This is a genomic window from Flavobacterium sp. (assembly GCF_036782315.1).
Taxonomy (GTDB): Bacteria; Bacteroidota; Bacteroidia; order Flavobacteriales; family Flavobacteriaceae; genus Flavobacterium.
Window position 1 is genome coordinate 57672 of sequence record NZ_DAIPZK010000013.1, and the last position, 43988, is coordinate 101659.

Here is a 43988-nt window from a genome sequence, read left to right on the forward strand (position 1 = left end):
GTAGAATGCATATTTTAGGAAAAATCACTGAAACTATTGCACAACCGCGCTCAACAGTTAAACCAAAAGCTCCAAAAATCATTACCAGAACAATTCCTGGAAACTTCATTGGCGCTTTAATTGGTCCAGGTGGAAAAGTAATTCAAGAATTACAAAAAGCAACTGGAACTACAATTGTTATTAACGAAGTTGACGAGCAAGGTGTAGTTGAAATCTTAGGAACTAACCAAGAAGGAATCGACGCAGTATTAGCAAAAATTGATTCTATCATTTTCAAACCAGAAATTGGAGAAGCTTATGAAGTAAAAGTAATTAAAATGCTAGATTTTGGAGCTGTAGTAGAATATACAAAAGCGCCAGGAAATGAAGTTTTATTACACGTTTCAGAGTTGGCTTGGGAAAGAACAGAAAATGTAGCTGATGTTGTTAAAATGGGTGATGTTTTCATGGTAAAATATCTAGGTGTTGATCCAAAAACTAAAAAAGAAAAAGTGTCTAAAAAAGCACTTTTACCAAGACCTCCAAGAGAAGAAAAACCTATTGAGAAAAAAGACAAACCTCAAGGTTAATTTAGTTAAGTTAATTCATAAAAAGCCTCAATTTTGTTGAAAAATTGAGGCTTTTGAAATTTATTATTATTTTTTGTAACTTTTTTGAAACTTCTTACGTATAACAACCAGAACTTTTAAAAAAGTAAGGAGAAAATTTAGATGAGACAACTTAAAATTACCAAGCAGGTTACCAATCGTGAAACTGCTTCCTTAGACAAGTACCTACAAGAAATTGGAAAAGTTGACCTTATTACTGCTGACGAAGAAGTTGAATTAGCACAAAGAATTAAAGCCGGAGATCAACGCGCTTTAGAGAAATTAACTAAAGCTAATTTACGTTTCGTAGTTTCAGTAGCAAAACAATATCAAAATCAAGGACTTACACTTCCTGATTTAATTAACGAAGGAAATTTAGGTTTAATTAAAGCCGCACAACGCTTCGACGAAACGCGTGGTTTCAAATTTATTTCATATGCCGTTTGGTGGATTCGTCAATCTATCTTACAAGCTTTAGCAGAACAATCACGTATTGTACGTTTACCGTTGAATAAAATTGGTTCTATCAATAAAATCAACAAAATGTATGCTTTATTAGAGCAATCAAATGAGCGTGCTCCTTCGGCTGAAGAAATTGCAAAAGAATTAGATATGACGGTAAATGACGTAAAAGAGTCAATGAAAAACTCAGGTCGTCACTTATCAATGGACGCCCCTTTAGTAGAAGGAGAAGATTCAAACTTATACGACGTTTTACGTTCAGGTGAATCTCCAAATCCAGATAGAGAATTAATTCACGAATCATTACAAACCGAAATTGAAAGAGCACTAGAAACCTTAACTCCAAGAGAAGCTGATGTGGTTCGTTTGTATTTTGGTTTAGGTGACCAACACCCAATGACTTTAGAAGAAATTGGTGAAACTTTCGATTTAACTCGTGAGCGTGTTCGTCAGATTAAAGAAAAAGCGATTAGAAGATTAAAACATACTTCTAGAAGTAAAATATTAAAAACATATTTAGGATAATATATTTGTTTCAGGTTTAAAGTTTCACGTTACTCATAATAACTTGAAACCTTAAACTTGAAACTTGAAAGCAACAACAGTCTAAGACTGTTCGTTTTTTGATTGATGATTGAAACTCCGGCTGATTACCGGAGTTTTATTTTTTAGCCACCTAACCCAAAAGAGGAATTTATTCAGAGTTAAATCTTTTAATCTGCAAAACTTTTAAACTTTTAAACTAAAAACTATCTTTGCACTCAACAACACACACTTTACAAGTTTATGAAAAACACACTTATTGCTCCATCAGTTTTGGCAGCTGATTTTGCTAACTTACAACGCGACATCGAAATGATTAATACAAGTGAAGCCGATTGGTTTCACATTGATATTATGGATGGTGTTTTTGTTCCGAATATTTCCTTTGGAATGCCTGTTTTAGATGCCATCAACAAACACGCAAAAAAAACCATCGATGTACACTTGATGATTGTAGATCCAGACCGATATATTTCAACATTTAAAAAATTAGGCGCTGATGTTTTAACAGTACATTACGAGGCTTGCACGCATTTACACCGAACACTTCAAGCGATTAAAGCAGAAGGAATGAAAGCTGGAGTAGCTTTGAATCCACACACAAATGTAGATTTATTAGAAGATGTAATTCAAGATATTGATTTGGTTTGTATCATGAGTGTAAATCCAGGTTTTGGAGGACAATCATTTATCGAAAATACCTATTCAAAAGTTGAAAAATTAAAAGCATTAATCAACAAAAAGAATGCTTCTACCTTAATTGAAATTGATGGCGGTGTAACCAGTAAAAACGCCAAACAATTAGCTGATGCTGGTGCTGACGTTTTAGTAGCTGGAAGTTTTGTTTTTGGTGCTCAAGATCCAATTGCAACTATAGCAGATTTGAAAAGGATTACGAAGTAATTCAAAAAAGCCTAACATTTTAAAGTGTTAGGCTTTTTCATTTAATATTGATCAATTAAATATTTTATTAAATCGGTTGTGGTTATTATCCCCACTAACAATTCACCTTCACAAACCGGAAGTGCATGAAACTCTTTTTTGGCTAAAATCTCTGCAGCTTCTTTAATTGTTGTATCAGGAGAAATAGAAACTAGCTTTTTCGCCATAACTTGTTCAACAGTAAACATATTATAAACTGTTGTATCTACTACATCTTCGTCATCATCAATGGCATCTGCAAAAGAAATTCGTAACAAATCTGTATAACTTAACATTCCCACAATTTTGTTACTGTAAACAACAGGAATGTGTCGTATATGATGCTTTTTAAACAGCATTTCAGCCTTAGTTAAATCATCTGATAAATTTAACTTTACTACGTTTTTGGTCATTATAGTTGACACAGGAACCTTTTGTTTCATAAGTGTAAGTTTTATAGTTTAATTTTCACTTATGTTATCACCTTTTAGAATTTGTTTTTATTCATATAAATTCGTTTTTATTGGCGATTTCATAATATTGATATTTATTGACATAAAGTTAGTCAATAATTCAACATCAAAACATGACTTATGTCAGATATTTAACTTCTATTCGTTTATAAAATAGTTTTCGTTAAAATTAATCATGTGTTTCACTTTCAAAAAGATAGATGGAAATTTCAATTTAAATTCTTCAGGAGATTCGAAGAAATATTCTAATAAAACAGCAACAAACTCAAATTGATTTTCATAGGCATAATCGCGTAAAAAACCCGATTCAATTAATCGTTGTTTTACTTCAGGCTTTGAAACTACTCGAAATAAATTTTGAAGTGATTCGTTAAATAAAACAAAAGTTGCTTTATCACTTTTTAAGGCATAAATATGAAAAGCGTGGGTAAACTCATGCAATCCTAAGTTTAGATTATCATTTGTGATATCGATACCTTCTTTGAAATGTTTCCATGAAAAAACAACACATTCCATTCTTGGATTGAATTCCCCTTTGTGGTAATTGTCATTTTGAGACGAATAATAGATATCAGGATAAATAACGATTCTTTTAAAAAGCGGATTCAAATATTCGCGCATACCAAAGGTTAGCATTGCATACGTTGCAGCGATAGTTACTTTCATTTCTTCTGTAACTTCAATATCTCTTCCTTCAAAATTATAATGATAAATTAACTTAGCTACTCGATGTTCAAAATAGCGTTTATATTTAGGCTTTAAACGATTGTAAAATTGAAAATTAGAAGTCAAAATATGCTTTCGAGAATCGTTTAACTTTAAAAAATTAACATTTGCAAATACTACTAATGGTTTTTTATAATTTCGTAAATAAACAATTTCAGTTACATAAAATGCAAAAGCAAAAAATATTGTTGCAAAAGGCGCTACCACCACAAACATTGCAATGTAATCAGCAAAAAATAATTCGTGTTCGACTGGGGGTGTTTGCATAAATTTTGAGACTATTTTACAAATAACGTAAAAATATTGTTTATATGAAATAAAAAAACACCATGCTAGGCTGGTGTTGTAATTATGTGACTTCGAAGGGAGTCGAACCCCCAACCGCTGGAGCCGAAATCCAGTGCTCTATCCAGTTGAGCTACGAAGCCTTTTTTGAGTAATAAGTGATGAGTAAAAAGTGATAAGCAAAATTTGGACTTTTTACTTATCACTATTTACTTTTCACTATTCTATTAAACTAATAATTTCTTTACAATTCCAGAAATTACTTTTCCTTCTGCTTGTCCTCCAATTTGAGCAGTTGCTAAGCCCATGACTTTTCCCATAGAAGCAATTCCTGAAGCACCTGTTTCTGCAATGATTTTTGAAATGATTGTTTCCACTTCTTCTTCTGACAACTGAGCTGGCAAGAACTTTTCAATTACTGCAATTTGCGCTAATTCTGGCTCGGCTAAATCAGGGCGGTTTTGTTTTGTAAAGATTTCTGCACTATCCTTACGCATTTTTACCAAACGCTGTAACATTTTAATTTCTTGATCTTCAGTTAATGTATCTGTAGCTCCAGCTTCTGTTTTCGCTAAAATGATTGCCGATTTAATTGCTCTTAACGCTTCTAAAGCTACGCTATCTTTTGCTTTCATGGCTTCTTTCATGTGATCCATGATTTTTGCTTCTAAACTCATATATTTATGTTTATTGTTTAATTGTTATTTTTTGTTTCAGGTTTCAGGTTTCAAGTTAGTCTAACTTCTATTCTCTATCCTCTTTTTTCTTTACTACCCCAGATGGCAATGGAAAGCTTTTTTGAATTAGGGTGTCAATTTTTCTTTTTTTAAAAAAGCGACCTAAGAAGCTCTTTTTAAAAATTAGAAAAATGACAGGATAATCAAAAAAACTTGTAATGAACAGCTGGAAATAGGTTCAAAAAAATTCAATGCAAAAGTAATAAAAAAACCCGAAAATTGCTCTTCGGGTTTTATGGGTAGGTTAGTTTGTAATAGATTAATCTACATTATCATGAAGGAACGAATTGTTAGAACGAAGTTGGATATCATCGTTACTATCGATTCCTAATGACATTCGAGACTGATTGCTTGCAGTGTTAGGTTGTGATGCAACGTCTAACCCCATTCTTTTATATGCTGGAACTCTTTCAAATTCATCAATTTGTGCATTGTTGTTGAATTTATGATTGAATTCTTTCATTTTTCTTTTACGTTCTTCTGCTCTGAATTTCAACGTTTCTTCGATTGACATTTCTAATGGAGAAACGTTGTCTAATTTGATTTCGTCTTCCAACTTTTGAACATTGGTTTTCATAGTGAAGTTTAACTCCTCATCAACTGGTTCGTTAACTACTGCAACTGGTTTTGAAGCTACTAATTCTTCTTCTTTTTCTAAGTAATCTTCTAACGAATATTTGATAATTCCGTTTTGATTTACTTCAGTAACCGGAACCACGTTGATTGGATCTTTAACTTCCATTTGGCGTGTTTCAGGAGTTAATTCGAAAACAATAGTACTTTCTTGAGTTACTTCTTTTACTTCTTCTTTTGTTGCGAACAAATCTAATGAAAAACTGATTTCTTCTTCTTTTGCAACTACAAACTCAGGATCTTTTACTTCGATTTCTCTGATTTGTGGCGTGATGATTTCGAATGTTGGTGCTACATTTGGTGTAATTACTTCAAATGTTACATCAATATTTTTAATCAACTCAGAAGTTGGAACTAAATCCATTGCTGGAGCAACTGGTGTATGAATTTCAAACTTTGGCTCTTCAACTTCTTCTTCTAAAGTGAAAACTATTTTTTGCTCAACCACTTCGTCACAAATAGGATTGATGATATCCGCTTTTATTTCTTCTACTTTTGGAGTTTCGAAAATTGGATTATTAACCGTAATGTTTGAAGCCGCTTTATTCATTAATTCATGAACAATTTTTTGCTCATCTTCTAACGAATGAATAATTTTCTTAGGTTCTGTATTTACGATTTCAGCTTGTTGCTCTACATTAAAACCTGTAGCAATAACTGTTACCGAAATAGCTTCTCCTAAAGCTTCTTCTTCACCAACTCCCATGATGATATTCGCATTGTAACCTGCTTCTGACTGTATAAAATCATTGATTTCTCCAATTTCATCAATTGTGATTTCGTTAGCTTCGTCAGTTCCAGAAACGATTAATAACAATACGTTTTTAGCACCTGTGATTTTATTATCATTTAATAAAGGAGAATCTAAAGCACTCATAATCGCCTGTTTTGCTCTATCTGGTCCAGACGCAGTTGCAGAACCCATGATAGCAGTACCACTGTTTGATAATACTGTTTTAGCATCTTTAAGGTCGATATTTTGAGTGTAGTGATGTGTAATAACTTCAGCAATTCCTCTTGACGCAGTAGATAACACTTCATCTGCTTTAGAGAAACCTGCTTTGAAACCTAAGTTTCCGTATACTTCACGTAATTTATTATTATTGATAACAACTAAAGAATCTACTTGTTTACGTAAGCGTTCTACTCCGGCTAACGCTTGCTCAGAGCGAACTTTTCCTTCAAATTGAAAAGGAATCGTAACAATACCTACTGTTAAAATGTCGCGCTCTTTTGCTAATTGCGCAATTACAGGAGCCGCACCAGTACCTGTTCCACCACCCATTCCTGCGGTAATGAAAACCATTTTGGTGTTGCTATCCAACATTTTTTCAATTTCGGCAATACTTTCAATAGCAGATTGTTGACCTACTTCAGGATTAGCACCAGCTCCTAAACCTTCGGTTAAGCTTACCCCTAACTGAATTTTATTTGGTACAGGACTGTTTTGTAATGCCTGAGAATCAGTATTACAAACTACAAAATCAACACCTTTAATACCTTGTTTAAACATGTGGTTAATGGCATTGCTACCTCCACCACCAACGCCAATTACTTTAATTACGTTAGATTGGTTTTTAGGTAAATCGAATGAAATGTTTCCAAATTCTGACATAGTATCTCCTTTTATTCTGCGTTATCTAAAAATTCTTTAATCTTATCAATGTATTTATCAAAAAACGAACGTTTGATTTTGTCATCTGTTGTTTCGTGTTTGATAGGCTGAGTTGCTTTTGGCTCCTCTTTTACTTCCTCAATAATTGGTTCTTCAACCACTACTTGAGGGCGAACCACCACAGGTTCTTCTTTTTTCATCTCTACAAACGGAGTAGCACTTTTTGTATTGTTTCGAATACTGTTCATTACTAAACCAACCGCTGTAGCATATAATGGACTTGACAATTCTTCGTCTGAATCTCCTGCTAAATGCTCGTTTGGATAACCAATTCTGGTATCCATTCCTGTAATGTATTCCACTAATTGTTTGATGTGTTGCAATTGTGCTCCACCACCCGTTAATACAATACCAGCAATTAATTTTTTCTTAGGATCTTCGTGTCCGTATAATTTGATTTCAGCATAAACTTGTTCGATAATTTCCACAACTCTAGCGTGAATAATTTTTGACAAGTTTTTTAACGAAATTTCTTTTGGTTCTCTACCTCTTAAACCAGGAATCGAAACGATTTCGTTATCTTTATTTTCTCCCGGCCAAGCCGAACCAAAACGAGTTTTTAACAACTCTGCTTGTTTTTCGATGATTGAACATCCTTCTTTAATATCTTCCGTAATTACGTTTCCTCCGAAAGGAATAACCGCTGTGTGACGAATGATTCCATCTTTAAAAATGGCTAAATCTGTTGTTCCACCACCTATATCTATCAAAGCAACTCCTGCTTCTTTTTCTTCCTGACTCAATACTGCATCAGCCGAAGCTAATGGCTCTAATGTTAATCCAGATAATTCTAATCCGGCACTTTTAACACATCTTCCTAAATTACGAATCGAAGCCGCTTGTCCTACCACCACATGAAAACTAGACTCTAATCTTCCACCATACATTCCGATAGGCTCTTTAATTTCGGCTTGACCGTCTATTTTAAATTCTTGTGGCAATACGTGAATAATTTCTTCACCTGGCAACATTGCTAATTTGTGCACTTGTCCGATTAAAGTATCGATGTCAGCATCACCAATCACTTCCTCAGCATTTGGACGACTGATATAATCGCTATGTTGAATACTGCGAATGTGTTGACCTGCAATACCAACAACAACATCATTGATTTTATAACCCGAGTCGTTTTCAGCATCTGTAACTGCTTGCTGAATTGACTGAATGGTTTGCGTAATATTATTTACAACACCTCGGTGAACACCTAAACTTTTTGATTTTCCTACTCCAAGAATCTCAAGCTTACCGTATTCATTCTTCTTCCCTATCATCGCTACAATCTTAGTTGTACCAATGTCTAATCCTACTGCAATGTTGTCTTTGTTCATAACTTCACTTATTTCTTACAAACCACTTGTTGTATAAACATCAAGTTTACTTCTTTATAATTTTTTATCAATGTATCTCTAATAGCATGGTGGTAAAAAGCCTTATAATTCTTAAACTTTCTTTCCACGTTCTTTGGTTTCCCAAATATTATTTTGTAATCATAACTTCTGTTGGTTAACACCACATTTCCAGAAGGCATAATTTCAGCAGCCGTAATGTTTTTGCTTAAGAAATCATCTTTATTGATTTCGTTAAACAACTTCAAAAATGGCTTACAATTTTCTTCACTTATTGCGCCGACAACCAGCGGAACACGTGCTGAAAAATTCTCCGACAAAGACATCCTATCTCCTTTCGAATCAAGATAGTAACTATCAGTATCAGTAATAACTCTTACGATTGGGGTCTTTTGAGTAATACGCGTATTTAGAAATCCGTCTACTGTTGAAAAAACTTGTGCTTTTTCAATCATCTCGTGATCATCGAGTACAGCTTCTAAAGTATTCAAATCTAATTTATCTTTTTGAATTGTTGAAGCACCTCCAAAATTTTGTATTAACAAGTTATTAACCATTTCATGTGTTAAAAACATATTCTCATTCGACTCAAATTTGATCTCTATCTTATTGATTTTACGTTGACTATTTCTCTTTGACGAAAAAGAGTACAGGAAAATCATAGTAAAAATGATTAACAACAAGCGAATAGTATGCCAATTAATTCTTCTCATGAAGCGCTTTTTTTAGATCTTTTACTAACTCACCAATGTCGCCCGCGCCAATAGTTACAAACACATCTGCATCTGAATTTTCAAAAGCCGTGAATAACTCGTCTTTGCTGACTAATTTCTTATTTGGATTGTTAATTTTATTCAACAACCAAGTCGAATTTACACCTTCCATTGGCAACTCGCGAGCGGGATAAATTTCCAACAATAAAATCTCGTCGAATTGACTTAAACTTTCTGCAAAACCATCCACAAAATCTTTCGTTCTACTGAACAAATGCGGTTGAAAAGCAGCGATGATTTTTTTACCAGGATACAATTCACGAACCGCTTGATGCACCGCGTTAATTTCGGTTGGATGATGTGCATAATCATCAATATACACTAATTTTTCTTCTCTAATTTGAAATGAAAAACGTCTTCTTACTCCTTTAAAACTTGCTAAAGCTGCACTAATTTTTTCATTTGAAACGCCATAAGATTTCGCCATAGCAAAAGCTAATAATGCGTTTGTCAAATTATGATGACCTGGCAAACCAAATTTTACATTTTGAACTACTTCAGTTAGTGTTTTTACATCAAACACATAAAACCCGTTTTCAATTCGGATATTTTGGGCTGAAAAATCGGCATCATTGTTAACTCCGATAGTATTCCCTTCCAATGGTAATCCTTTGATTACATATAAATTTTCACTTGGCGTTTTGGCCGCAAATTCTCTAAAAGAATCTTCTATACTTGCTGCATCGCCATAAATATCTAAATGGTCGGCATCCATTGACGTTACGCAAGAAACATTAGGATGCAAATGCAAAAACGAACGATCAAATTCATCCGCTTCCACCACCGTAACTGTTTTTCCTGAACCAATTAAGTTAGAGTTATAGTTTTCAACTATTCCGCCTAAAAAAGCCGTTACATCAACACCACTTTCATATAAAACGTGACCTAAAATACTTGAAGTTGTAGTTTTCCCATGTGTTCCAGCAACTGCGAAACAGTAGGTGTCTTTTGTTATGATTCCTAAAACTTCAGCGCGTTTTTTAATTGTAAATCCTCTTTCGATGAAATAATTCCATTCCGAATGCGAAACTGGAACGGCTGGCGTTACGATTACTAATGTATTTTCAACATAGAAATCAGTTGGAATTAGACTGATATTATCTTCAAAATGAATTTCTAAACCGATAGCTTGCAATTCATCTGTTAACTGAGTAGGTGTTTTGTCGTAACCCACTACTTTTTTTCCAATGTATTGAAAATAACGTGCCAAAGCACTCATTCCGATACCTCCGATTCCGATGAAATAAACGTTATGTATTTGATTTAGATTCATATTTTTTTGTTTCAGGTTTCAAGTTTATTTTGTTTCAGGTTTTACAACTTGAAACTTGGAACTTGAAACATTTAAACTAATTTCATTATCTCTTCAACAATATCTTTTGTTGCGTTTGGTTTAGCTAATTTCTTTATGTTTTGACTTAATTCTAGTTGCTTGCTTTCGTTTGAAATTAAATCAGAAAAAACTGTTTCAAATTGGGCTTCTAATTCTGATTCTTTAATTAAAATGGCTCCGTTTTTATCTGAAATTGCTTTAGCATTTTTCGTTTGATGATCTTCGGCAACGTTTGGTGACGGAATGAAAATCGTAGGTTTTCCTACAATACACAATTCCGAAACTGATGATGCTCCTGAACGCGAAATTACGACATCCGCAGCAGCGTAAACCAAATCCATTCTATCAATAAAAGCTACTACTTGAACGTTTTCTTTTTCATTATATTTTGAGTAATCGTTCAAATATAATTTTCCGCATTGCCAGATGATTTGAATGTTTTGACTCAATAGAAAATCCAATTCTTTCTCAATTAATTGATTGATTCTTCTGGCACCTAAACTTCCGCCTAAAACCAGCAAGGTTTTTTTATTCGCATCTAATTTAAAGTAAGCGATAGCTTCACTTTTACTTGCTTCATTAATCAAATCTTGACGTACTGGATTTCCCGTTAAAATCATTTTATCTTTAGGAAAAAATCGTTCCAAATTTTCGTATGCGACACAAATTTTATTCGCTTTTTTAGCCAATAATTTATTGGTGATTCCAGGATATGAATTTTGCTCTTGAATTACCGTTGGAATTCCCAACATAGATGCCACTTTCAACACTGCACCGCTTGCAAAACCTCCAGTTCCAATAACCACATCTGGTTTAAAACTTTTGATAATTCGGAATGAATTCCCCATGCTCGAAACTAGTTTGAATGGAAACATTGCATTATCTAAAGTCAATTTTCGTTGAATTCCTGAAATCCATAATCCTTTGATGGCGTAACCTGCTTGAGGCACTTTTTGCATTTCCATTTTATCTTTGGCCCCTACAAAAAGAAGCTCTGCTTCTGGAAAACGAGATTTTAATTCGTTTGCAATCGCAACAGCCGGATAAATATGCCCGCCTGTTCCGCCTCCGCTTATTATGAATCTTGGTTTTTTCATCCTACACCCCTAAAGTCCCCTCGAGGGGACAATTATATGATTTTGTTTTTTATTTTTTATTTAAAACTGCGTTCATTGGATTTTGTCCGTTTACTAGCACATCTCCGTTTTCATCTTCAATTAAAGATTCTCTAATCGAACTTTTAATATCATTTATTTTTTGCTGATTTTCATCGGATTCTCTTTCTTCATTCAAAGCCACTTGCGCATCGATAATTTGCTGTAAAGCTTCATCACGTTTGCGTTTTTCTTCTAAGTCTAAAGCCACTTCTTCTTCTTTCTTCGTAACACTTAATATGATTCCGACAGCAATACACGTCATCCAAATAGATGTTCCTCCACTACTAATCAACGGTAATGGCTGACCTGTAACAGGTAATAATTCCACGGCAACTCCCATATTTACAAAAGCTTGAAATATGATTGGGAATCCGAGTCCGATGATTAATAATTTTCCGAATAAACTCGAAGCTTTTTGAGCATTGATAACAAAACGAATTAACAATAACAAATACAATCCTATGATGGTTACTGCTCCTACTAATCCCCATTCTTCTACGATAATGGCGAAAATAAAATCGGAAGAAGATTGTGGTAAGAAATTTTTCTGAACACTTTTTCCCGCTCCTAATCCAATTACTCCTCCAGAAGCGATGGCGATTTTAGCTTTTTCAATTTGGTAATCATCTTCATCTGGAGTATCCTTTGTAAAACGTTCGATACGGTTTTCCCAAGTACTTACCCTACTGAAATATTTGTTATCTGGAAATGCTTTGGCTAATAACAAGAACAACAAAAGTGCAACGATTCCCATTCCTAAAACATATCCTAAATATTTTAAAGGATATTGTCCGATGAAAATTAGCATGCAAATCATGGCAAAAATTAAGGCTGTAGTTGAGAAGTTGGCTGGTAAAATTAGTATTAAAACTGCTCCCACGGGCACCCATAATTCTAAAAAAGATTCCTTAAATGAATACACTTTATCGCTAACTTTTGCCAAATAACGCGCCACGTAAACCATGATAACAATGAATGCTAAGGTTGACGTTTGAAAACTCACTCCTACAAACGGAATTTGAATCCAGCGACTAGCATTTGCACCACCAATTTCTGTTCCTTTGAACAAGGTATAAACCAACAACAAAACCACCAACGGAATTCCGAAAATGGATAAGGCTTTGAAGTAATGATATGGCATTTTATGTATCCAAAAAATGATTCCAAAACCCAACAAAACATGAATAGCATGTTTGATTAAATGTCCGATTGTAGTTCCATTTCCGATAACGTAAACTAAGTTGGTACTAGCGCTATATACTGGCAAAAAAGATACCAAAGCCAATAGAAAAACTATAGCCCAAATGGTTTTATCTCCTCTTATTTTACCAATGATATCGAACATTTCTTATTTTTTTTGAAACACATAGAAACATAGTTCTTATTTCCTTTGATTGTGTTTAGTTATTTCATTTTATATAGCTAACAATAGATTTTACAAATTATGAACGGCTTGTTTGAATTGTTTTCCTCTGTCTTCGTAGTTTTCAAATAAATCGAAACTTGCACAAGCTGGCGATAATAATACGCTATCTCCTTTTTCTGCTAAACGTTGCGCTAATTGAACTGCTTCTGACATTGAAGTTGTTTCTACCATCACATCTACAACATTATTAAATGCGTTGATGATTTTTGTATTGTCAACACCTAAACAAACGATTGCTTTTACTTTTTCACGAACTAAAGGCATTAACTCATCGTAATCATTTCCTTTATCAACACCTCCTACAATCCAAACTGTTGGTGTATTCATACTATCCAAAGCATAAAAAACCGAATTTACATTCGTAGCTTTAGAATCGTTGATGTATTGCACGCCTTGAATTTTTAATACTTTTTCTAATCGGTGCTCTACTCCTTGGAAATTAGTCAAACTTTCTCTGATGGTTTGTTTTCTAATGTTCAACAATTGCGCTACAGCTGTTGCTGCCATTGCATTTTTAATGTTGTGTTTTCCTTCTAGTGCTAGTTCGTTGATTGGCATAGTAAATAATTCGTTTTTAATAGTACTGTTGATGTTGTTGTCTTCTATATATCCTCCGTCATTTTCAGGTTTTCCTGTTAATGAAAAAGGAACTTTATTTGCTTTTATCTTATTGTTTTTTAACCAATTTCGAATCGCTTCATCTTCATTGTCATATATCAAATAATCGGCTTCTGTTTGATTTTTTGTTATTCTAAATTTAGAATTGATATACAAACTATAATCGTAATTGTATCTGTCTAAATGATCTGGGCTTATATTTGTTAGTATCGCAATATGTGGCTTGTAATTGATGATTCCATCTAATTGAAAACTACTCAACTCCAACACATAAATATCATGCTTGTTTTCGGCTACTTGCCAAGCGAAGCTTTTGCCAATATTTCCAGCTAATCCAACATTCAATCCACCTTGTTTTAACAAATGATACGTCAAAAGCGTTGTGGTTGTTTTTCCGTTACTTCCTGTAATTCCCACTGTTGTTGCATCGGTAAACTGAATAGCAAACTCGATCTCAGAAATCACTGGAATCCCTTTCTCGATTAGCTTTTTAACAATCGGTGCTTTTTCGGGAATACCTGGACTTTTCATTACTACATCGGCATTAAGAATTAATTCTTCTGTATGCTTTTCATCTTCCCAAGCGATTCCATTAATAGTAAGAACTTCTTTATAATTCTCTTTTATTTTTCCAAAATCCGACACAAAAACATCGTATCCTTTTTTCTTTCCTAAGATGGCGGTTCCTACTCCACTTTCGCCTCCGCCTAAAACTACCAGTCGCATCTTATCTTAATTTTAAAGAAACGAGTGAAAAAATCGCTAACAGAATTCCGACAATCCAAAAGCGGGTTACGATTCTACTTTCGTGATAGCCTTTTTTCTGATAGTGGTGATGCAATGGTGACATTAGGAAAATTCGTCTTCCTTCACCGTATTTCTTTTTGGTATATTTGAAATAACTCACTTGTATCATTACTGATAAATTTTCAGCTAAGAAAATTCCGCAGATTACTGGAATTAATAATTCTTTACGGATTGAAATAGCAATTACAGCAATAATTCCACCAATAGTTAAACTTCCTGTATCACCCATGAATACTGAGGCTGGATATGCGTTGTACCAAAGAAATCCAACTAAAGCTCCAACGAATGCTGCGATGTAAACCGTCATTTCACCCGAATTTGGAATGTACATAATGTTCAAATAATCTGAGAAAATGATATTACCTGAAACGAATGTGAACAATCCGAGTGTGAGTACGGAAATTGCGGAAGTTCCTGCGGCTAAACCATCAATACCATCGGTTAAATTGGCTCCGTTTGAAACAGCTGTAATGATTAAAATTACCATTGGAATAAAAATCAACCAAGCATAATCTTTATAACCATCACCCATAAACGATAATACTTCAGCGTAATCGAATTCGTTATTTTTGAAAAACGGAATCGTAGTCGCTGTTGATTTTTCTTCTAAATCAGCTGGTTTGATATTATTTTCGATTTTTACTCTTGATGTTAAAGTGTCTTTACGAACTGTTACATCTGGACTTAAATACAAAACGGTTCCTACGATTAAACCTAACCCAACTTGCCCAATTACTTTGAAAATTCCTTTTAAACCTTGTTTATCTTTCTTGAAAATTTTAATGTAATCATCAATAAAACCGATAGTTCCCATCCAAAGTGTAGTCACAATCAATAAAATGATGTAAATGTTATTCAACTTCGCTAATAACAAAACCGGAATTAATGTAGCCAAAATGATGATGATTCCACCCATTGTTGGCGTTCCTGCTTTTGCAGTTTGTCCTTCTAAACCTAGTTCACGAACGGTTTCTCCTACTTGTTGGTTTCTCAAATAGTTAATGATTTTTTTTCCATAAATCGTAGCAATTAATATGGACAAAATAAAAGCTAATGCCGAGCGAAAGGTAATGTATTGAAACACTCCTGCTCCAGGAACATCAAAGGCTTTGTCTAAGTATTGAAAGATGTAATATAACATAGTTTAAAAGTTTATGTGTTTAAAAGTTTACAAGTTTGGCTCTTGAAAACTTTACTGCTACTATTTATTCAATTGTTGTAATAATTCAGTTACTATTTTCAAATCATCGAAATCATGGCGAACTCCGTTAATTTCTTGATAGGTTTCATGACCTTTTCCAGCGATTAGAATAATATCGTTTGGATTTGCTAATTGACAAGCGGTTTTAATGGCTTGTTTTCTATCTAAAATGGAAACCGTTTTCTTGAAATTTTGAGGTTCTACTCCTTTTTCCATTTCTTCGATAATCATTTCTGGATTTTCGGTTCTTGGATTATCTGACGTAAAAATGGCTTTGTCGCTCATTGATGACGCAATGTTGGCCATAATTGGTCTTTTTGTTTTATCTCTATCGCCACCACAACCCACAACTGTAATCAATTGTTCGTTTTTAGTGCGAATATCCTCGATTGTTTTTAATACATTCTCCAATGCATCTGGTGTGTGAGCGTAATCTACAATTGCTGTTATTTTAGAATCGGAAACAATAAATTGAAAACGTCCAGAAACACTTTCTAATTCAGAAAGCAAACGTAACGCTTCCATTTTTTCGATTCCTAATTCGACAGCTACTCCGTAAATCGCCAATAAATTATACGCATTGAACGAACCGATTAATTTTACCCAAACTTCATGATCATTAATTTTTAACAACAATCCTGATAATTGGTTTTCTAAAATTTGGGCTTTGTAATCAGCATACGATTTTAAAGCGTAAGTTAATTTTCTTGCTTTTGTATTTTGAAGCATTACCAATCCGTTTTTGTCATCAATATTGGTAATTGCAAAGGCATCTTTAGATAAATTATCGAAGAAGGATTTTTTAACATCGCGATATTCCGCAAATGAATTATGGTAATCTAAATGATCGTGTGATAAATTCGTGAAAACGCCACCTTCAAAACGTAATCCTTCGGTTCTTTTTTGATGAACACCGTGCGAAGAAACTTCCATAAAGCAAAATTCGCAACCTTCTTGTATCATCAAATCTAAATATTTGTTTATCGTTAAAGAATCAGGCGTTGTATGTGTGGCTTTGAATTCTTGTTCGTCAACCATGATTTTAACGGTTGACAACAAACCTACTTTATAACCTGCTTTTTTGAATAATTGATATAACAAAGAAGCAATGGTTGTTTTACCGTTAGTTCCCGTAATTCCGACTAATCTTATTTTTTCAGAAGGATTTTCATAGTAATTAGCTGACATGTAAGCCAAAGCTTCGTTAGAATCTTTTACTTTAATATAAGTTACGCCGTTTACAATTACTTTTGGAAATTCTTCACAAATTATTGCAATAGCACCCAGACTTAATGCTTTTTCGATATAGTCATGACCATCGGAAAGTGTTCCTCTAATGGCTACAAAAACATCGTTCAATTCAATTTTTCTCGAATCGAATTCAATTTTTGAAACGACAACATCAGTAGTGCCATGAACTGCTTCAATGTGAACTTTATATAATATGTCTTTTAATTGCTTCACGATAATTCGATTATGATAGTTTGGTTTTTGTTAAAAGCTTGTCCCGATGTTAGTGATTGATTTTTCACTCTACCAATACCTTTCACAATTACTTTTAATCCTAAATTTTCTAATAAGGCCACTGCATCCATTCCTTCCATTCCTTTTACATTTGGAACAATTCGCTCTTCTTTTTCTACTTTTTTATAATATTCCGAGTAGCTTTTTTCTTGGGAAACCACTTTTGCATCAATGTTTTTCACGTGATTCATTGAAGGCGAATCCGTAAAGATTTTTTGTGCAATTCTTTTGAAAACTGGTCCCGCAACATCGGCTCCGTAATATCCTGCAGCAACATTTGGTTTATGAACTACTACGATACAGGAATACTTAGGTTCGTCTGCTGGAAAATACCCAACAAAAGAAGAAGCATAATACAATTGCGCCTTGTTTTTATAATTTACCTGAGCAGTTCCCGTTTTTCCTGCCATTGAGAAATCTTTTGAATACAATTTTGAACCTGTTCCTTTCTTTACCACGTTTTCCAAAACCGCATGAACTTTATCTAAAGTTTCTTGCGAACAGATTTTCGGATTGATAACTTGTGTATCAAATTTCTTGATGATTTTATTCCATTCTTTGATTTCGCTAACGAAAATTGGTTTTACCATAACACCATCATTAGCAACTGCATTGTATAATGTTAAGGTTTGCAATGGCGTAACAGATAATCCGTAACCAAAAGCCATCCAAGGTAACGATACACCCGACCAACGATTTGTTCCTGGCTGAGGAATAACTGGAATTCCTTCTCCTTTAATAGGTAAGCCAAGAGGTTTGTTTAATCCGTAACTATTGATTCTATCTACGAATTGTTTTGGATTATTTTTATAACTTTCATAAACCGATTGCACTAAAACGGTGTTCGATGAAACCTCAAAACCTCTGGCTAAAGAAATTTTTCCGTAACCACCTTTATGAGAATCTTTTACTCTTCTTCCGTAATATTGAATTTCGCCACCAAAAGAATTATAAACCGTTCCTGTGTCTGCTTTTTTATCATCTAAAACAGCAATTAAGTCCATCAACTTGAAAGTGGAACCAGGCTCGTGAGATTCCATAATAGCATAATTTTGGGTTTCAAAATAAGAACCATTTTCTGCTCTTCCTAAATTTGAAATCGCTTTGATATGACCTGTTTTGGTTTCCATCACCACCACACAACCATGATCGGCGCTGTAATATTCCAATTGTTTTAGTAACGCATGATGTGCAATATCTTGAATGTAAACATCAATCGTTGAAATGATATCGTAGCCATCTTGTGGCTCTTTTTCGTTTACATCATTAATAGGTTTCCACTGATTCTTTGCAATTTTTTGCATCATTCTGTGGCCATTTTTGCCGTTTAAATAATCGCGAAAAGCGTATTCTAAACCTTTACCATCTTCGTTTGAACGCTCATAACCGATAGTTCTTTTTGCCACCAAACCAATTGGATGTTCTCTCACAATTTTTTGCTCGATAATCAAACCGCCTTTATTAGCTCCTTTATTAAATAATGGAAATGATTTGATTCGCATTTGCTCAGTGTAGCTCAACTTTTTTGCGATAAATAAATAGCGACTTTTATTAGCTCGTGCCTTTTGCAATTTCGCTTGATAATGTCCGGATGATTTTCCAAACATTACAGAAAGTGAATCAGAAAGCGCTTGAATGTTTTCTTTGAAAAGTTCAGATGAAGGTGCTACAGCATCAAAATAAATAGAGTATTCAGGAATTGATGTAGCCAACAAACTTCCATCTGCCGAATAAACATTTCCTTTGTTAGCAGGGATAGTAAAATTTTTAACCGTTCTTTCTTGCGCTAACTTTCTGTAATATGGCCCTTCAACCCATTGAATATTATTAAGTTTTATCAAAACAAGAACAGCCATCACGAGAAACATGAAAGCTACAAAATACATGCGGTACGATATTTTTTTATCTTCTACTGCCATATTTTCAATTTATCCCAAAAACTCTTATTGTTTTCTTTATCTTCAACTACTATTTTCACAGGTGGCACTTCAGAAGGATAGATTTCGCGAGCTTCCATTTTTTTAGCCACTGTAGATTCCATTTTTAACTTCATCAATTCAGAACGACGATCAACAAATTCAGAACGCAGTTCTTTTACTTGATTGGTTAATTCGGTAATTCGGTAATTTTTTGCATCGTATTGATGATTGTTTGCAATAGCCATCATTCCTAAGATTACCAAAAAAACGATGAATTTCCAGTTCTTAAGAGCGTCATCACTTATAAGAAATTTTGCTTTTAGTAAACTGTAGATTCCGTTTTTCATGTATTGCTATATTTTTTCTGCTACTCTTAGTTTTGCACTTCGTGCTCTGTTGTTTAATGCTATTTCCTCTTCTGTAGGAACAATTAATTTTTCAATAATTTTAAAAGGAACTTTAAAATTTCCGAAAAAATCTCTTTCGGGTTCTCCTTCAAACATGCCGTTTCGCATGTAACGTTTTACCAATCTGTCTTCTAGTGAGTGATACGAGATAACACTCAGTCGGCCTCCGGGTTTTAGAATCTCAAGTGATTGTTCTAAAAACTCTTTCAATACATCCATTTCCTGATTGACTTCAATACGAATGGCTTGATATATTTGAGCTAAAATTTTATTGCTTTTATGTCCTGGCAAAAATTTCGCTAACACTTTTTTCAATTCGTCCGAATTTCGGATTTCTTTATCTTTTCGAGCGGTTACGATTACGTTTGCCATAGCTCTTGCATTTTTTAATTCGCCGTAATCAAACAACACTCTTGCAATATCTTGTTCGTCATATTCATTCACCACGTGATACGCACTGACATCGCCTTTTTGATTCATTCGCATATCCAATTCAGCATCAAATCGGGTTGAAAAACCACGTTCAGCAACATCAAATTGATGTGACGAAACGCCTAAATCTGCTAAAATTCCATCTACTTGTTTGATTCCGTGGAAACGTAAAAATCGTTTTATGTAACGAAAGTTTTCATTAATTAAAGTGAATCGTTCGTCATCAATTGCGTTTTTCAAAGCGTCTAAATCTTGGTCAAAAGCGAATAATTTTCCGTTTTTACCTAAACGACTCATAATTTCTCTCGAGTGACCGCCACCACCAAAAGTAACATCCACATACACACCATCAGGATGAATATTCAATCCATCAACTGTTTCTTTTAACAATACTGGATTATGATATTCCATCTTCGTCGTCATTAAAATTACCCATTACTTCTTCTGCCAAGTCTGCGAAATCACCTACAGCGTTTTCAATCGCATTTTCATATTTATCTTTATCCCAAATCTCGATGATATTGATAGCCGAATTCAACACAATATCTTTATCAATTTGAGCAAAAACCACTAAATCTTTCGGAATTAAAAGTCGCCCTGTTGCATCAATCTCAATCATTTTAACTCCCGCTGTAAATCTTCTGATAAAATCATCATTCTTTTTATTAAAACGATTTAGCTTGTTGATTTTCAACATCATTTTATTCCACTCCGCCATTGGAAACAACTCCAAGCAAGGTTGAAAAACTGATCGCTTTAATACGAAACCATCCTCTAAAGAACCCAATTGTTTCTTTAGCGACGTAGGTAGCATCAGCCTTCCTTTGGCATCTACTTTACACTCGTATGTTCCGATTAATGTTTTCAACTTTTACTTTCAATTAGAATATGGACAAATTTAGAAAAAATTTACCACTTTTTACCACAAACTACCACTTTGTTAATAAGTTTTTAGATTTTAAAACTCCATTTTCCACTTTTAACAAAAGATTATTTGCAAAATCAAGAATTAAGAGGATTTTGGCCATTGAAATTCGGTCAATTGATTTTTAATGTTTTTGATAAAATTTCGATAAAATTGTTGATAACTAACATTTTACAACCTTCAAGAGACTAAAAATATCTGTATCATTTTTTTCTTTACTTTCTTCAATAAAATAGTATATTTGTCGAGCATGAGAATTAACCCATCAAGTGGCATTTATGTTAAGAAAAGAAAAGAAATATACTTATTTTGAAGCTGGTGAAGGAACTCCAATTATCATTTTACATGGTTTAATGGGAGGCTTGAGTAACTTTGATGGTGTGGCGAATTATTTTCCACCAAAAGGTTACAAAGTAGTTATTCCTGAACTGCCTATATACACTCAAAATATATTAAAAACAAACGTTAAAGCTTTTTCAAAATTCGTTAAGGATTTTGTAGTTTTTAAAGGATATGACAAAGTTATTTTACTTGGAAATTCACTTGGAGGTCATATTGGATTGTATTTTACAAAAATGTATCCTGAATTAGTAAAAGCATTAGTAATTACAGGGAGTTCAGGTTTATATGAAAGCGGAATGGGTGAAAGTTATCCAAAACGCGGTGATTATGAATACATTAAAAAGAAAGCTGAAGATGTATTTTACGATCCTGCAATTGCAACAAAGGAAATTGTGGATGAAGTTTTTGCAACGGTTAACGATAGAATCAAATTGATCAAAACCTTAACGATTGCCAAGAGCGCTATTCGTCATAACATGGCGAAAGATTTGCCTAAAATGACAACTCCAACCTGTATTATTTGGGGAAAAAATGATAAGGTAACACCACCAAATGTAGCTGAAGAGTTTGATAAATTATTACCAAATTCAGAGTTATTTTGGATTGACAAATGTGGACACGCTGCGATGATGGAGCATCCGGATCAATTCAATGAAATTCTATATCATTGGTTACAAAAGAACAATATATAACAGTTCCCCTTTTTGGGGAATTTTATTTTATAGCATATGAAAATTAATACCGCCGAATTCGTAATCAGTAATTCAGAAGTAGACAAATGTCCGAAAGAACGTTTACCTGAATACGCTTTTATTGGTCGTTCCAATGTAGGAAAATCGTCATTGATTAACATGTTAACGAACCATAAAAATTTGGCAAAAACCTCATCAAAACCAGGAAAAACGCAGTTAATCAATCACTTTAAAATCAATAATAATTGGTTTTTAGTGGATTTACCTGGTTATGGTTATGCTCGAGTTTCTAAAAAAACAAAAGCAGTTTTCCAACAATTTATTACCGATTATTTTGAAAGACGCGAGCAATTGATTTGTGCTTTTGTGTTAATCGACATTCGACTTGAAGCCCAAAAAATTGATTTGGAATTCATGGAATATTTAGGCGAAAGCGAAATTCCGTTTGCGATTATTTTTACAAAAGCCGATAAAATTGGAAAAACAAAAGTAGCTTCTCATATTGCTGCATATAAAAAGCAAATGTTAGCCAATAATTGGGCCGAAATGCCACAATATTTTATCACCTCATCATTAGAAGCTACAGGAAGAGATACTATTTTAGAATATATTGATCAGATTAACGAAGATATTTTTAAGAATGAAAGTTTTTAAAACAAAAAGTCGCTATAAATAGCGACTTTTTTATGCTTTTAAATCCATTTTTTCAACGAAGTAATCACAAAAATCGCGCATGGTATCTGACATTTTCTCATCAGCTGTAGCACGTTGAAAGGTATCTGCCATTGCTACTAAGGTTTGATGAAAGAATTGCTTCATTTCGTCTACCGGCATATCTTTTGTCCATAAATCTATGCGAAGTGTTTCTTTTGCTTTACTATCCCAAACAGACAACAACATTGCCTTAGCTTCTTCTTGTTCCACTCCACCATCTTGTGCTGTCCATAATAATTTTTCAGGAACGTTATTTTCGTCTAATCCTACTGTGATTTTTATATCGGATGTTTTCATATACTTATTGCTTCTTTGGTTTGTATTTTGAGTTATCGAAGATTGTTTTAGCATCCATAGCTAATAATTCTTGTAAAGTTACATCTTCATGATTTTCCATATAACTTCTAACGATTTGCCATCCTAACCATTGTCCTACTCTACCCGGAGTTTGATTATCTATTTCTAAATAAAACTTTGAAAAAGGCGCTGGTTTTATAAATCGTAATTCGTTTTTTGGATTAGAATCGAATAATAGTTTGTTTTCAATTAAATTACTCCACATAAAATATTCGTTTTCTTCGCAGAATTTAATTTGTAAATCGGTATAACCAATTTTATCCGCATCAGAATAAAAAGGAATCAATTTATCTTTTACATATAATTCTTTACCGTAATAAATCATTGCTGAAAGTAATGTTCTATCAGTTGGAGGCGCAATTTTTCCATAACAAAAAGTTGAAACTAAATCAGGTAAAATTTGATTTGGCTCTAAACTTTGCTTTTTATATTCTGGAAAATCAACATAAAATCGATGTTCTTTTCCCAAATAACAATCCAATGATACTAAAGCCAATGTGTCTACATAAAATGATTTTGCTTCTGTATCTACTTCATTAATTAATGTAATTACTCTTGGAGTTTTAAATTTTGGAAAATAATACTGCACGTAAGCAAACATTTTTTCCATATCGGTTTCTATTGGACCTAATTTTGGATATTTAAGTTGAACTTCTTTATACAACTCTTTCAACAAAGGATTAGTCAACTTATTTATCCAAACGGAATCAGGGTTACCTTCTGGAAAAAAGAAAGGATATTGCGCTTTTATTTTTTGCAAATCCTCTGGTTTTGACTGATAAAAAATCTGATCAAATCGTTCTACTTTAAATTCAATAGGAATTTTTGCTACGGCTTCTTCCACTTTATTTTCTTCTCTGCAAGAAAACAAAACTACAGCAACAAGCGCAAATAATAATTTCTTCATATAGTGTATTTTTTATACTTTTATGGAACCAAAATTAGTTTGCAAATATACAGTTATCGACTTATAAATTTTCATAAAAAAATGACAAATTCCAAGAGGTTTCAAGCCGAAAAAATCAATCAACATATTGTACAATGGTTACTCGATTATGCTAATAACGCAAAAGTGAAAGGTTTTGTTGTAGGCATTTCAGGAGGAATTGACAGCGCATTAACTTCTACTTTATGTGCTCAAACAGGTTTGCCTACATTATGTATTGAAATGCCAATCCATCAAGCAGAAAGTCACGTAAATAGAGCTAACGAACACATTAGCCAACTTAAAAATCGTTTCTCAAATGTTTTTAACGAGAGAGCCGATTTAACTCCGGTTTTTGAAACGTTTAAAAATCAAGTTCCTTCAAGTGAAAATGAAACGGTTTTGAATTTAAGTTTAGCGAATACTCGAGCCCGTTTACGCATGACTACTTTATATTATTTTGCAGGATTACATGGTTTTTTAGTGGCTGGAACTGGGAATAAGGTAGAAGATTTTGGTGTTGGTTTTTTTACTAAATATGGAGATGGTGGAGTTGATATTAGCCCTATTGCAGATTTAGTAAAAAGTGAAGTTCGATCATTAGCCACGTACTTACAAGTGCCAGAAAGCATTTTAAAAGCTAAACCAACTGATGGTTTATTTGGTGATGACCGAAGTGATGAAGATCAAATTGGTGCTAATTATGACGAATTAGAATGGGCAATGAAACAAATGGAAAACGGTAAAACTATTGAAGATTTTACTGGAAGAGAATTGGAAGTTTTTAAGATTTATAAAAGATTAAATACGATAAATCAACACAAGATGACCCCAATTCCTATTTGTAAAATTGGAGAAGATTTAAAATATTATCCTCATAATTAACAAGTAATTACATTTTTTTTAGTAACTTTGAGTATATATTATTAATACAATAATTTTTTAGTTATGATTAAAATAGGTATTGCAGACAGTTTGCCTGTTGTCTCCCATGGATTACAATCGTATTTTCAGGGAAACAGCAGAATGGAAGTTGTAGCATCGGCTAAAAATTTAGAGTCTTTACTTAATTTTTTAAATAATAAACGTTGCGACGTACTTCTGCTTGATGTGGAATTAGATGGATTGTCAAGCATTAGAGATATTAAAAGCTTATTGAAAGACTTTCCTGAAACTAAAATTGTTTTGTTTACAAATGTTTCTGAACAAATGTATGCCCCAACAGCAATTAAAGCAGGAGTTTCAGCTTATGTTTCTAAGAAAAGTGAGTTAAAAGAACTAGAAGCTACAATAGCAAAAGTAACCGAAGGTAAAGTTGTTTTTAGCGAAGCAGTTAAAAGAAGCATCGAAATGCTTAGCAAAGGCAAAAAATCGGAACGATTGTTTAAAAAATTATCTACAAGAGAAATTGAAGTACTTCGTTACCTAAATGATGGTAAGAAAAATAAAGAAGTAGCACAAATTCTTGGTTTAGATGAAAAAACAATCAGTACGTATAAATTGCGTTTGTTAGCTAAACTAAATGTTACCAACTTAGTGGATTTATTGAAAAAAGCAAAAGATTTAGATGTAATTTAATTGTATCTTGAAAGAACTCTACCCAAGTTTTTAGAAAAGATATGTGTTAACCCCAAATAAGCCATTACCATTTCCAGAGTTTCTGAGTTATCAGAGTCTTCGTCGGTTGAAATTGAATTTTTCAAATCGTCGATAATGTTATTGACTAAATACCATCGCAATGTGATAATCGTCTCGGTTACGTATTGGCTTATGGTTTCTTCCTTTTGTTTAACATAGATTTGTTGCACTTCCCAATTATGTAACACTTCACGTTCTTCACTCATAAGAATCGTGGTGACTTCTTGTGCCAATTCTTCAGGTAATTGCATTAAGTATTTATCTAACTCAAAAGCTTCATTTTCATTAAAATACGCAATTAAATGATTGTAAATCGCTTTAAAAGTTGGATTAGCTAATTCAACTTCATCTTCCTGTAAACTCAGATAAACACGTTGAAAAACCTTATAAGTATTTTGTTCTTTAACTTCAACCATTTCCCCATCTTCATTTTGAGCTAAAATGGTATCTTCAAATTCCGCTTCTTTATCGCCATACAAAAGCAAAATTTGAATAATTTTATGCTCTAATTCATATTGAATATCAACTTTAGTAGCGGGTTGAGCAATATCATTTCTAACAACTTCAAAGGCTTTTTGTTCCTCTTTAAATTGTTTATTTGCTTCCGATAAGTCTTTTTTGACTAATTGCGCTAACGTATTGAAAAGTACATCTTCAGAGATATCCATAATTCTCGAACATTCCTTAATATACACTTCTCTTTTAATTCGGTCTGGAATTTTTGAAATACTAATGACCATATCACGAATTAAATCGGCTTTCTTGATAGGATCATTCTTTGCTTCTTGCATCAATAAAGACGCTTTGAATTGAATGAAATCTTTGGCGTTATCTTCGAAATATTGCAACAAATCCTCATAAGAGGTTTTTCTTGCGAAACTATCTGGGTCATCGCCATCGGGAAAAGTGCAAACTTTAACGTTCATTCCGGCTTCCAAAATCAAATCAATTCCACGAATTGATGCTCGAAGTCCAGCTGCATCGCCATCAAAAAGAACGGTAATATTTGGTGTTAAGCGATTAATTAAACGAATTTGATCAGGTGTTAAAGCCGTTCCTGAAGAAGCAACTACGTTTTCAATTCCAGCCTGATGCATTTGGATAACATCGGTATAACCTTCTACTAAATAACAATTATTTAGCTTAGCGATAGCTTGCTTCGCATGGAAAATTCCGTATAAAACTTTACTCTTGTGGTAAATATCACTTTCGGGTGAATTTAGATATTTTGCAGCTTTTTTATCATTGGTCAAAATACGACCACCAAAACCCAAAACACGTCCGCTCATGCTTTGAATCGGAAACATCACGCGACCTTTGAAACGATCAAATTGTTTCTCTTCCTTAACAATAGAAAGTCCGGTTTTCTCTAAATATTCTAATTTATATCCTTTTCCGAGAGCTTCTTTGGTAAAAGCATCCCAAGATTCTGGCGAATATCCTAATCCGAATTTCTTAATGGTTTCAGAAGTAAAACCTCGTTCTTTAAAATACGATAATCCGATGGCTTTTCCTTCTTCCGTTTCTAATAAAGTGTGATGAAAATATTTCTGTGCGAATTCGGAAACCAAATACATGCTTTCCTTTTCATTGGCTTGCGCTACATCTTCGTCGGTTTGAACCGTTTCTTCAATTTCGATATTGTACTTATTCGCTAAATATTTAATGGCTTCGGGATAGGTAAAATGTTCGTGTTCCATTAGAAACGTTACGGCATTTCCGCCTTTTCCAGAAGAAAAATCCTTCCAAATTTGCTTCACAGGAGAAACCATAAACGAAGGCGATTTCTCGTTCACAAATGGCGACAATCCTTTCAAATTACTTCCAGCACGTTTGAGTTGGACAAAATCACCAATTACCTCCTCAACTCTGGCGGTTTCAAATACTTTTTCTATGGTGTCTTTTGATATCAAACTATATATTTAGGAGTGGCAAGTTACAAAGTTTTTGAAAAATACAACTCATACCTTCAAAATCATTTAAAACAAAAAAAGCACTTCATATGGCTGAAGTGCTTTTTTAAACAGAGAACTTAACTTAACCCCAAATTTAATTAAAATCAAAGCGTATACCTAATGAAACGTTGTTTTGATCAATATTATTGTTTTTGAATAACGGATTTAAGTCATATTTAACATATAGACTGGTAGATTTGTGTCCAACATAGGCACTAAGCCCATAAGTAAAATCGTTTACATTAAAATCCGCTTTTGTTCTTTCTCTCACTTTTCTTCCTTCAGTTTCATATCTAATAAATTGCTTAGAATTTGTGTTAACTCCAGCAAATCCGCCTAAACCAAATCTAAAACCTTGATGCGATTTGAATATTTTTTTTCCGTCTTTTTCTTCTGTTTTTGAAAAATCAAACTCTAAATGAACAGGTACAACAAAATATACGTTTTTAAAATAAGTATGATTGTCTTTTAAATCAATTGGATATGTTTCTAAAACAGTTTCACTTCCCGTATCTACAAAAATTCTATTATCTGTTGCATGTAAAATATTGTATTGAAACCCTAGACCATATTTTAAATGTAATAAATTAGAGTTTTGACTTAATCTGGTGTTATATGTTAAACCCCATTCGTAAAATGTAGAACGTAAATAACCAAAATCGGAATTTGCTATAGCACCATTAGTAACTAAATTATTAAAACCTGTAGCAAAAACGAATTGCGAAGTAGTTCTTTTTTCCTCTCTATGAAATTTCTTTTTACCATTTTTATAACCATTAGAAAATGATATAGTGTATTTTTCTTTAACGGTATCCGTATCAATAATTTTACCTTCTACTTTATCATTTACTAATTGTGCTAATTTAGCTTCCTCAATAGCTACTTTAGTTTCAATATTCTTTGCTTTTTCTTCTGCAATTTTTAGTTTTAATTCATGCCCTTTTTCAGGAGAAATTTTTCCTTCTTTTACTTGTAAATCGATGGCTTCAATTTCTTTCTTTAAAGCATTTTTTTCTTCGGTTGTAATCATTTGAATATTTGAAGCAATTTCTTTTACTTGTTTTTCAAATGTTTTTTCCTGAGCAACGGCTTTAGTTAGTAAACTAAAGACCATAACGATGGTGTACAAAATAATTTTTTGCATGACTGTTTGATTTTTAATTAATGATGATTTTTATTTATTCGTAATTTCTATTGGCTAATGCCGATTTGGCATCTTGAAATTTTCTGTTTAATTTTTCTAAAGTAGTTTCTCTATAATTATAGTCTAATTCTTTTTCAACAGTTGACAATAATGAATTAGCATCTATTTTCATGTTGGTTTTAGGCGTTATTTTTTTCTCAGAAGTAATTATTTTTTCACCTGTTTGAACTTCCGCCAATAAACTTTCTGGCGTTACGTATTTATAGGTGATAGGTGATGTGTGATGGGTAATAGGTGATGGATTTTCTTGAATTATATTTTCCAATCTTTTCAATTCATTACTCACTTCTGATTTTTTATTTTTTTGTGTTTTAGAAACATTTAATTCATTCTGTACTAAAACAGATTGTTGTTTTTCAACTGAAATTTCTTTTATATTATTTGTTTCAACTGAATCAATTGCTTTGTTAGTTGTAGTTACAACGGGAATTGAATTATTAATTTCGCTTGCTTTGTTTGAATTGAAAAGAAAAAATCCTAATCCAAAAAAAAGTATAGTTGAAGCGGCTACAAAAAACCAGCCATAACCTTTTTTTGACTTTTTTTCTTCTGAAACCGTAAGCATTGCATCCAAGCGATCCCAAGCTTGAGCGGAAGGCTGAATTTCTCTTGTATTCAGCTTTTCTCGTATTTGATTATCAAATTTATTTGGTTTCATAAATTTCGTTTTATTTTTAATAGATAATTCATGCAATCGCCTTAAATTCATTGGTTTTTTTCAACAAACTATCTTATAGTGGCGATATCATTTAATTTATTTTTTAATTCTGTAATTTGTTGTTGCAATAACTTTCGAGCGTGTGATAATTGCGATTTTGATGTTCCTTCACTTATTTTAAGCATTTCGGCTATTTCCTGATGTTTATAACCTTCAATCGCATATAAATTAAAAACCATTTTATAACCATCAGGCAAATTGTCAATCATATTTTGAATATCGTCTACCGAAAAATCTTCCATTTCATAAACTGATTCTTTTTTGCTTACCGTAATATCATCTATATCCTGGTGATTAAAATTATTTTTTTTCACTCGAAGAAAATCAATACATTCATAAATCATAATTCTACGAATCCAACCTTCGAAACTACCTTTATGTTCAAATTTTTTTAAATTGGTAAATACTTTCATGAATCCAGTAATCATTACATCTTCTGCATGATGAATGTCTTTTATATATTGACGACAAACGCTTAACATTTTAGAAGAAAATTTGGCATAAATCTGTTGTTGTGCTTGTCGGTTATTTTCGACAGCCAACATAATGAGTTGCTTTTCTTCTTGATGCAATTGAATTACTTTCATTTTCAAGTTCAATATCAAGTTTAATATCAAATTTAAAGTATTTAAAATTGATTTTAGACTTAATTCTTGTTAATTGAATTATACCTTCTAAATACATAGACGGTAAGAATCCTAAAAAGGTTGTATGAAAATGAAAAAAAATGGAATTATTTTCCTTGAATTTTTTGTTTAATGTATTTTTTTGGAGAAAGACCCGTATAACTTTTAAAGCAAATAGAAAAATAAGAAGTAGAATTGAATCCGCATTCGTTAGCCAAAGTATCAACATTTCCTTCACCAGCTTCAATTAAACTAATAGCATAATTTAGTCTTATTTCTCTAATATATGTAGAAACGTTAACCTCTTTAAACTTTCGGATTTTTTTATCTAACGTTGATTTACTTACAAAAATTTCTTTTGCTAATTTTTCAATAGTAATATCTGATTTGATATTTTTTAAAATTATTTCATCAATTTTTTCAAAAAAATCATTTTTTCTTGATTTGATTTGAATTTTAGAAACTGGATTTTGACTTTGTTTTACAACGGTTTCTTTGTAATGCAAGAAATTCTTAATTTTCAAGATTAACTCTTGTATCTTAAATGGTTTATTAATAAAATCATTCACACCGTTTTCGAGTTGTTTGATTTTATTATCAAAAGTCATATCGGCAGTAATAATGATAAAAGGAATTTGATCAAACTTTCTAAAATTTCTAATTTTTAGAAACAATTCTTCCCCCGTCATCATTGGCATCATTAAATCGCATACTATTATATCAGGCAAATTATTTTCTAAAAATTGAAACGCTTCAAGTCCGTTTTTACACCATTTTACTTCATAATTATTAACCTGCAATAACTCAGAAATGGTTTGCCCTAAAGAAATATCATCTTCTACTAAAAGTATTTGAGGTTTGCTAGCTTTCATGAAGTAAAATTAATTTATATTTTTTTTAATTATTTCTCTAAAATTTTAAATTATCAGTAAATAAGATGATGCAAATAATTTTATAAAATAAATTTGAATTGCATATGAAAAAGACCATGGAAACTTCAATTAAATCAAGCAAAAATCAAGACAAAAAATCAAGCAAAATTGAACAAAATACAAGTTTAATTTATGCTTCATTTATTAATGATTTTGACATTGATAAAATTGAATCCTTAAAGATAATTAGAAAAGAGAAAAAATCATATCTTAATTTAATGTTTATTTTAAACATGATTTTTATAGGATTATATTTTATTAAATTTAGTTGGTCACTCTTATTATTACACTCTATAATTTATTTGACTCTTTTCTTGTTTTCTGAGCAATATCATTATTTTATAAAATTTACTGAAAACAATCAAAAATATAAATTCACAATACCATCAAAAGATTATTATTTATTTAATGAATTAGAAAAAAATCTTAATTCTAAAAAAGTAACCCCTATAATTACTAAAAATGAATCACCTACTAAAGGCCATCTCAGAAGCCAACAATTACCTGCTTAAAGAAAATAATGTTCATGATGCACTTCAAAACTGTATAAATGCTTTAGGAAGCAATATACTTATTGATAGATGTTATATTTTCAAAAATGAAATTGTTGAAAACACCTTAATATTGAACTATGAATATGAATGGTGTAAAGAAGGTACTATTCCTTTTATTGACAATCCTGATTTAAGTGGCTTAACTTATGATGAATTTCCTGGGCTTTATCCTTCTTTATCACAAAATTTACCTTTATACGGTTTAGTAAAAGAGAGTACAAATGCTTATTTTAGAGAGTTAATGGAAATGCAAGATATTAAAGCATATTTGTTTACTCCTATTTTCTCAAATAATGTGTTTTGGGGCTGGATTGGATTTGATGATTGTGAAAATGAAAGAATTTGGCTTGAAGAAGAAGTTAATGCGCTACATACTGTTGCTCACAATATTGGTCTACGTTTAAATCAAGAAAAAGTTAGATTTGATTTAGAAAAAACACTCAACGAATTAGACTTTTACATGCAAGGCTCAAACCAAGCAAAATGGGAATGGAACTTAGTTACAAATGAAGTGAAATTCACTTATAACTGGTTTGGAATGCTAGGATATCAAGATGATGAATTAGAACATACGTATGAAACTTGGCAATCTAGAGTACATCCAAATGACATTGTAGAAACTCATTATAAACTTGAGCGATTTATTGCAAGAAAAACAGATAAGTACGAAGGTATTTTTCGAATGAAGCACAAAAATGGCAGTTATATTTGGATAAAATATTCAGCCATAATGATTGATAATGATTTTGGTGTTGCTGAAAAAATTATTGGAACTCATATTGATATTAGCGAAATTAAAACAAAAGAAATTGAACTTGCTAAACAAAGAAATGAATATGATCATTTGGTAAATAATTTAGCAGAAATCATCTTTAAAACCGATTTAAATGGAAATATTATTTTTCTAAACAATAGATGGGAAGAAATCACAGGCCATAACATTAACTCTTGTATTCATAAAAACATCTTTGATTTTTTAGAAAACGTAACGTTAGAAGAAGCAAAAGAACAACTGTTTAATTCAAAAGAATCTAAAGGGTTTGAAGTACAACTTTTAAAGAAAAACGAAGAAAAAATTTGGGGATTATTACTACTTAATATTGATTTAGATTTTACAACAGATCAAAAAATCATAATTGGCAGTATTACAGACATCAATGATACTATAAACTTTAAAAACAAGTTAGCCATATCCGAACAAAAATATCGATTTATTGCTGATAACACCTCTGATTTTATCATGCAGCATCAAAAAGATGGCACTATTACGTATGCTTCTAACAACTCAAAAAAGATAACTGGATATAGCCCTGCTGAATTATTGTCTAAAGACCCATACTCTTTTTTTCATCCCGATGACATTGAAAGAGTAAAAAAGCAACATGCTAATATTTTGGAAAATAAAAATGAGATTATCACTTTTAGATTCAAAAAAAAGAACGGAAAATATGTATGGTTAGAAACTTATTCAAAAACAATTCTTGACAATAAAAATAAAATTGTTGGTATTCAAACTTCTAGTCGTGATATAACAGAAAGAGTTAAAGATAGAGAAAACATTCAACAAGCTTTAATTAAAGAAAAAGAGTTAAATGAATTGAAATCTGGTTTTGTTACTATGGCTTCACATCAATTTAGAACACCATTATCGGTTATCTATTCAAATGTTGAGCTTTTGAATTACAAAATGGAAATTTTAAAATTTGATAAAAAAGAAGAAATTGAACGAATTTCAAGCCGAATTTCAAACGAAGTAAATCGTATGACCGAACTAATGAACAATATATTAGTTTTTGGCGCTTATGAATCGAATAATTTAAAAATTGATATTAAAGACATAAATCTAAACAGCTTTATTGAAAATTTAATTGAAACTTATTTCAATAACGAAAAAGACGGAAGAAAAATAATTATTGATAATCCGGTTTTTAATGGCAGCATTCAATCTGACGAAAGTTTACTAACACACATTCTCAACAACTTAATTTCAAATGCATTCAAATATTCTGTCGGAAGTAGTAATCCTGTGATTAAAATTGAATATAAAAAAGAAAAGTTTAAAATTGAGATCATCGATTTTGGATGTGGAATTCCAAAAGATGAAACCAAACATCTTTTTAAATCGTTTTTTAGAGGTAGCAATACTTCAACAATAAAAGGATCTGGACTTGGACTGATAATAGCAAAACAATTTACCGAATTATTAAATGGAACTATTTCAATTGAAAGCAAAGAAAACGAAATAACCATCGTTACCTTAGAATTTCCTTACAAACAAAATACTGAATTACAAAAACTGAATTAACCCAAAACCAAAAAGAAAAGAAAAAAATGGACGCTTCTCTAAAAGATTTTTTAAAGTATTACAATGGATACATTAAAAACAAAGGATATGAACCTTCTGCTTATGATGTAAATTTTTGGATACTTAATTTTTTTAAATCTAAAGAAAAAGACAAGTCTGAAAAGAATCAAGAAAAAACCAAAAACAATCCATAATTTTTTTGATCAAATTGAATAGACTTAATTAGTTATAAAGAATATCCCTAACTTCTTTATAACTTTATTTAAAAATTGAATTTGGATTATTTTTTTCTTTCAATCACGTAATTCACCATCAAAATTAAGGCATCTTTATAAGGAGAAGATGGAAATTCCTCGATTAATTGTAAGGCTTCTTGTTGAAATTGCACCATTTTTTCTTCGGCATAAGCCAACCCGTTTTTATCTTTTACGAATTGGATTACTTCTTTAACACGTTTTTTGTCTTTGTTATGATTTTTTACAGAATTAATTACCCAACTTTTTTCTTTAGGGGAACAATTATTCAAAGCGTAAATCAATGGTAAAGTCATTTTTTGTTCTTTAATATCGATTCCGGTTGGTTTTCCAATGGCATCATCGGTGTAATCGAATAAATCGTCTTTGATTTGAAATGCCATTCCAATAAGTTCTCCAAACTTTCGCATTTTTTCAACCAAAATACTATCCTCTGGAACAACAGAACAAGCACCAAGAGAACAACAAGCTGCAATTAAAGTAGCTGTTTTTTGTCGGATGATTTCGTAATAAACATCTTCCGTGATATCTAATCTTCGGGCTTTTTCAATTTGAAGTAATTCGCCTTCACTCATTTCTCTCACAGCAACTGAAATGATTTTTAATAAATCGAAATCATTATTATCAATCGAAAGCAACAATCCTTTAGACAATAAATAGTCACCTACTAAAACCGCAATTTTATTTTTCCAAAGTGCATTTAAAGAGAAAAATCCGCGTCGTTTATTACTATCATCTACCACATCATCATGTACTAAAGTGGCAGTATGAATTAATTCAATAACTGAGGCACCTCGATAAGTTCGTTCATTAACTGAACCGCCAGAAACCATTTTAGCAGTTAAGAAAACAAACATGGGTCTCATTTGTTTTCCTTTTCTATTAACAATGTAATGAGTAATTCTATTCAATAAAGCTACTTTTGAAGACATAGAATCGCGAAACTTCTCTTCAAAAAGTTCCATTTCATTTGCGATAGGTAGCTTTATTTGTTCGGTTATTTTCATTCAGATACCAAAAGTACAAAAACAATTGCTAAAGGCAAAAAATTAGGTTCTGAAACAATCGTGAAACTTCGGGACAGAATAACAAAAAAAAGAAAAATTACGATTTATTAGCCAATTGCCCACAAGCCGCATCGATATCTTTACCACGACTTCTTCTTACTTTTGCCACGATATTATTTTTTTCTAATGCTGAAATATAGGCTTCAATTGCTTCATTTGATGCTTGTTGAAACACACCATCGTCAATTGGATTATATTCGATAAGATTAACTTTACAAGGAACATATTGACAGAATTTCACCAAAGCATCAATTGATTTTTTATCGTCGTTGATTCCTTTCCATACTACGTATTCGTAAGTAACTTTACTTTTGGTTTTTCTGTACCAATATTCCAAACTTTCACGCAAATCGGTTAGCGGGAAGTTTTTAGTAAAAGGCATGATTTCGTTTCGAATTTCCTCAACAGCCGAATGTAAAGAAACTGCTAATTTGAATTTCACCTCATCATCCGCCATTTTTTTAATCATTTTCGGAATCCCAGAAGTAGAAACTGTTATTCTTTTTGGCGACATTCCTAAACCTTCGGTAGACGTAATCATATCAATCGCTTTCATTACGTTTGGATAATTCATCAAAGGTTCACCCATTCCCATAAAAACGATATTCGATAAAGGTCGGTCGTAATACAAACGGCTTTCATTATCAATGGCAGCTACTTGGTCGTAGATTTCTCCTGGTTCCAAGTTTCTCATACGTTTTAATCGGGCTGTGGCACAAAAATTACAATCTAAACTACAACCCACTTGCGAAGAAACACAAGCGGTAGTTCGAGTTTCTGTAGGAATCAAAACAGACTCAACTATTAAATCGTCATGCAAACGAACGGCATTTTTAACGGTTCCATCCTCACTACGTTGCATTGTATCAACTTTGATGTGATTGATTACAAAGTTAGCTTCTAACATGGCGCGCGTTTCTTTAGACACATTGGTCATATCCTCAAAAGTATGCGCACGTTTTTGCCATAACCATTCGTAAACTTGATTGCCACGAAACGCTTTGTCTCCGTTAGCAACAAAGAAGTTACGCAATTGTTCTTTTGTAAGTGCTCGTATGTCTTTTTTCTCGATTTGCATGGTGCAAAGTTAGGTTAAAATGTTTAATTGTTAAATCCTTAAAATGTTTAATTGCTAATTTGTATTTTTGAAAAAAAAAGAAAGATGAAATTATTCTCAAGTTTACTTATCATAAGCATTTTTACAACAAGTCTACTATTTGGACAAGATAAAAAAAACGACATAGTTTTTGATGTTAATAAAAATAAAACTCACATAATTAACCTAGTTGTTAATGACACTCTTATTATAGATGGAAAATGGGAAGAAGTAATAAAAATAAAAAATAAATTTGAAGTCAATAATCATTTTATTGGACTCAAAAACATAAATAATGATTTCATAGAAATAGCTGTAAACAATAAAAACAAAACGCAATTCTACTCAAATTCTATTTCTGATGTAGAACTTTTAAAGTCATCAAAGGAATTTGAAAGCTATAAATGCAAAGCCAACTACAACTCATTTAATCCTTTAAAAAGTGATAATAAAAGTTTCTATAGTTATTTTGTAGAAAATAAAAAAATATTAATAACAACATTAGTTGGAATTATTCAAGATTATTATTTGGTAATTAACTACTACCCTAACAGTAAAAATGAACCTGCTGAAATTGACAAACTAGTTCAATTATTTCAATCTATAAAATTTAATTAAATGCATTTCATATCAGAAGATTTAGAAGATTACGTTGCCAATCATTCACAAGCGGAACCCGAATTATTAGCGAAACTCAATAAAGAAACTTACCAAAAAATCATGCAGCCTCGTATGTTGAGTGGGCATTTTCAAGGTAGAGTTTTGAGTATGCTTTCGAAAATCATTCGTCCGAAACATATTTTGGAAATTGGAACGTATACTGGTTATGCTGCTTTGTGTTTAGCAGAAGGATTGGCTGAAAACGGAACTTTAGACACCATTGATATTGAAGAAGAATTGGTCGATTTTCAAAGAAAATATTTCGATGCTTCGCCATGGAAAGACCAAATTTATCAACACTTAGGTGATGCGGTTGATATTATCCCAACTTTGAACAAAAAATTTGATTTGGTTTTTATTGATGCTGATAAAGAAAACTATGTAAATTACTTCCATTTAATCGTTCCGATGATGAATAAAGGTGGAATCATTCTATCAGATAATGTATTATGGAGTGGAAAAGTATTAGAAGAAGTAAAACCAAACGACAAAAGCACACCTGTTTTATTAGAATACAATAAATTACTTAATACTGACCCAAGAGTAGAAACAGTATTACTACCCATTCGTGATGGCTTAACAGTTAGTCGTGTTTTGTAATAGAATTTTATTTTTTCCCAAAGAACAAGTACAATTTATAAAAAACAAATCCGAAGGTTGCTCCAAAGAAATAACCAGAAAGAATATCTATTGGATAGTGCAATCCTAGATAAATTCTACTATATGCAAAGATTAAAGGAAATAAAAACAATAAATAGGTATACTTGTAATACTTTCTTATAATTAAAAAAACAAAAGTTGTTGAAGCCATTGAATTTGCCGCGTGTCCAGAGAAAAAACTAAATGATTTTCTAGTGATTACTTTGCGCATAATTCCATCGAAATCTGGATTATTACATGGACGTAAACGCTCGAATGAATATTTGAATAAATTGGTAATTTGATCTGTAAAAGTGATTAAAACGGCTAGAAAAAGAATAATTATTCCGAAGTTTTTCCAGCCTACTCTTTTTTGAATTAAGTAAAAAACAGCTATGAATAAGGGAGACCAATATAACTGCTTGGTTATGATTTTCCAGAAACCATCAAATGGTTCAGAACCCAATCCGTTTAAAAAAAGGAATATTTCTTTATCAAAGTCAATTAACTGCTCCAAAATTACATTTGTCTTTTTACAGGTCCTGTTATACTTTCAATATCTTCTTTGACTTGTTCAATAGGATTTTGAACCTCTAAGTTGATATTCTCCATAGGATTAACCATTTTGGTAATTCCTTCTTTTGCTTTAGCAATTTCATCTGAAACACCACCGGTTAAAGTATTCATATCTAAACCCGAATCCTGAGCTCCTTTTTGAATTTCACTTTTAATTTCGTTGGTAGCATTTTTCAGTTGCGCCATACCTTTACCTAAAGCACGCGCAATATCTGGAATCTTATCTGAACCAAATAGCATCAAAACTACTAGAATAATAAAAAAGAATTCGCCTCCTCCTATTCCAAACATAACCTACTATCTTGAAAATTAACATTGCAAAGTTACAAAGTTTTACCCCTACAATATCTTAAAGTAATCAAAAAAAAAGACTATCCGAAGATAGTCTTTTACAATTATTTTTTGTCTAATTTGTCAAACTTAGATTCTGCTTCACCTTTTGGCCAATAATTATTCTCAACGTCAATATCAGCTGTTTCTAATTTAGGATCAATTTGAATCTTTACTACTTTTTTCTGAGTAGCAAAAACACGTTTAGCAGTATCATTGTTCTTTCTCCAAATTTGTGCTGGGAATTTGTGCATTTCACTCGTTCCATCTTCAAATTGAAGTTCTACAATGATTGGCATAATTAATCCTCCTGGTTTTTCAAACTCTACTTCATAGAAATATTTAGGAGAATTTAATGCTGCTCTTTCAGCTGATGAATAATTTTTACTTAAATAATCATTCAGGATTTGTGTACTATTGATATCAAAAGCTTTCTTTAGTTCTGGTTTAAAATCTGGATTATCTTCTGCAACTAAATATAGCATTGGTTCGCCATCGCTTATTTTTCTTCCTCTTCTATTAAACATAGCTTGAGCTTCTTTTGTTGCTTCTGTAGAAACGTAATATTGTTTTACCGATTTTACTCCAATATCTGTGTAATCAGTTGAGTAAAACCAACCTCTCCAAAACCAATCTAAATCAACAGCTGAAGCGTCTTCCATTGTTCTAAAGAAATCTTCTGGTGTTGGGTGTTTGAATTTCCAACGATTTGCATATGTTTTAAAAGCATGATCAAATAACTCATGCCCCATAATAGTTTCTCTCAATATATTTAAACCTGTTGCTGGTTTTCCGTATGCATTTGCTCCAAAGTTGTAAATATTTTCAGAGTTAGACATAATAGGCTCTAAATATTTTTGATTTCCTTTCATGTAAGGTACAATATTTTTAGCTGGACCTCTAGTTGCTGGAAAATTTGGATCAAAAGAAATTTCTGTTAAATATTCTAAGAACGTATTTAATCCTTCATCCATCCAAGACCATTGTCTTTCGTCTGAGTTGACAATCATTGGGAAGAAATTGTGTCCTACTTCATGAATAATAACACCTAACATTCCATATTTAATTCTATCACTTACAAAACCTTTTTCGTCAGGACGACCGTAGTTCCAACAAATCATAGGATATTCCATTCCTTGGTCTTCTGCAGAAACAGAAACAGCTTTTGGATAAGGATAATCAAATGTATAATGCGAATACGTTTTTAAAGTATGTGCCACCACTTTTGTAGATAAGTCTCCCCAAAGCGGATTAGCTTCTTTTGGATAAATAGACACCGCCATTGGCTTATTTGTTGGTAAATCAACAGCCATTGCATCTAAAATAAATTTTCTTGATGTTGAAAACCCGAAATCGCGAACATTTTGTGCTTTAAATTTCCATGTTTTCTTTTTGTCAGAGAATCCTTTTTCTGCAGCAATTGCTTCATCTTGGGTTACAATTACAACTGGCTTATCAAAAGTTTTTTGAGCTAATTCCCATCTTTTAACTTGTTCTGGAGTAAATACTTCACTTCTGTTTTGTAATACTCCTGTTGCTTCCATAACATGGTCTGCTGGAACGGTAATATTTACCTCGTAGTCACCAAAAGCTAAAGCAAACTCTCCTCTACCCCAAAATTGCATATTTTGCCATCCTTCTACATCATTATAAACAGCCATTCTTGGGAAAAATTGTGCCATTACATACAAACGATTACCATCAGGAAATTGCTCATACCCTGAACGACCGTTATTTGCTTGTTCTTGATAATTTACAATATTGTACCACCATTTGATTGAAAACGAAACTTTTTCACCATTTTTCAAAGGAGTTGGTAAATCAATTCGCATCATCGTTTGATTGATGGTATATTTCATAGGATTTCCTTTGGCATCTTTTACATATTCAATGTTAAAACCACCTTGAAAAGGCTTATCCATATACTTCTTAACAAAACCATTAGCTGTTATGGTTTTATCCATATTTTGACTTTCTACTAAAGGCGTTTTAGAATCTGGTTTTTCAATATTTTGGTCTAATTGCACCCACAAATACTCTAACGATTCTTTTGCATTATTATAATAGGTAATTGTTTCTGAACCATAAAGCTTTTTATTTTTATCATCAAGCTCAATATTCATTTTATAATCGGCTTTTTGCTGATAATAAGCAGGTCCTGGCGCTCCAGAAGCCGTTCTAAACATGTTTGGAGTTGCCATTTCATCATACATTTGACGAAATTTATTCTCATTATAATGTCCAGGTTCGCGCTTTTTATCTTCTGGTTTAGCATCTTGAGCTACAACTCCAAAAGTAACTGCTAAAGTTAAAAAGGCACTAAGTACAATTGACTTTTTCATAGGTTTTAAAATTCTTTTAATAGTCTATTTTTTGTTGCGTATCACTATTAGTAAACAAAAAGCTGTTTTTGTTACGATTAATATTTACATGAACAATATTTTGTTGTTCTTCATAAACATTGGTTAATAATGAATTAAAGATTTCGAAGGTATTTATTTTTTTTGAAATAGCAATTTTACTGTAAAAAATTAACACATCACCTTCTACTTCACGAGCTAAATAAACTATCTCTTGAGGTTTCTTATTAATCGAAATTTTTACGTTTTCTTTTAGGTAATCTTTGATTAATACTTCGGCTTCTGGCAATTCTTTTGTAGAAGTTAAATATACTTTTTTCTTGTATTTTTTTTCTAATGCTTTTTCTAAATCATCAATAAAAATGCGATGAGAAATTTCTATTCTTTTTTTATTAGACACATAATCTATTTGAGTTACTGAAACATAAAATTTATGCCATACAAATGAGCTTAATACAATTACCAAAAAAAATGGCAAAAAAAGTCGCAATAGGTTCTTCTTCATTTGGTAAAAATAGTAATTATTCTTTTTGCTTTTGAGATTTAAAGTTTTTTGCTTTTGTGGTTAAATACTCAATAAGTTGCATTTCATGTTCTGGTTTTAAAAATAATGACAAATCTTTAATTGGCATTTCGGCAAACTGCAAAAACATTGGAATATCTTCATGTTTAATTTTTAAGGTTTCCACAAAAAAATTATGTGAAAAACGCTCAAACATATGGTCTGAAAAAGATTTAGTTTGAATATCACGTTGTCTTCGTTCTTCGAATACTCGTTCAGAATTTTTCTTAGGATTTCCTTTCATATTAATTAAACTTAGCAATCCTGCACCAATAGCCAAAAAGTTAAAATTTGAACCATTAGGCGCCAAATTACTTATCATAGCTGTATTAACAGGTGTTCCAGAACGAACATCATCTTCATAATATTTAATGTTCATATCAATTTTTGAAAATCCTTCTCCGTACACTTGTATTCGTTTGGTATCTTCTTTTAAAGTTCCAGTTAAAGTATAAGGTGTAACTTCTATTTCATTGAGTTCGGTAACTTTTATGTATAATCGTATTTCTAATTCTTCTAACCAAAAATCCTTATCAGTTAGTACATACTTTTTAGAGTCATAGGAAATTCCTTGAATATATAAGGTATCTGTAGCTCTAGCTTTTATTGAAAATTTCCCGTCAACATTTGTAACAGCTCCAATATTTGAGGTAATATTAAAAACTGTCAGATTTTCCACTTCAAGAGAATCTGCTACAATTCTTCCTTTCAAAATTTTTCGTTCCATTTCTTGAGAAAATAAAAATTGACTCAAAAGAAATGTAAAAATTAGAATGTAATTATTTTTCATTTTTTACCGATGTTGAAGGTTGTAACTCATTTAATCTTAAATATTCAACAGCAAGTTCTGATAATACGAAAGAAGCCATTGTTTTATTTTTATCTTTCATAGCGTTGACAAATTTTTCATTTTCTACAATATAGAATAGAAAACCATCAACATACTCATCAGGAATTTTCAATGTTTCAACAAAATATTTTCTTTCAAAATAATCCAAAGTTTCAGCTTGCAACATTTCTTTTCTTTCAACTACAAGTTCCTTCTTTAACATTGTAGTTCTTCCACTGATGGAATTAATTAATCCATCGACACTCATTCCTCCCAGCGGAATTAATAAAGGGCTATACCATTTAAAATCTCCAGCAGCAGCCAATTTACGTTCGGCTGGCGTATAAGACTTTTGATTGGCGGGAATTATTCCAAGAGCTACCGCATTAATATTTTTATAATTTATAATAGCTATCTCCTTTAATTCTGTTATAAGGGATTCCATTTTGATTAATAATAAATCATTTGAAAAATCACTTTCTTTTAAAACATATCGAGTGGCTTTTAAATTTATAGCACTAAACTGAAGTGTGTCGGAGACTTTGGCTTTTATTTTAAAGTAACCTCTTGAATCAGTGACAGCCCCATTTTGTTTGGATAAATTAATGACGTGAATTCCCTCCAACAAAGAAGATTCAGAAACAACTTTTCCATTAACAATGGAATCATTTTGCGACAAAACAACTAAAGGACAAAAAATAAGAAACAGAAGTAATTGTTTTGCCATAATTTTTATTTTTATCTTTTGTAAATTTAAGTTTATTCTATTAAAATGAAATCCTAACAAGATGATAAACTTATGTTAAGACAAAATTGATAGCTTTGTAGAAAAAATAATCAATGAAAAATATAATTATTGCCAGCACTTCTACCTTACACGGAGGCGAATATTTAGACTATTTATTACCCGAATTACAAACATTCTTTTCAAATGTAAAAGAAATACTTTTTATACCGTATGCAAGACCTAGTGGTATTTCACATGATGATTATACTAAAAAAGTAACCGGCGCTTTTGCTAAAATCAATAAAACAGTAAAAGGAATTCACGAATTTGAAAATCCAATTGAAGCTATTGAAAATGCACAAGGAATTTTTACTGGTGGCGGAAACACCTTTTTATTAGTGAGTCAATTATACAAACACAATATCATTGATACCTTAGAAAAAGTAGTTAAAAACGGCACACCTTATTTAGGAACCAGCGCTGGAAGTAACATTTGCGGTTTAACGATGAGTACTACTAACGATATGCCCATTGTTTATCCGCCAAGTTTTAGAACATTGGCATTTGTTTCATTCAATATCAATCCACATTATTTAAATCCAATTGAAGGCTCAACACATATGGGAGAAACCCGAGAAACGAGAATTAATGAATTTCATCATTTTAATCCACAACCTGTTGTGGGATTAAGAGAAGGAAGCTGGTTAGAAGTAAAAGGAGATTCTATAAAATTAAAAGGAACGTTAACGGCAAGAATTTTCAAAAGAAACGAAACTCCCGTTGAAGTGGCTCCAGAAACCGAATTAAACGAATTGAAATAAAAAAAGCCTTGCAAATGCAAGGCTTTTTTTGTTGAGCGGAAGACGAGGCTCGAACTCGCGACAACCAGCTTGGAAGGCTGGAGCTCTACCAACTGAGCTACTTCCGCAGGTGATAATTTTTAAAACTTTATCTTGTTTTGGAGCGGAAGACGAGGCTCGAACTCGCGACAACCAGCTTGGAAGGCTGGAGCTCTA

At 32.1% G+C, this 43988-nt stretch carries 44 protein-coding genes and 2 tRNA genes (1 of these 46 only partly in view); 13 read left to right on the plus strand and 33 right to left on the minus strand.

Annotated elements, in window-relative coordinates; translation table 11 throughout:
- The 3 genes from V7P59_RS11225 to rpe all read left to right on the plus strand — a co-directional run.
- Nucleotides 1-569, plus strand: the 3' portion of a protein-coding gene (locus tag V7P59_RS11225) for a polyribonucleotide nucleotidyltransferase (protein WP_333810250.1). Its footprint begins 1600 nt before the window's first position; the window shows 569 of its 2169 coding nt (coding positions 1601-2169); the start codon falls outside the window, past its left edge; it ends in the stop codon at nt 567-569.
- A 141-nt stretch (nt 570-710) separates the two neighbouring features.
- Complete coding sequence (locus tag V7P59_RS11230; protein ID WP_014389330.1) at nt 711-1574, plus strand: sigma-70 family RNA polymerase sigma factor; 864 nt, start codon at nt 711-713, stop codon at nt 1572-1574.
- 261 nt (nt 1575-1835) lie between these two features.
- The gene (gene rpe / locus V7P59_RS11235; RefSeq protein WP_333810251.1) at nt 1836-2495 is read left to right on the plus strand and encodes a ribulose-phosphate 3-epimerase; all 660 of its coding nucleotides are present in this window, start codon (nt 1836-1838) and stop codon (nt 2493-2495) included.
- Between the two features lie 41 nt (nt 2496-2536).
- On the opposite strand, the gene V7P59_RS11240 is transcribed toward rpe, so the two are convergent.
- The 17 genes from V7P59_RS11240 to mraZ form a co-directional block, all read right to left on the minus strand.
- Nucleotides 2537-2956, minus strand: coding sequence for a CBS domain-containing protein (locus V7P59_RS11240; protein ID WP_333810252.1), 420 nt, complete (start codon nt 2954-2956; stop codon nt 2537-2539).
- A 168-nt stretch (nt 2957-3124) separates the two neighbouring features.
- Nucleotides 3125-3979 (minus strand): zinc-dependent peptidase, encoded by an 855-nt coding sequence (locus V7P59_RS11245; RefSeq protein ID WP_333810253.1) that lies wholly within the window; start codon nt 3977-3979, stop codon nt 3125-3127.
- 87 nt (nt 3980-4066) lie between these two features.
- Nucleotides 4067-4140: transfer RNA gene (locus V7P59_RS11250), tRNA-Arg, on the minus strand.
- An 84-nt stretch (nt 4141-4224) separates the two neighbouring features.
- Nucleotides 4225-4674 carry a GatB/YqeY domain-containing protein gene (locus V7P59_RS11255; RefSeq protein ID WP_333810254.1) on the minus strand — a complete coding sequence of 150 codons (450 nt, stop codon included), beginning with the start codon at nt 4672-4674 and terminating at the stop codon, nt 4225-4227.
- A 319-nt stretch (nt 4675-4993) separates the two neighbouring features.
- Nucleotides 4994-6982, minus strand: coding sequence for a cell division protein FtsZ (gene ftsZ, locus V7P59_RS11260; protein WP_333810255.1), 1989 nt, complete (start codon nt 6980-6982; stop codon nt 4994-4996).
- A gap of 11 nt (nt 6983-6993) precedes the next feature.
- A complete protein-coding gene (gene ftsA, locus V7P59_RS11265; RefSeq protein WP_333810256.1) occupies nt 6994-8370 on the minus strand; it encodes a cell division protein FtsA in 1377 nt (458 codons plus the stop codon).
- Nucleotides 8371-8378: 8 nt separating this feature from the next.
- Nucleotides 8379-9101: a cell division protein FtsQ/DivIB gene (locus V7P59_RS11270; protein WP_333810257.1), complete on the minus strand. Its 723-nt coding sequence runs from the start codon at nt 9099-9101 to the stop codon at nt 8379-8381.
- A complete protein-coding gene (murC, locus tag V7P59_RS11275) occupies nt 9088-10434 on the minus strand; it encodes a UDP-N-acetylmuramate--L-alanine ligase (RefSeq protein WP_333810258.1) in 1347 nt (448 codons plus the stop codon). Before murC ends, V7P59_RS11270 begins: the two co-directional genes overlap by 14 nt.
- 71 nt (nt 10435-10505) lie before the next feature.
- On the minus strand, nt 10506-11591 hold the full coding sequence (gene murG / locus V7P59_RS11280) for an undecaprenyldiphospho-muramoylpentapeptide beta-N-acetylglucosaminyltransferase (protein WP_333810259.1): 1086 nt from the start codon (nt 11589-11591) through the stop codon (nt 10506-10508).
- Nucleotides 11592-11640: 49 nt separating this feature from the next.
- A complete protein-coding gene (locus V7P59_RS11285; RefSeq protein ID WP_333810260.1) occupies nt 11641-12996 on the minus strand; it encodes an FtsW/RodA/SpoVE family cell cycle protein in 1356 nt (451 codons plus the stop codon).
- A 90-nt stretch (nt 12997-13086) separates the two neighbouring features.
- Nucleotides 13087-14421 (minus strand): UDP-N-acetylmuramoyl-L-alanine--D-glutamate ligase, encoded by a 1335-nt coding sequence (gene murD, locus V7P59_RS11290; protein WP_333810261.1) that lies wholly within the window; start codon nt 14419-14421, stop codon nt 13087-13089.
- Between the two features lies 1 nt (nt 14422).
- The gene (gene mraY, locus V7P59_RS11295) at nt 14423-15643 is read right to left on the minus strand and encodes a phospho-N-acetylmuramoyl-pentapeptide-transferase (protein ID WP_333810262.1); all 1221 of its coding nucleotides are present in this window, start codon (nt 15641-15643) and stop codon (nt 14423-14425) included.
- Nucleotides 15644-15703: 60 nt separating this feature from the next.
- The gene (locus V7P59_RS11300) at nt 15704-17167 is read right to left on the minus strand and encodes a UDP-N-acetylmuramoyl-L-alanyl-D-glutamate--2,6-diaminopimelate ligase (protein WP_333810263.1); all 1464 of its coding nucleotides are present in this window, start codon (nt 17165-17167) and stop codon (nt 15704-15706) included.
- The gene (locus V7P59_RS11305; RefSeq protein WP_333810264.1) at nt 17164-19146 is read right to left on the minus strand and encodes a penicillin-binding protein; all 1983 of its coding nucleotides are present in this window, start codon (nt 19144-19146) and stop codon (nt 17164-17166) included. The genes V7P59_RS11300 and V7P59_RS11305 overlap by 4 nt, the downstream gene beginning before the upstream one ends.
- A complete protein-coding gene (locus V7P59_RS11310; RefSeq protein WP_333810265.1) occupies nt 19137-19493 on the minus strand; it encodes an FtsL-like putative cell division protein in 357 nt (118 codons plus the stop codon). Before V7P59_RS11310 ends, V7P59_RS11305 begins: the two co-directional genes overlap by 10 nt.
- A gap of 6 nt (nt 19494-19499) precedes the next feature.
- On the minus strand, nt 19500-20408 hold the full coding sequence (rsmH, locus tag V7P59_RS11315; RefSeq protein WP_333810266.1) for a 16S rRNA (cytosine(1402)-N(4))-methyltransferase RsmH: 909 nt from the start codon (nt 20406-20408) through the stop codon (nt 19500-19502).
- Nucleotides 20383-20853 (minus strand): division/cell wall cluster transcriptional repressor MraZ, encoded by a 471-nt coding sequence (gene mraZ, locus V7P59_RS11320; protein ID WP_291109128.1) that lies wholly within the window; start codon nt 20851-20853, stop codon nt 20383-20385. Before mraZ ends, rsmH begins: the two co-directional genes overlap by 26 nt.
- Nucleotides 20854-21188: 335 nt before the next feature.
- Between mraZ and V7P59_RS11325 the strand changes: the two genes are divergently transcribed.
- Together V7P59_RS11325 and yihA are read left to right on the plus strand one after the other, a co-directional pair.
- Nucleotides 21189-21944, plus strand: a complete 756-nt coding sequence (locus V7P59_RS11325; protein ID WP_333810267.1) for an alpha/beta fold hydrolase — start codon at nt 21189-21191, stop codon at nt 21942-21944.
- A 36-nt stretch (nt 21945-21980) separates the two neighbouring features.
- Nucleotides 21981-22598 carry a ribosome biogenesis GTP-binding protein YihA/YsxC gene (gene yihA, locus V7P59_RS11330; protein ID WP_333810268.1) on the plus strand — a complete coding sequence of 206 codons (618 nt, stop codon included), beginning with the start codon at nt 21981-21983 and terminating at the stop codon, nt 22596-22598.
- A 30-nt stretch (nt 22599-22628) separates the two neighbouring features.
- Here yihA and gldC read toward each other — a convergent pair whose 3' ends face one another.
- Together gldC and gldB are read right to left on the minus strand one after the other, a co-directional pair.
- Nucleotides 22629-22955: a gliding motility protein GldC gene (gene gldC, locus V7P59_RS11335; protein ID WP_333810269.1), complete on the minus strand. Its 327-nt coding sequence runs from the start codon at nt 22953-22955 to the stop codon at nt 22629-22631.
- A gap of 4 nt (nt 22956-22959) precedes the next feature.
- Nucleotides 22960-23922, minus strand: coding sequence for a gliding motility lipoprotein GldB (gldB, locus tag V7P59_RS11340; protein WP_333810270.1), 963 nt, complete (start codon nt 23920-23922; stop codon nt 22960-22962).
- 81 nt (nt 23923-24003) lie between these two features.
- On the opposite strand from gldB, the gene nadE reads away from it, so the two are divergent.
- The gene (gene nadE, locus V7P59_RS11345) at nt 24004-24825 is read left to right on the plus strand and encodes an NAD(+) synthase (protein ID WP_333810271.1); all 822 of its coding nucleotides are present in this window, start codon (nt 24004-24006) and stop codon (nt 24823-24825) included.
- A 63-nt stretch (nt 24826-24888) separates the two neighbouring features.
- Nucleotides 24889-25518, plus strand: coding sequence for a response regulator transcription factor (locus V7P59_RS11350; protein WP_333810272.1), 630 nt, complete (start codon nt 24889-24891; stop codon nt 25516-25518).
- On the opposite strand, the gene dnaG is transcribed toward V7P59_RS11350, so the two are convergent.
- The 5 genes from dnaG to V7P59_RS11375 form a co-directional block, all read right to left on the minus strand.
- Nucleotides 25515-27491, minus strand: a complete 1977-nt coding sequence (gene dnaG, locus V7P59_RS11355) for a DNA primase (RefSeq protein WP_333810273.1) — start codon at nt 27489-27491, stop codon at nt 25515-25517. The genes V7P59_RS11350 and dnaG overlap by 4 nt on opposite strands.
- A gap of 136 nt (nt 27492-27627) precedes the next feature.
- Nucleotides 27628-28677 carry a hypothetical protein gene (locus V7P59_RS11360; RefSeq protein WP_333810274.1) on the minus strand — a complete coding sequence of 350 codons (1050 nt, stop codon included), beginning with the start codon at nt 28675-28677 and terminating at the stop codon, nt 27628-27630.
- A gap of 34 nt (nt 28678-28711) precedes the next feature.
- Nucleotides 28712-29395 (minus strand): hypothetical protein, encoded by a 684-nt coding sequence (locus V7P59_RS11365; protein ID WP_333810275.1) that lies wholly within the window; start codon nt 29393-29395, stop codon nt 28712-28714.
- A 68-nt stretch (nt 29396-29463) separates the two neighbouring features.
- Nucleotides 29464-30042, minus strand: a complete 579-nt coding sequence (locus V7P59_RS11370; protein WP_333810276.1) for an RNA polymerase sigma factor — start codon at nt 30040-30042, stop codon at nt 29464-29466.
- A 146-nt stretch (nt 30043-30188) separates the two neighbouring features.
- Entirely contained in the window at nt 30189-30953 is a 765-nt protein-coding gene (locus tag V7P59_RS11375; protein WP_333810277.1) for a response regulator transcription factor, read from the minus strand.
- Nucleotides 30954-31069: 116 nt separating this feature from the next.
- Between V7P59_RS11375 and V7P59_RS11380 the strand changes: the two genes are divergently transcribed.
- Genes V7P59_RS11380 through V7P59_RS11390 form a run of 3 tightly spaced genes read left to right on the plus strand, consistent with a single transcriptional unit; the run spans nt 31070 to nt 34066 of the window.
- Nucleotides 31070-31525, plus strand: a complete 456-nt coding sequence (locus V7P59_RS11380) for a hypothetical protein (RefSeq protein ID WP_333810278.1) — start codon at nt 31070-31072, stop codon at nt 31523-31525.
- Nucleotides 31476-33872, plus strand: coding sequence for a PAS domain-containing protein (locus V7P59_RS11385; protein ID WP_333810279.1), 2397 nt, complete (start codon nt 31476-31478; stop codon nt 33870-33872). Before V7P59_RS11380 ends, V7P59_RS11385 begins: the two co-directional genes overlap by 50 nt.
- Before the next feature lie 26 nt (nt 33873-33898).
- Entirely contained in the window at nt 33899-34066 is a 168-nt protein-coding gene (locus V7P59_RS11390) for a hypothetical protein (RefSeq protein WP_333810280.1), read from the plus strand.
- Nucleotides 34067-34152: 86 nt separating this feature from the next.
- On the opposite strand, the gene V7P59_RS11395 is transcribed toward V7P59_RS11390, so the two are convergent.
- Together V7P59_RS11395 and rlmN are read right to left on the minus strand one after the other, a co-directional pair.
- Nucleotides 34153-35133: a polyprenyl synthetase family protein gene (locus tag V7P59_RS11395; protein ID WP_333810281.1), complete on the minus strand. Its 981-nt coding sequence runs from the start codon at nt 35131-35133 to the stop codon at nt 34153-34155.
- Between the two features lie 97 nt (nt 35134-35230).
- Complete coding sequence (gene rlmN / locus V7P59_RS11400; RefSeq protein WP_333810282.1) at nt 35231-36271, minus strand: 23S rRNA (adenine(2503)-C(2))-methyltransferase RlmN; 1041 nt, start codon at nt 36269-36271, stop codon at nt 35231-35233.
- 84 nt (nt 36272-36355) lie between these two features.
- On the opposite strand from rlmN, the gene V7P59_RS11405 reads away from it, so the two are divergent.
- Both V7P59_RS11405 and V7P59_RS11410 read left to right on the plus strand, forming a co-directional pair.
- On the plus strand, nt 36356-36907 hold the full coding sequence (locus V7P59_RS11405; protein ID WP_333810283.1) for a hypothetical protein: 552 nt from the start codon (nt 36356-36358) through the stop codon (nt 36905-36907).
- Complete coding sequence (locus V7P59_RS11410) at nt 36908-37549, plus strand: O-methyltransferase (protein ID WP_333810284.1); 642 nt, start codon at nt 36908-36910, stop codon at nt 37547-37549.
- A gap of 7 nt (nt 37550-37556) precedes the next feature.
- On the opposite strand, the gene V7P59_RS11415 is transcribed toward V7P59_RS11410, so the two are convergent.
- The 6 genes from V7P59_RS11415 to V7P59_RS11440 all read right to left on the minus strand — a co-directional run bounded on the left by V7P59_RS11415 (nt 37557) and on the right by V7P59_RS11440 (nt 42972).
- Nucleotides 37557-38108 carry a phosphatase PAP2 family protein gene (locus tag V7P59_RS11415; protein WP_333810293.1) on the minus strand — a complete coding sequence of 184 codons (552 nt, stop codon included), beginning with the start codon at nt 38106-38108 and terminating at the stop codon, nt 37557-37559.
- Nucleotides 38108-38455, minus strand: coding sequence for a twin-arginine translocase TatA/TatE family subunit (locus tag V7P59_RS11420; RefSeq protein ID WP_333810285.1), 348 nt, complete (start codon nt 38453-38455; stop codon nt 38108-38110). The genes V7P59_RS11415 and V7P59_RS11420 overlap by 1 nt, the downstream gene beginning before the upstream one ends.
- Nucleotides 38456-38559: 104 nt before the next feature.
- The gene (locus V7P59_RS11425; protein WP_333810286.1) at nt 38560-40836 is read right to left on the minus strand and encodes a M1 family metallopeptidase; all 2277 of its coding nucleotides are present in this window, start codon (nt 40834-40836) and stop codon (nt 38560-38562) included.
- A 16-nt stretch (nt 40837-40852) separates the two neighbouring features.
- Nucleotides 40853-41359 carry a DUF6702 family protein gene (locus tag V7P59_RS11430; protein ID WP_333810287.1) on the minus strand — a complete coding sequence of 169 codons (507 nt, stop codon included), beginning with the start codon at nt 41357-41359 and terminating at the stop codon, nt 40853-40855.
- Nucleotides 41360-41375: 16 nt separating this feature from the next.
- A complete protein-coding gene (locus V7P59_RS11435; RefSeq protein ID WP_333810288.1) occupies nt 41376-42206 on the minus strand; it encodes a hypothetical protein in 831 nt (276 codons plus the stop codon).
- Nucleotides 42196-42972 carry a carboxypeptidase-like regulatory domain-containing protein gene (locus tag V7P59_RS11440; protein ID WP_333810289.1) on the minus strand — a complete coding sequence of 259 codons (777 nt, stop codon included), beginning with the start codon at nt 42970-42972 and terminating at the stop codon, nt 42196-42198. Before V7P59_RS11440 ends, V7P59_RS11435 begins: the two co-directional genes overlap by 11 nt.
- A 113-nt stretch (nt 42973-43085) precedes the next feature.
- Between V7P59_RS11440 and pepE the strand changes: the two genes are divergently transcribed.
- On the plus strand, nt 43086-43793 hold the full coding sequence (gene pepE / locus V7P59_RS11445) for a dipeptidase PepE (protein WP_333810290.1): 708 nt from the start codon (nt 43086-43088) through the stop codon (nt 43791-43793).
- A gap of 34 nt (nt 43794-43827) precedes the next feature.
- Here the strand turns inward: pepE and V7P59_RS11450 are convergent.
- Nucleotides 43828-43900: transfer RNA gene (locus V7P59_RS11450), tRNA-Gly, on the minus strand.
- Nucleotides 43901-43988 lie beyond the last annotated feature (88 nt).

Bases quoted from the DNA above. Each gene is read 5' to 3' on its own strand.
- V7P59_RS11230 (WP_014389330.1), top strand. From the start codon at position 711: ATGAGACAACTTAAAATTACCAAGCAGGTTACCAATCGTGAAACTGCT.
- rpe (WP_333810251.1), top strand. From the start codon at position 1,836: ATGAAAAACACACTTATTGCTCCATCAGTTTTGGCAGCTGATTTTGCT.
- V7P59_RS11240 (WP_333810252.1), bottom strand. From the start codon at position 2,956: ATGAAACAAAAGGTTCCTGTGTCAACTATAATGACCAAAAACGTAGTA.
- V7P59_RS11245 (WP_333810253.1), bottom strand. From the start codon at position 3,979: ATGCAAACACCCCCAGTCGAACACGAATTATTTTTTGCTGATTACATT.
- V7P59_RS11255 (WP_333810254.1), bottom strand. From the start codon at position 4,674: ATGAGTTTAGAAGCAAAAATCATGGATCACATGAAAGAAGCCATGAAA.
- ftsZ (WP_333810255.1), bottom strand. From the start codon at position 6,982: ATGTCAGAATTTGGAAACATTTCATTCGATTTACCTAAAAACCAATCT.
- ftsA (WP_333810256.1), bottom strand. From the start codon at position 8,370: ATGAACAAAGACAACATTGCAGTAGGATTAGACATTGGTACAACTAAG.
- V7P59_RS11270 (WP_333810257.1), bottom strand. From the start codon at position 9,101: ATGAGAAGAATTAATTGGCATACTATTCGCTTGTTGTTAATCATTTTT.
- murC (WP_333810258.1), bottom strand. From the start codon at position 10,434: ATGAATCTAAATCAAATACATAACGTTTATTTCATCGGAATCGGAGGT.
- murG (WP_333810259.1), bottom strand. From the start codon at position 11,591: ATGAAAAAACCAAGATTCATAATAAGCGGAGGCGGAACAGGCGGGCAT.
- V7P59_RS11285 (WP_333810260.1), bottom strand. From the start codon at position 12,996: ATGTTCGATATCATTGGTAAAATAAGAGGAGATAAAACCATTTGGGCT.
- murD (WP_333810261.1), bottom strand. From the start codon at position 14,421: ATGCGACTGGTAGTTTTAGGCGGAGGCGAAAGTGGAGTAGGAACCGCC.
- mraY (WP_333810262.1), bottom strand. From the start codon at position 15,643: ATGTTATATTACATCTTTCAATACTTAGACAAAGCCTTTGATGTTCCT.
- V7P59_RS11305 (WP_333810264.1), bottom strand. From the start codon at position 19,146: ATGGCAGTAGAAGATAAAAAAATATCGTACCGCATGTATTTTGTAGCT.
- V7P59_RS11310 (WP_333810265.1), bottom strand. From the start codon at position 19,493: ATGAAAAACGGAATCTACAGTTTACTAAAAGCAAAATTTCTTATAAGT.
- rsmH (WP_333810266.1), bottom strand. From the start codon at position 20,408: ATGACGACGAAGATGGAATATCATAATCCAGTATTGTTAAAAGAAACA.
- V7P59_RS11325 (WP_333810267.1), top strand. From the start codon at position 21,189: ATGTTAAGAAAAGAAAAGAAATATACTTATTTTGAAGCTGGTGAAGGA.
- yihA (WP_333810268.1), top strand. From the start codon at position 21,981: ATGAAAATTAATACCGCCGAATTCGTAATCAGTAATTCAGAAGTAGAC.
- gldC (WP_333810269.1), bottom strand. From the start codon at position 22,955: ATGAAAACATCCGATATAAAAATCACAGTAGGATTAGACGAAAATAAC.
- gldB (WP_333810270.1), bottom strand. From the start codon at position 23,922: ATGAAGAAATTATTATTTGCGCTTGTTGCTGTAGTTTTGTTTTCTTGC.
- nadE (WP_333810271.1), top strand. From the start codon at position 24,004: ATGACAAATTCCAAGAGGTTTCAAGCCGAAAAAATCAATCAACATATT.
- V7P59_RS11350 (WP_333810272.1), top strand. From the start codon at position 24,889: ATGATTAAAATAGGTATTGCAGACAGTTTGCCTGTTGTCTCCCATGGA.
- V7P59_RS11360 (WP_333810274.1), bottom strand. From the start codon at position 28,677: ATGCAAAAAATTATTTTGTACACCATCGTTATGGTCTTTAGTTTACTA.
- V7P59_RS11365 (WP_333810275.1), bottom strand. From the start codon at position 29,395: ATGAAACCAAATAAATTTGATAATCAAATACGAGAAAAGCTGAATACA.
- V7P59_RS11370 (WP_333810276.1), bottom strand. From the start codon at position 30,042: ATGAAAGTAATTCAATTGCATCAAGAAGAAAAGCAACTCATTATGTTG.
- V7P59_RS11375 (WP_333810277.1), bottom strand. From the start codon at position 30,953: ATGAAAGCTAGCAAACCTCAAATACTTTTAGTAGAAGATGATATTTCT.
- V7P59_RS11380 (WP_333810278.1), top strand. From the start codon at position 31,070: ATGGAAACTTCAATTAAATCAAGCAAAAATCAAGACAAAAAATCAAGC.
- V7P59_RS11385 (WP_333810279.1), top strand. From the start codon at position 31,476: ATGAATCACCTACTAAAGGCCATCTCAGAAGCCAACAATTACCTGCTT.
- V7P59_RS11390 (WP_333810280.1), top strand. From the start codon at position 33,899: ATGGACGCTTCTCTAAAAGATTTTTTAAAGTATTACAATGGATACATT.
- V7P59_RS11395 (WP_333810281.1), bottom strand. From the start codon at position 35,133: ATGAAAATAACCGAACAAATAAAGCTACCTATCGCAAATGAAATGGAA.
- rlmN (WP_333810282.1), bottom strand. From the start codon at position 36,271: ATGCAAATCGAGAAAAAAGACATACGAGCACTTACAAAAGAACAATTG.
- V7P59_RS11405 (WP_333810283.1), top strand. From the start codon at position 36,356: ATGAAATTATTCTCAAGTTTACTTATCATAAGCATTTTTACAACAAGT.
- V7P59_RS11410 (WP_333810284.1), top strand. From the start codon at position 36,908: ATGCATTTCATATCAGAAGATTTAGAAGATTACGTTGCCAATCATTCA.
- V7P59_RS11420 (WP_333810285.1), bottom strand. From the start codon at position 38,455: ATGTTTGGAATAGGAGGAGGCGAATTCTTTTTTATTATTCTAGTAGTT.
- V7P59_RS11425 (WP_333810286.1), bottom strand. From the start codon at position 40,836: ATGAAAAAGTCAATTGTACTTAGTGCCTTTTTAACTTTAGCAGTTACT.
- V7P59_RS11430 (WP_333810287.1), bottom strand. From the start codon at position 41,359: ATGAAGAAGAACCTATTGCGACTTTTTTTGCCATTTTTTTTGGTAATT.
- V7P59_RS11435 (WP_333810288.1), bottom strand. From the start codon at position 42,206: ATGAAAAATAATTACATTCTAATTTTTACATTTCTTTTGAGTCAATTT.
- V7P59_RS11440 (WP_333810289.1), bottom strand. From the start codon at position 42,972: ATGGCAAAACAATTACTTCTGTTTCTTATTTTTTGTCCTTTAGTTGTT.
- pepE (WP_333810290.1), top strand. From the start codon at position 43,086: ATGAAAAATATAATTATTGCCAGCACTTCTACCTTACACGGAGGCGAA.